General features: G+C 44.5%; 41 protein-coding genes. 22 read left to right on the forward strand and 19 right to left on the reverse strand.

The genetic code is table 11. From position 1 onward, the window contains the following. Nucleotides 1-469: 469 nt before the first annotated feature. Nucleotides 470-979, reverse strand: a complete 510-nt coding sequence (locus CES81_RS09655; protein ID WP_089121588.1) for a hypothetical protein — start codon at nt 977-979, stop codon at nt 470-472. 159 nt (nt 980-1,138) lie between these two features. Between CES81_RS09655 and CES81_RS09660 the strand changes: the two genes are divergently transcribed. Further along, the gene (locus CES81_RS09660; RefSeq protein WP_089121589.1) at nt 1,139-2,311 is read left to right on the forward strand and encodes a thiolase family protein; all 1,173 of its coding nucleotides are present in this window, start codon (nt 1,139-1,141) and stop codon (nt 2,309-2,311) included. A 52-nt stretch (nt 2,312-2,363) separates the two neighbouring features. On the opposite strand, the gene sfsA is transcribed toward CES81_RS09660, so the two are convergent. Then, nucleotides 2,364-3,086: a DNA/RNA nuclease SfsA gene (gene sfsA, locus CES81_RS09665; protein WP_089121590.1), complete on the reverse strand. Its 723-nt coding sequence runs from the start codon at nt 3,084-3,086 to the stop codon at nt 2,364-2,366. 99 nt (nt 3,087-3,185) lie between these two features. Between sfsA and CES81_RS09670 the strand changes: the two genes are divergently transcribed. Further along, the gene (locus CES81_RS09670) at nt 3,186-3,710 is read left to right on the forward strand and encodes a GNAT family N-acetyltransferase (protein WP_089121591.1); all 525 of its coding nucleotides are present in this window, start codon (nt 3,186-3,188) and stop codon (nt 3,708-3,710) included. 18 nt (nt 3,711-3,728) lie between these two features. Then, nucleotides 3,729-3,917 carry a hypothetical protein gene (locus CES81_RS09675; protein ID WP_089089420.1) on the forward strand — a complete coding sequence of 63 codons (189 nt, stop codon included), beginning with the start codon at nt 3,729-3,731 and terminating at the stop codon, nt 3,915-3,917. Between the two features lie 74 nt (nt 3,918-3,991). Here CES81_RS09675 and CES81_RS09680 read toward each other — a convergent pair whose 3' ends face one another. From CES81_RS09680 to CES81_RS09695, 4 genes are all read right to left on the reverse strand, one after another. Continuing rightward, the gene (locus CES81_RS09680; protein WP_089121592.1) at nt 3,992-7,093 is read right to left on the reverse strand and encodes a YfhO family protein; all 3,102 of its coding nucleotides are present in this window, start codon (nt 7,091-7,093) and stop codon (nt 3,992-3,994) included. A 260-nt stretch (nt 7,094-7,353) separates the two neighbouring features. After that, nucleotides 7,354-11,046 (reverse strand): helicase-exonuclease AddAB subunit AddA, encoded by a 3,693-nt coding sequence (gene addA / locus CES81_RS09685; RefSeq protein ID WP_089121593.1) that lies wholly within the window; start codon nt 11,044-11,046, stop codon nt 7,354-7,356. After that, nucleotides 11,033-14,596, reverse strand: coding sequence for a PD-(D/E)XK nuclease family protein (locus CES81_RS09690; RefSeq protein ID WP_089121594.1), 3,564 nt, complete (start codon nt 14,594-14,596; stop codon nt 11,033-11,035). The genes addA and CES81_RS09690 overlap by 14 nt, the downstream gene beginning before the upstream one ends. Nucleotides 14,597-14,815: 219 nt before the next feature. Then, nucleotides 14,816-15,325, reverse strand: a complete 510-nt coding sequence (locus CES81_RS09695) for a type 1 glutamine amidotransferase domain-containing protein (RefSeq protein WP_089121595.1) — start codon at nt 15,323-15,325, stop codon at nt 14,816-14,818. Between the two features lie 213 nt (nt 15,326-15,538). Here CES81_RS09695 and CES81_RS09700 point away from each other — a divergent pair, with 213 nt between their 5' ends. Continuing rightward, nucleotides 15,539-15,925 carry a winged helix-turn-helix transcriptional regulator gene (locus CES81_RS09700; RefSeq protein ID WP_089121596.1) on the forward strand — a complete coding sequence of 129 codons (387 nt, stop codon included), beginning with the start codon at nt 15,539-15,541 and terminating at the stop codon, nt 15,923-15,925. A 192-nt stretch (nt 15,926-16,117) separates the two neighbouring features. Next, complete coding sequence (locus CES81_RS09705) at nt 16,118-16,321, forward strand: hypothetical protein (RefSeq protein WP_089121597.1); 204 nt, start codon at nt 16,118-16,120, stop codon at nt 16,319-16,321. A gap of 964 nt (nt 16,322-17,285) precedes the next feature. On the opposite strand, the gene CES81_RS09715 is transcribed toward CES81_RS09705, so the two are convergent. From CES81_RS09715 to proB, 3 genes are all read right to left on the reverse strand, one after another. Continuing rightward, a complete protein-coding gene (locus CES81_RS09715; RefSeq protein WP_089121599.1) occupies nt 17,286-17,636 on the reverse strand; it encodes a hypothetical protein in 351 nt (116 codons plus the stop codon). 80 nt (nt 17,637-17,716) lie between these two features. Continuing rightward, the gene (locus CES81_RS09720) at nt 17,717-18,979 is read right to left on the reverse strand and encodes a glutamate-5-semialdehyde dehydrogenase (protein WP_089121600.1); all 1,263 of its coding nucleotides are present in this window, start codon (nt 18,977-18,979) and stop codon (nt 17,717-17,719) included. Continuing rightward, complete coding sequence (proB, locus tag CES81_RS09725; protein ID WP_089121601.1) at nt 18,972-19,808, reverse strand: glutamate 5-kinase; 837 nt, start codon at nt 19,806-19,808, stop codon at nt 18,972-18,974. Before proB ends, CES81_RS09720 begins: the two co-directional genes overlap by 8 nt. Nucleotides 19,809-20,382: 574 nt before the next feature. On the opposite strand from proB, the gene brnQ reads away from it, so the two are divergent. Further along, entirely contained in the window at nt 20,383-21,753 is a 1,371-nt protein-coding gene (gene brnQ, locus CES81_RS09730) for a branched-chain amino acid transport system II carrier protein (protein WP_089121602.1), read from the forward strand. Nucleotides 21,754-21,867: 114 nt separating this feature from the next. On the opposite strand, the gene CES81_RS09735 is transcribed toward brnQ, so the two are convergent. Together CES81_RS09735 and CES81_RS09740 are read right to left on the reverse strand one after the other, a co-directional pair. Further along, complete coding sequence (locus CES81_RS09735; protein WP_225356376.1) at nt 21,868-22,071, reverse strand: hypothetical protein; 204 nt, start codon at nt 22,069-22,071, stop codon at nt 21,868-21,870. An 18-nt stretch (nt 22,072-22,089) separates the two neighbouring features. Further along, nucleotides 22,090-23,046 (reverse strand): helix-turn-helix domain-containing protein, encoded by a 957-nt coding sequence (locus CES81_RS09740; RefSeq protein WP_089121604.1) that lies wholly within the window; start codon nt 23,044-23,046, stop codon nt 22,090-22,092. A gap of 383 nt (nt 23,047-23,429) precedes the next feature. Here CES81_RS09740 and CES81_RS09745 point away from each other — a divergent pair, with 383 nt between their 5' ends. Together CES81_RS09745 and CES81_RS09750 are read left to right on the forward strand one after the other, a co-directional pair. After that, entirely contained in the window at nt 23,430-24,851 is a 1,422-nt protein-coding gene (locus CES81_RS09745) for an MFS transporter (protein ID WP_089121605.1), read from the forward strand. Nucleotides 24,852-24,879: 28 nt separating this feature from the next. Next, nucleotides 24,880-26,850 carry a glycoside hydrolase family 127 protein gene (locus tag CES81_RS09750; protein ID WP_089121606.1) on the forward strand — a complete coding sequence of 657 codons (1,971 nt, stop codon included), beginning with the start codon at nt 24,880-24,882 and terminating at the stop codon, nt 26,848-26,850. Nucleotides 26,851-26,938: 88 nt separating this feature from the next. On the opposite strand, the gene CES81_RS09755 is transcribed toward CES81_RS09750, so the two are convergent. Then, complete coding sequence (locus CES81_RS09755; RefSeq protein ID WP_089121607.1) at nt 26,939-27,463, reverse strand: helix-turn-helix domain-containing protein; 525 nt, start codon at nt 27,461-27,463, stop codon at nt 26,939-26,941. 302 nt (nt 27,464-27,765) lie between these two features. On the opposite strand from CES81_RS09755, the gene CES81_RS09760 reads away from it, so the two are divergent. The 4 genes from CES81_RS09760 (at nt 27,766) to CES81_RS09775 (ending at nt 28,994) form a co-directional block, all read left to right on the forward strand. Next, the gene (locus CES81_RS09760) at nt 27,766-28,005 is read left to right on the forward strand and encodes a hypothetical protein (RefSeq protein ID WP_089121608.1); all 240 of its coding nucleotides are present in this window, start codon (nt 27,766-27,768) and stop codon (nt 28,003-28,005) included. Nucleotides 28,006-28,067: 62 nt separating this feature from the next. Next, nucleotides 28,068-28,223, forward strand: a complete 156-nt coding sequence (locus tag CES81_RS13530; protein ID WP_180949780.1) for a hypothetical protein — start codon at nt 28,068-28,070, stop codon at nt 28,221-28,223. Nucleotides 28,224-28,454: 231 nt separating this feature from the next. Further along, nucleotides 28,455-28,700, forward strand: coding sequence for a hypothetical protein (locus CES81_RS09770; protein WP_089121610.1), 246 nt, complete (start codon nt 28,455-28,457; stop codon nt 28,698-28,700). 69 nt (nt 28,701-28,769) lie between these two features. After that, nucleotides 28,770-28,994 (forward strand): hypothetical protein, encoded by a 225-nt coding sequence (locus CES81_RS09775; RefSeq protein ID WP_089121611.1) that lies wholly within the window; start codon nt 28,770-28,772, stop codon nt 28,992-28,994. Between the two features lie 617 nt (nt 28,995-29,611). Here the strand turns inward: CES81_RS09775 and CES81_RS09785 are convergent. Continuing rightward, the gene (locus CES81_RS09785) at nt 29,612-30,184 is read right to left on the reverse strand and encodes an NAD(P)H-binding protein (protein ID WP_089121613.1); all 573 of its coding nucleotides are present in this window, start codon (nt 30,182-30,184) and stop codon (nt 29,612-29,614) included. A 206-nt stretch (nt 30,185-30,390) separates the two neighbouring features. Here CES81_RS09785 and CES81_RS09790 point away from each other — a divergent pair, with 206 nt between their 5' ends. From CES81_RS09790 to CES81_RS09810, 5 genes are all read left to right on the forward strand, one after another. Continuing rightward, entirely contained in the window at nt 30,391-31,704 is a 1,314-nt protein-coding gene (locus CES81_RS09790) for an NCS2 family permease (RefSeq protein WP_089121614.1), read from the forward strand. A gap of 88 nt (nt 31,705-31,792) precedes the next feature. Then, entirely contained in the window at nt 31,793-32,116 is a 324-nt protein-coding gene (locus CES81_RS09795) for a MazG nucleotide pyrophosphohydrolase domain-containing protein (RefSeq protein ID WP_089121615.1), read from the forward strand. 90 nt (nt 32,117-32,206) lie between these two features. Beyond that, complete coding sequence (locus CES81_RS09800) at nt 32,207-32,734, forward strand: QueT transporter family protein (protein ID WP_089121616.1); 528 nt, start codon at nt 32,207-32,209, stop codon at nt 32,732-32,734. Between the two features lie 141 nt (nt 32,735-32,875). Continuing rightward, nucleotides 32,876-33,934 carry an ABC transporter permease gene (locus CES81_RS09805; RefSeq protein ID WP_089121617.1) on the forward strand — a complete coding sequence of 353 codons (1,059 nt, stop codon included), beginning with the start codon at nt 32,876-32,878 and terminating at the stop codon, nt 33,932-33,934. A 2-nt stretch (nt 33,935-33,936) separates the two neighbouring features. Continuing rightward, nucleotides 33,937-34,596, forward strand: a complete 660-nt coding sequence (locus tag CES81_RS09810; protein ID WP_089121618.1) for an ABC transporter ATP-binding protein — start codon at nt 33,937-33,939, stop codon at nt 34,594-34,596. Nucleotides 34,597-34,665: 69 nt separating this feature from the next. On the opposite strand, the gene CES81_RS09815 is transcribed toward CES81_RS09810, so the two are convergent. Together CES81_RS09815 and cls are read right to left on the reverse strand one after the other, a co-directional pair. Beyond that, nucleotides 34,666-35,040, reverse strand: coding sequence for a pyridoxamine 5'-phosphate oxidase family protein (locus tag CES81_RS09815; RefSeq protein ID WP_089089404.1), 375 nt, complete (start codon nt 35,038-35,040; stop codon nt 34,666-34,668). 723 nt (nt 35,041-35,763) lie between these two features. Next, nucleotides 35,764-37,218, reverse strand: coding sequence for a cardiolipin synthase (gene cls / locus CES81_RS09820; protein ID WP_089089403.1), 1,455 nt, complete (start codon nt 37,216-37,218; stop codon nt 35,764-35,766). Between the two features lie 90 nt (nt 37,219-37,308). On the opposite strand from cls, the gene CES81_RS13535 reads away from it, so the two are divergent. Next, complete coding sequence (locus CES81_RS13535; protein ID WP_180949781.1) at nt 37,309-37,464, forward strand: hypothetical protein; 156 nt, start codon at nt 37,309-37,311, stop codon at nt 37,462-37,464. Nucleotides 37,465-37,625: 161 nt separating this feature from the next. On the opposite strand, the gene CES81_RS09825 is transcribed toward CES81_RS13535, so the two are convergent. The 3 genes from CES81_RS09825 to CES81_RS13675 all read right to left on the reverse strand — a co-directional run bounded on the left by CES81_RS09825 (nt 37,626) and on the right by CES81_RS13675 (nt 40,264). After that, nucleotides 37,626-38,732 (reverse strand): hypothetical protein, encoded by a 1,107-nt coding sequence (locus tag CES81_RS09825; protein WP_225356377.1) that lies wholly within the window; start codon nt 38,730-38,732, stop codon nt 37,626-37,628. 167 nt (nt 38,733-38,899) lie between these two features. After that, a complete protein-coding gene (locus CES81_RS09830) occupies nt 38,900-39,748 on the reverse strand; it encodes a DNA/RNA non-specific endonuclease (RefSeq protein WP_089121619.1) in 849 nt (282 codons plus the stop codon). A 291-nt stretch (nt 39,749-40,039) separates the two neighbouring features. Continuing rightward, a complete protein-coding gene (locus tag CES81_RS13675) occupies nt 40,040-40,264 on the reverse strand; it encodes a hypothetical protein (protein ID WP_225356378.1) in 225 nt (74 codons plus the stop codon). A 549-nt stretch (nt 40,265-40,813) separates the two neighbouring features. Between CES81_RS13675 and CES81_RS09840 the strand changes: the two genes are divergently transcribed. The 3 genes from CES81_RS09840 to CES81_RS09850 all read left to right on the forward strand — a co-directional run bounded on the left by CES81_RS09840 (nt 40,814) and on the right by CES81_RS09850 (nt 42,696). Beyond that, the gene (locus tag CES81_RS09840) at nt 40,814-41,365 is read left to right on the forward strand and encodes a hypothetical protein (protein WP_089121620.1); all 552 of its coding nucleotides are present in this window, start codon (nt 40,814-40,816) and stop codon (nt 41,363-41,365) included. A gap of 109 nt (nt 41,366-41,474) precedes the next feature. Next, on the forward strand, nt 41,475-42,308 hold the full coding sequence (locus tag CES81_RS09845; protein ID WP_089121621.1) for a phage integrase N-terminal SAM-like domain-containing protein: 834 nt from the start codon (nt 41,475-41,477) through the stop codon (nt 42,306-42,308). 85 nt (nt 42,309-42,393) lie between these two features. Further along, nucleotides 42,394-42,696, forward strand: coding sequence for a transposase (locus tag CES81_RS09850; RefSeq protein WP_089121622.1), 303 nt, complete (start codon nt 42,394-42,396; stop codon nt 42,694-42,696). Nucleotides 42,697-42,821: 125 nt separating this feature from the next. Here CES81_RS09850 and CES81_RS09855 read toward each other — a convergent pair whose 3' ends face one another. Further along, a complete protein-coding gene (locus CES81_RS09855) occupies nt 42,822-43,259 on the reverse strand; it encodes a GNAT family N-acetyltransferase (protein WP_225356379.1) in 438 nt (145 codons plus the stop codon). A gap of 545 nt (nt 43,260-43,804) precedes the next feature. Here CES81_RS09855 and CES81_RS09860 point away from each other — a divergent pair. Beyond that, nucleotides 43,805-45,019, forward strand: coding sequence for a D-alanyl-D-alanine carboxypeptidase family protein (locus CES81_RS09860; protein WP_089121624.1), 1,215 nt, complete (start codon nt 43,805-43,807; stop codon nt 45,017-45,019). Nucleotides 45,020-45,161 lie beyond the last annotated feature (142 nt).

Genomic DNA, 45,161 nt, shown 5'->3' on the forward strand with positions numbered 1-45,161 from the left:
AGCGAAATTGACTTCGCAAATTACATTTGATATCAGCCGAAACTGATATACCCTGCACATTTGTGAAACAAAACTTTGTTCAGTTTTCAAAGGTCTACCAAGCTGAATCACTCACATGAACCAGCCTTATAATCATATCTCATCGCTTATAACTTGTCAACCAAAATTTTAAATTTTATAATTTTGAATTTTGATATCTGTCGCAAGCAACTTAATTAATATAACGCTTCGTAGAAAGAAAGTCAACATGAATTTATAATTATTTATATTCATAAATTCTTGTCTTCCTCGCGAAGCAACTTAACTAATATATCATCCACACCAATCTGTGTCAACGCCATTTTTCACTTTTAATGTTACTCACACTAACTTTTCGAATACTTTGACTAGCTTGCTCATCAAAACACCTACGTATCCCTACTTTTGCCGGATTAAACGCACCAATTCATCCCCACATCTATTTCTCATGTTAAATACCTTTAGTAAAAAGCGATCTACCCTGTTCTGGGTGCTGGCGTAAATACTGCCGGGTAAAAGCCGCAACTTTGCTTTGATCGCTCATATCTACGTTAGCTACCCTCATCGCTTCAGAAAGCTGGGCATAAAACTTGTCTGCCACCGGATCATATAAGTGAATCAGCTTATCGTGGCTTTTTCTGATCCAATTCATCAGCTTCGGCTGCTGGTCCGGCTGTACCACTTCCATTAACGCCATCAGCGCCGTTGGAATTAAACCAAAGAGCCGTGGCTGTTTTTCATTATCATCCAGCAACCTCACAAACCGGTTAAAAAACAAGTCTGCAAATAGCGCCTCATTCCACTCACCAGGCTGCTTACCATAACCTTCTATCGCTGCCTGAATCACGATTGAATCGATCAACGTTACATTTTGCTGATCGGCTTGCGGCAAATTATGAATCAGCGGCACCTCCGTAATTTGTTCAAGCCACTGATCTAACTGATCATCGAATTGTTTCATTAATACCGACCTCCTAATCAAGTTTCATCATTATATGAAAGATTCTACTATAATACAAACCCTTAAAAATCTGGTAAAGCAACATTAAAGCTAAAGACATTTTAACGATTATCATGTATCCTTATCAGATGTACATTGAATTTAAAGAGGAAGTTAACCATGAAAGAAGTCGTTATCCTAAGTGCGGTCAGGACCCCAATTGGGAAAATGGGACGCACGTTAGCTCATTATTCAGCCGTTCAGCTGGGTACGTTAGCTGCTAAGGCGGCCATCCGCCAAGCACACATTCAACCTAAAGCAATTAAACAAGCCATCATTGGCAACGTGCTACAAGCCGGTTCCGGTCAAAACGTTGCTCGCCAAATCAGCCTTAACAGCGGGTTGCCAGATACCAGTACGGCGATGACTATCAACCAAGTCTGCGGATCTGGGATTAAAGCGGTTCGGCTTGCCCAGTCTGCCATTATTATGGGGGACGCCGATGTCGTTCTAGCTGGCGGTACCGAAAGTATGTCAAACGTCCCGTACCTGCTGCCTGATATGCGCCGCGGCACCAAGTACGGTGAAAAAAAAGTCTTGGATGGTATTGAACACGATGCACTGCGTGATGCCTTCACACAGGACCTAATGGGCATCACAGCCGAAAACGTGGCTGAAAAATACCACGTGTCCCGGACTGATCAGGATGCCTTTTCGCTACGCTCCCACCAGCGGGCATTCGCCGCAACCAACGCAGGCAAGTTTAAAGACGAAATCGTACCAGTCGCCATTGCTAGCAAGACGGCCAGCCAAATGGTCCAAGATGAACCCATCCGTCCTGATACCTCAATGGAAGCACTGAGTCATCTAAAACCGGCCTTCAAACTGGATGGTACCGTTACTGCCGGTAACTCAGCCGGTCTCAACGATGGGGCCAGTATGCTGGTTTTAATGTCTAAAGAAGCTGCCGATGCTGCCGGATTAGACTACCTGGCCGTACTAGATGGTTACCAAGAAGTGGGCATCGACCCAAGTATCATGGGATACGCCCCCTATTACGCCATCAGCCAACTATTAGCAAAACAGCAAAAGTCCGTTACTGATTTCGACCGCTATGAGTTAAATGAAGCTTTTGCGGCTCAGTCAGTAGCAGTTTCCCGGGATCTCAAAATCCCTGAAGACCGGCTGAACGTCAACGGTGGTGCCATTGCGTTAGGCCATCCCGTAGGCGCATCCGGCGCCCGCATCCTCACCACGCTTGTCCACGAATTACAGCATGAACAACTCGAATCCGGTATGGCAGCAATTTGTATCGGCGGCGGCATGGGTATCGCCCTTTCCGTGCATCGTTAGTTAAATAAGCCTCCTGACCACTTAGCTGATCAGGAGGCTTTTACATACCGCGTTACTTAGCTTCTTCAAAATGAGCGTGCAGGTCAAAGGGGACTGGTCGTCTCAGCGCTACCGTATCTGGCGTCACCTGACAGTCCAACGCCACCACGTGAACACCAGCCTGTTGCGCCGTTTCAATCGCGGCGGTCAATTTAGGTGCCCGTTGCCGGTAAATGGTCATGATTCGAGCGTAATCCAATTGAACCACAAATAGCAGGTAAGCTATCGCACCCGCTTGAACGGCTCGCGTCAGCTCATGCACGTGTTTTACCGCGCGTACGGTGGGTGCGTCTGGGAAAGCAGCTACCCCATCGTTCTCCAAAGTGACCCCCTTCACTTCGATCCACAGATCCTGTCTTGATCGTGTTTGCCCCCAAAAATCCAGCCGTGAATCATGGTAGACGGTTTCTGGTTTAAATTGACTCAGCTCCGGTAAATCCGGCAACTGCAGCTGTCCCGCCAGCTGAGCTTCCTTCACTAACTGGTTCGGTAGCTGACTATCAATATTGATCCAGTGCTGGCCCTGCTTATTAACAGCAACTAAGTCATAAGCCGTCTTCCGCGTCTTTTTTGGCTGGTAGTTTAGGGCGACCTGCGTACCGGGTACCAAGAGTTCTTTACTGCGGCCAGTATTTTTGACGTGCACCGTCACGGTTTCATCCGCCAGCTGACAATGGGCAATAAACCGGTTGGGCCGTTCAATAAACGTTGCTAATCTGATATCTTCATACTTCATCTAATAACCGCTCCCATCATTTTTATAGTGCGCTAGACCTTTTTAAAAAGCAATAAAAGGAGTAAAATTTAAGCCATTAATTTCATTAGGAGGCAAACCATGCCAGCAACCTATTTAAGGCGGGCTACCCAAGCAGACTTACCCGCAATTACGGCCATTATTAGTGGCGCTCAAGCCTACTTAAAAAACCAGCAGATCGATCAGTGGCAAGATGGCTATCCTAATCCGGCCATCCTGAAGCAAGATATCGAAGACGGTATTACCTTCGTTTTGATTTACGACAATGCGATTGCCGGAACCGCTGCACTGCACCAGGGAATTGACGTCAACTACCTCAAAATTGAAGGCGGTCAGTGGGACAATGACACCCAAGACCACTATACTGCCATTCATAGAATTGCCGTTGCCAGCGATTTTCGGGGACACCATTTGTCGGAAACCCTCATGAATGATCTCATTACCATTTCTGGTTTACTGGGTTTCAAGGATGTCCGTATTGATACCCATCCAGACAACAAGGCAATGCGTCACGTGATTACCAGCTGCGGTTTTGACTATCGTGGTATCGTCCATATGCAACGAGATAATGCCATTCGTTACGCCTATCAGTTACTAATCAAGTAGTCAGTGAGGTGAGGCTTTATGACCATTGCAGATACTGCAGTGCAGCTTAAATTAATGATTTTATATGCAGCTGGTTTGATTGCTCTGCTGAGCGTGATCATCGTTAGCATTCGTCATGACCACCGGATTACGTTAAATTCAACGTTACCACTGATCATTGTGGCAGTTTTCATGTTGTTCGTCCTGATCAGTTTACAGCAATTATAAGGTTACAAAGGCCTGCTTTTTCAGCATTTCAACTGAAAAAGCAGGCCTTTGTTTTACCGATTTAATTGCACTAATTAGTGTTTCGTTACTTGTTTACGCCCTAACCACCGCCAGACTTCCACGGCAGTGCCGAAGACAAACAGTATCAGCCCAACTGCTGAAAGCCAGCGCCCGGCTAACAGTCCGGGAGTTTGGTAAGTTAAGCGAATCTGGTGACGGCCAGCCGGAAGCTTAGCACCGACAAACCCATTATTAACCTGCTGGATCGGCGTGTGATGGCCATCTACCGTGAGCTGCCAGCCCGTGGTGTAAGGAATAGAAGTCGTTAAGACACTCGCCTGGGGTTCATCCGTTGCCCCCGAGACCCGGTTATTCGTGACCCTAAGCTGCTTAAGCGTCTGGTTTTGAAGTTGGGTCGTTTTTTGACGGTAATTCTGATCAAACGGTACGGCGATGATCCGAACCCGTTTGAAACTTAGGCGTTTAGCCTTGGTAAATGAAACCTTGATCGTTTTACGGGCTTGCTTAGAGTAGCCCAAATTAACCAGAGTTTGGTTTTTCTTTTCATAGTCCGACATATTATCGATCGGCAATTGCTGAACGATTTCCTTGCGGTTAGGTGACTTAACAACCAGATTAAACGCGTCAAAGTTCTGCTTCTTGGTGAAATCACGCCAATCGTTTAACCTGATCCCCGGTGAAAACGGGACGTTGGCCATGAAGGAACGGTTGGCTGTGTTATTCAGGCGATCACTGATTGAAGGAAATTGTGCCCTGATGCCATCAAATTCCATGTACAGTTCACAATTCTTGTAAGCTGAGGGGTTTTTCAGGGTAACCGTGTAATCGGCATTTTGACCCAATTTATCACTAGTCAGTTCCTTCAAGCCGTAACGGTTAGCCTGGTTATTCTGCTCAACAATGCCCCTATTTTGTTGAAGTAACTTCATAACTGCTTGACTAGGTTTTGAAATTTTAGCCTTATTGTTGTTTCTTTTAACCTGTTTAGGCGTTAACTTCTTGGCCTTAATTTTTCCTGTAACTGATTCGCTAGTATCGTGCTTAAGCCGATAAGCCATGGCCTGAGCGACCGTGGTGAACGGCTGATAGTGCATTTTAACCGAGTAAGCAACCGGTTTGGTCACCGTCCCAGCCTTGACCGTCCTGACGCCGGGCAGCCGGTGGGCAGTTAGCGTCCCATCTAAAAGCGCTTGTTCGCGGTCATTAGCAGACAGCTTCAAAAACGCGTTCCGATCCAGTTGCTGAGTCTGCGTGTAGGCCAGCGGTAAGGCATACTGATTACGATAAAGGGCCGTCCCGCTTTGGTTGTCTAGCATATAGACCAACCGGTTTGAAAATAGCTTTGGCTTGCCCTGTTTATTCCTAACGATCTTAAACCCGTAAGGTACCTTAGCTTTCCCCACTTGATTGGCACGGACGAATAAGTACTTAACGTTGAGTAACGAAGACATCGTAGTGCGATTATCCACGTTACTGGTTGGATTATTCATCGTGTTTTCACTATTCTGCAGTGTTTTGTTAAAGTCGTTGACTGCCTTGTTTTGAACCGAAAAGTATGAACCAATCGTATGCGTATCCAGCAGCATCGGAATATTGTTCCCCACTGTTTGCATGGTTTGTGGGATGTTGTGCGGGTGATAATAGTTCGACGTCGTGGCCGTGCGATAAAATGAGCGGTCGTGCTGCTTTAAATAGCGATCCGCGTAATCGTAGTAGGCTTTCATCCAGTGATCACCGGTGCCGCGGCTTAGTTCATCCCTTCGCAGCGTAAGATTATAGTTACTGCTATATAATCCCAGACCGAGACTAATCAAATTAACGATCACTAACGACAGTAACGTCAAACGGAACCGGACGCCTTTGAACCCAAAGATCAGACCAGCAGCAATCACTAGCAAGAAGAGTAAATAAATACCGTAAATGATAAGCCGGTGCGCACTTAGTTTGAACAGAAAACCGTTACCGGCCCAACACAGTGCCAGAAAGATCACCGTGCCAGAAAGAAGCCACTTAAAGTCCGCCGGCACCAGTTCATTCAAATGATCAACAAAGATCCCTGCCGTTAAGGCAAATACCAGCTGTGCCAGTAATAACCACCGGTTTGATGGCGTACTCATGACGTTCATGACAGCCGCGAATTGGGGCAGCAGCATGCCAACTAAAATCAGGATCAAAGTGACGTTTAACATGAAATATTTTTTGAAGTGCCGCAAAGTCCACATCATGGCCAGCAGTGAGAGGCCACTGGTCCCCATAACCGCCCAATAGAGCCGACCCGCGGTGGAATCCAGCAGTGCATTCGGTAATTTCAGATAGTAGATCCCGGGATAAAGCTTCAGTCCATTCGCGAAAATAGAAGCGCCGGAAGACCTGGAAGAATTTAACGTTGCGTCAATATTTGGCAACAGCACCATTGCCGCGATCAATAGCGCCATAACAACGGTCAGCCCGAAATAACCGCACGATTTGGGGAACGAACGGACTAATTCCCCTTTCCGTTTCAAATCAAAATAGCGAATCACAGCAAAAAACAGCGAACCGATCCCAAGCAGGTAGGCAAAGTAAACGTTACTGATCAAAACCACTGCCGTGATCGCCACCAGCCACAGAAACGACTGGCCGTGATAGATTTTATCAACTGCCGCGCAAAGCAGCGGGAAGAAAATCAGCGGCAAGAGAAAAAACGGGTGGTGAAACGAAACGTAGAAGGAAAGGCTGGTAAACGTATAGACCAATGTCCCAATTAAACGACCGCCCCGCTTCAATTGCAGCTGCTTAGCAAACACCAGGAAGGCTAATCCCACTGCGTATAGCCGTAAAATGGTCAGCAGCAGATAACCTAATTGCAGCTGGCTAGCGGGAAACAGCGCGATCAAATAGCTAAACGGATCACCCACGACGTAGTAGGCAAACGTGGTCATCTGGTCAGCACCCAAGCCCAGGTTCCAAGACCAGCTAAATAGGGACTGATGGGCTGTCCCATGCAGGATACGGTAAAACTGCGCCAATATCGGATAGTGCTGGGCAATGCCATCCATCCGCCAAATATTGGTTAAACCCATGAAACGCAGGGAACCAAACGTACAAAGCGTAATTAAAGTAAAAATGATTGTATAAATAAGCCACACTGGGAGCTTTTCATAAATTTTTCTCAAAACGATTCTCTCCAGTTATCTAATTTAATACCTTTATTATGCCATGATAGCCGTAATGAAAACAAACTCACCATCAGCTAACATTGGCTTTATCAGCGATTTTAAAGCATTTTCTACAAATTCCCCTTAAACAAGCAACAGCCCCTACCAAAGGTGGCTTTATCGCACTGTGGTAGGGGCTGTTAGCTATTCAGCTGAAATTGGTTTAAATCAGTATCTTAAGAAAAATTAAATTTTCACTACATAACCGTTACAAATGCCTAGACGCGGACCAGTTGGTCGATCGATAACAGGTACAGGTACTGGTGCTTGACTGGCTGGTGCAGCATCTTTTCCAGTGCTAACGCGTATAGCCTCAGCTGGCCTTCATAACGGTGCTTCACTTTTTCAATACCAGCTGCTGTCGGCTGCGAATGATCCGTCTTGTAATCAAACAGGGTAACCCCCTCTTCGGTAACAAAATAACCGTCAATGATCCCGTGAATCAAGATCTTGGCCGTTTCATCCTCGACCGTCGCAAACGCGGCTTTAGCTGGCAGTAACAGTGAGAACGGTGTTTCGCGTTTCAAACTATCCCGGTGCTGCAAGATAGTCTGGCCAAACTCGCTGGCAAAAAAGTTGACGACTTGTTCCTGTTTGATCCGGTCTGCCACCGGCCGCTGCATCACTTTTTGGTCAACTAACCGATTGATAACCGCCTGAACCGCGCTGAGGTCAACTGGCTGAGACAGATCTAATTCCTGAAAAATTAAGTGGGTCGCCGTCCCAACTTCAGCGGCAGTTGGTTCATTGATCGTTTGCATAAACGCGGGCTGGGCAAGTTCATGCGTCACAAACCGGTTACCGCCTTGAGCCGTCTGCCAGTTTGGCTGAAAATCGCCTAACTGCTTTAAGTCCGGATCTTCAAACAGCCGTTTAATTTCCGACACCGACTGGTAAGCGGTCGTCTGGGTCTCAGCCTGGTGCTGATAACTAAAGTTCATTAACTGGTCGATTTCATCCACGTTAACTTCGGCATAATCTGACGCGGCGGCTTGTTTCTTAAGATCCTGAAGCCATTTATCACCCGTTTCGGCTTTCAGACGCGGTCCCATTCCAATCAAGTCATCGGCCGAATAGAAATTAACCTCAAACTGGGTATCATCCTCTTTTAAAGCGGGTAAAACCTTCTTTTCTGGATTTAGTTTAAACTTCGGGTGACGCATCAGCGCTAAGCCGATCCAGTCTAAGAAGTTGTGCGTTTTTTCCCTTAAATTAGCGTTCAAGACCAGCGAGTCATCATGATTAGCAGCACTCCACCGTGTTAGCAGACTGCTTTGACCCTTGCAGGCAGCCACAATGTATAACCGCTGTTCGGCACGGGTCAACGCCACGTATAGTTTACGCATTTCCTCAGCCAGCGCTTCCTTACGGGTGGCTGCTTGAATCACCAGCTTTGGTAAAGTCGGTGCCGTGACCCGCTTTTCTGGGTCGAAATAGTCAATCCCGATCCCGAGCTGGTTATTCAGGATGGCACGGTCTGTGAGGTCCTGGAGGTTGAATTTCTTTGAAGCATTTAGTAAGAACACCACGGGAAATTCCAGGCCTTTACTGCCGTGAATCGTCATCACTTGAACGGCATTTTCAGTCGCCCTGGTTTTGGCTTCCGCCAGGTCGTGGTCATTTTTCTGCATTCGTTCGATAAACCGCACGAATTGAAACAGCCCCTTGAACCCGTTTTGCTCGTAGTCGGCTGCCCGCTCATACAGGGCGTGCAGATTTGCCTGCCGCTGCGGTCCCGCTGGCATCCCAGCAACGTAGTCCAGGAACCCGGTAGTTTGATAAATTTGCCAAATCAAAGTTGCCAGCTGTTTTTGGCGGGCGGTTGTTTGAAACTGATTCAGCTGTTCCAAGAACTTCTGGATCTTGGGATAAAGTTCATCAGCGTACTGATTCCCCGCGTATTCGGTGTGGTAGGCATGGGCAAAATGCAGGAGTGCTGAATAGTAGTCATCCGTCTTATCAGTGATTCTTAAATAGGCTAATTCATTTTCATTCAACCCCACGATCGGTGACCGCAAAACCGCAGCCAACGGAATGTCCTGATACGGATTATCAATGAGCTTCAGCATTGACATCATGATCTGGACTTCCGTAGTTTTAAAGTAAGATTGCGCATCGTTGATCTGCACCGGAATATCGGCTCGGCCAAACTGGTCTTGAATCTCCAAATTATTCTTTTTAGTTGAAGCAATAATGGCAATATCCTGGTATTTCAGTGGCCGCATTGCCTGGTTGGAGCGATCCCAGATCTGGGTATCCTGCGCCAGCAGTTCGCGAATCTTTTGAGCGATCAGCGTGACCTGTCCTTCATCGCCGTCCGGAACCTCATCCGCTTCAGCTGTGGTTGGGGCTTCAGTATCGTAAATCATCAAGGAAGCCACGTTTGGCAGCGTATCCGGATAACTAGCACCGTAAACCAGTTTAGCTGACCCGGCGTATTTGATCTGACCCAGCTGTTCATCCATGATCTGGGTAAAAATTAAGTTGGTAAAATCATCGACGTTTTTCATGGACCGGAAGTTTTCTGCTAAGGTAATTTCCCTACCAGCTGCCGGGTCTTCTTGGTACCGATTGAATTTATCAATAAACAGCTTGGGTTCCGCCAACCTAAACCGGTAAATCGACTGCTTAATATCCCCCACCATGAACAGGTTGCCGGGATGCTCATGCGCTAAGGTGGTCACGATAGCTTCCTGCAATTCATTCGTGTCTTGGTATTCGTCCACCATAATTTCGTGGTAATCCTGGGAAAGCTGTTTTTGAACCGCCACGGCTTCCGGCGATTTAGTCTGCAGTATCTGCAGCGCAAAGTGTTCGATATCACTGAACTCCCACACGTGCCGGCGACGTTTTTCCGCGTCATAGGCAGTGGCAAATTTTTGTACCACCGCTGCTAATTCAGCCACAATTCCCTGACTGTTCTTCATCGCTTCAGTGGTTTCTGCTTCGGGTAACGGCATCAGTTTAGCCGCCGTTTCAAGCGCATCCTTAGCGTTATCCCGGTGCGTCACGTACGTTTCTTTAATTGCCTGATAATCGTCGTATTCAGCTGCCTTTTTACCAATGCTAGGCAGCCGCCCCCACGGAAATTCATTGAGCCCTAGTCGCAAACCATCCCATGAAAGTTCATCCATATGGAACTCCGACAACGGCGACAATAAGCTGTCCATATACGCGACGGCTTTATCGATCCCAGCGTTTGCTGCGAGTTCCCGGCCCTGTTGCAGCTCCTGTTTTGCCGTATCTAGTTGCTGTTGGATCAACGGTAAAAGCTGTTCCTGCACGATTTGGCTGGCCATTAAGGGACCATCAACCTGATAGGGCTCAGCTAACGTTTTTAGCCACGTCTCGGGATCCGGTTTAGCGCCCATGAATTGGAACACCTGCATCACTTTATCCGTGAGGCCATCATCGCTGCGGTCACTTGAAAAATTGGTCGCTAGCCGTTTAAAGGCACCGTCTTCATCATCTTGGTATAGCTGTTCACGAACATCGTTCCAAACTTCATCTTGCAGCAGCGCACTTTCCGACTGGTCACCGAGGATCCGAAAAACGGGATCCAAATCGATCAAATAATAATACCGCTCCACGATTCGCTGACAAAAGGCATCCAGCGTACTAATATCAGCTACTGGCAAAACCGCTAACTGGCGGGATAGGTAACGCTGTTCGCTAGCGTCGGCTTGACTGATCTGCTGTCTAAGGGCCGTTTCGATCCGGTCCTTCATTTCCGCCGCCGCGGCCCGCGTGAAGGTCACGATGAGGAGGTTTTCCAGACTCTCATGGGCCAGGATCATATTGATAACGCGATCCACCAAAACCCGCGTTTTACCGGAACCAGCGGAGGCTGATACCAGCAAATTCGTTTGGTGAGTGTCTAATACTTGTTGCTGACTCTTAGTGTACTTCACGGCGTTCGACCTCCTCTTTAATTTGTCGTAAGATCTCGTCAGCCTTAGACGGTGCCGACTGCAGCCGGTAACTGTTCTCCGGCAGCATTGGATCAAACTGCATAATCGCGGTATACGGTGAATTGGTCATGGCCGTTGGCCCGCTCAGCGGTTTATACGGGTTGATATCAACCTGACCGCTGAAAATACTATCCCCCGCTTCAGTAATTTTCATCTCAGTGTATTTCAACAGGTTTTCCAGTTGAGCCATAGTAATGATCGAATTGGATTTTGAAGCTGAGCCGTCCTTCTTGAATTTAAACGGAAAGACCTTGGCCGCTTCGCTGACTGAAAGCTTCGGTTCCAGTCCGTGAAGCAGGTCATCGTCTGCGACCAGCACCCCTTCGTAGCGTTCTTTCGCTAGCAAGGCGCTAGAAACATCCGTTTTAATATCACTCGGCTTTAACCGCGGATTTTGCAAGTGCAAATAGAGCGCACCCGCCAACTGAGCATCCGGGTCATCGGCAATTAAGCCCATGTTTTGCTGAACCACGTCTAGATAAGTCATCATCTGCATGGCAATGCCTTCATAAATATCGTTGAACTTAACCGTGTGTTCACTGGACTTATAATCCACGATGCCGATGTACTGGTTATTCGGTAGTTTCAGCGTATCAATGCGGTCGATCTTGCCGCGGACACGGATCTGCTTCTTCTTTGGCAAGTCAAATACCAGCGGCGGTAAACCGTCTTCCGCGCCGATATGACCGAATAAAACTTCCGTCTTCCGGGCACGCACTGGTGTGTACTGGCTCTGTTTATGAAACGTCACTGCCATTTGCCGGACAACGCCGATCAGCTGTTTCTTGATGAACGCCATTCGGTGACTGCTATTCAAAATCGCGTACTGCAAGTTCTTAGGGTCGTTCAGGATCTGACCGGTAATGTCATCGATCAACTCGTTGATCTGCTGCTCATCCAGATCCGCCAAATCAATCTTTTCCGCGTTGACCCGCTTCATTAAGTGATCCATGGCAGCGTGGAAGAATTCCCCGGTATTGGCCGGCGACAGTTCAAATTCGTCCCGCTCACGCAGTTTCAGGCCGTATTTTAAGAAGTAAGCATACTGGTTACGATAAAATTCTTCCAGTTTTGAGATAGAACTATTGATGGTACTGCCGTATAGACCGGTAACGATTTCAGCGTCTAACTGGGCGGGTACGTTGCGGTAGGAAATACTGCCCAGCAACTTTTCCGTCAGCGTCCGTGTATCCCCCTGGTTAAGTACCCGGTAAACGTATTGCCACGCCGGGCTTAACTGCACGTTGCGTTCCCGGCTGTCGTTACTAGCTTGAATCAGGTGCCGTAACGTTGCCCGCTTAGCCCCCAAATAAGGTTTGAGATCATGCTGATCAGCCTGCGGTGTAGCCGTATGACTGATAATCGGCAAATTAAAATGCTTTTGAATTCGTGACAGGTACGGACTGATCTGGTTTTGATCATCGTCGCCCGCGTTGATCGGGTAAGTAAAAATCAGCCGCTCACTGGGTGTCATAAACGCTAAGTAGTTAATGTAAGGCTCGCCCTGTAAAGTCATAATACCGTCATCGTTTAAATACTCGCCTTCTGGCAGCGTTAATTTTTGCCGGTCCTGATCATTAAGTAAGTGTGTCGGTAACGTGGTATCCGGCATGGTTTTATCTGTGGAACCGATCATAAAGGTGATCTTGCGGTTATCCATCTGAATGATCCCGCTTTCCGAAATCATCACCTGGTCTAGCGTTGACGGGATCTGAGAATAATTCGCACCCTCAAACCCAGCTTGCAGCAGTGCCAAAAAGTCCTGCGACTGAAACAGCCGGTCGCCTAAGATCGTGACGTATTCATCCAACAAGTTACAAAATGTCTGCCAAACCTGCTCCGGCTGGCCGGCTTGCACTAAGTCACCGGCATCGATTGCCTGGTCACGCCAAGCCATTAACCGGTCCTCTACCCCGTTTTTAGTCATAAAGTCCACTAAGAGGGTCGCAGCTTCCCGGCCATTGTTAACCTGGTCTAATTTTTGATAAAAAGGTACCAGTGTGTCGCGGACAAACCGGCGAATACCGTTGATCTGATCTGAAGTCGCCTGATCATCACTGGTTGCCGTGCCTAAATCATCGCTTTGCAGCCGGGCATAGGGCCAGTCCTCTTTTTGCAGCCAGCGGGGGCCTTGATAGCCCATTTTTAACACCCAGTTTTCAGTCTTAAATAAGGCGTCGCGAAAATCATCAACCGCCATATACTGGCCGTCACCGGTTTTAGGGATCAGCAGTTCCGTTTTGAGCAGCCGCATGATATCGGCGTACTGAAAATGCTTGCGTTTGATTTCAAACACCGCGTCGATCAGCTCTACTAGCGGGTGATCCGCCATGGACTGCTGAACATCACTAAAATACGGAATTTCTTGGGCATTCATAATGGGGGCCAAAATGGTTTCGTACTGATCCAAATGCCGGGTGACAATTAGAAAATCGCGATAGCGGTAGCCCTTTTCAACCACCAACTGCCGAATCATGGTTGCTACTCGCGAAACTTCCGCGTACCGGTTATCTGCTTGAATGATTTGTAGCCGATCAGGTTGCTGCAGCGTTTCCGTCTGCGTTGAGGTGACTCCTGTGGCCGTGTTCTGCCAATAGTTTTCCAGTTGCTGCAGTTCTGGTGTTGTACGTGGGGTAATTGCTTTAATATCGCGTAAAACTGGTACTGACAGCGCCCGAGCAGTTTGGTAGAGCCGCATATACGTCCGGGAAGGCTGGTAAAATAAACTTTGCTCGTTAACAGCATCAGGCGTTGGCGTTCCCTGATCCAGGATCAAAGCAATTTTCACTTCAGCAGCTCGTTTCATCAACGTAGACAGTAATTTCATTTCCTGAGCGGAGAACTGCGTTTGAGAAAAACCGTCAAAGTAAAAATGGGCGTGGCTTAAATCAACATCCTCTAAATACGTACTCAGCTGATTCAGCAGATCCGTATTGGCGACGTACTTATTGGTCATCGCCTGCTCAAAACTATCGTAAATCAATACCAAATCATGTAACTTAGCGTCTAAATCAGCGCTGGTACCCGTCATTTTCTTAGCTACTTGGTCCAGATCAAGAACACTGACCTGGCCGGTTTTCAACTCTAATATTTGCCGGGTCAGTAAACTGATGAACCCCGGCCGGTCGGCTTCACCAGCAAACAGCTTCAGTTCATCTTGATGGTCTAAAATCGCCTGATAAACCAGCATGTTCATCCCCGCTTGCGAGATTCGCGGTAACTGATAAGCCGGCGCGTTTTTCATGAAGAACCAAGCCAACCGAGTCAGTGAAAGTACCTGAACGCCTGATTGAGCGTAAGCCTCGTTTTCAGCGCCGGATAGTTTAGCAAGTTTTGTAAGTACTTGAACTTCGGATTCAAATTTAATATGGTTCGGTACCAAATAGTAAAACTGATCATTGGGATGTTCCTGCTGAGCCTTTGCAAGTTCTGACAGCAGACTTTCCTCATGATCAACACTCGCTTTTCCAATCACAAATTGTAACGTCATGATGTTTGTTCCTTTCTATCAATATGAAACCGCGAACCCGATTAAAACCGGTTATTGCTCGGTATTTTTGCTGATTTTATCATAGCATATTTGAACGTTTGTTCGAACGTTTTAAAGACTTTAAACTGAATTATTTTAGTATCTTAATTCGCAAAAAAACGACGAAGTCCTGCGTAGGACTTCGTCGTTGTCGATTGTTATTGATTTTTAAAGACGCCGTTATTTTGCCAGCGCTGCAACTAGTGCTTGATTGAATGCCGGAATATCTTTTGGCTCCCGGCTGGTAATCAGATTGCCGTCAATAACTACTGGCTGATCGCAAACTCGTGCGCCAGCGTAATAGAGATCTGGCTGCACGGTCAGATAAGACGTCATCGTTCGGCCGTGAACCAGACCGGTTTGAATCATCAATTGAGGACCGTGGCAAAGGGCTGCTATGAGTTTATTGGTCATCAAGAAGTGCCTGGTAAACGCAACGAATCGGTTATCTGCACGTAACTGATCCGGTGAAAAGCCACCGGGAATGTAAAGCGCATCAAAGTCTTCAGGGTTAACTTCAGCAATCGAACGATCAATCATAATCGCGGTACCATGCTTACCGGTAACGGTTGTTTTTTCAAAGCCAATTACCGTAACATCATGTCCGGCATCACGAATCGCTTTTACTGGATCAACAAATTCAACGTCTTCTACCAAATCGGTAACGACAATTGCAACTTTTTTCATCATGTGTTCCTCCTTTTTGTGTAAGTCCATTATCAAGGCTCACGCGCCAATCGGCAATAACGCACTTTTTTGTGCCCTTACCTTTTAAGAAACACCCGTAAATTTCTGATTCATATTCATTGTCCTACCTGAAGCTCTGGTATATCATTTTACTTTACTTAGTCACATATCACGTGAAGCGGTCACGATGTGAAAATCGCCTTTGAGGAGGACAATATGACTGACACATTAAGACGGTATACACAGGAAAAAATCCGCAAAAAAGATTTCGATTGTGCCAAGGAATACACGCTTTCGATGTTTTCAGGCAAATACAAAATCGTAATGATCTACCACCTATTTCACGATGGCACCATGCGTTTTAATCAAATCCAGCGGTTATTAGACGACGCAACGCACAAAATGCTAGCCCAGCAGCTAAAGGAATTAGTCGCCGATGGTCTGGTGATCCGTCGTGAAGAAACAATCCACAACCGTAAAGCTGTGTACTATAGTCTGACAGAAACTGGTGAAAGCTTGATGCCCATTATCGAGGCTATGTTTAGCTGGGGCACAGGCCGGCTAGAAGAATTGCAATTGGAAAATAACTTTAAGTTGCATTGACCAAGATTCGCCATCATTTCTAATCCAACTACTCCAAGAACTAATTTTCTTTATTTAATGCAACTAATGGTTGTCAAACCAGAAGGTAAGCATTCCGATTCTCCCCAAAATAGCTACTTACGAATAATCTAGTGATGCTAACAGCAACTCACTAATACGTATTAGCCATCAAGTTTAGGGAGAGTTTTTCTTATGAAATCTTTTATTAAATATTCATCATTAGCTTTTGCTACTGCACTATTGAGTACTGGTATTATTGAATCAGGTGTAAATGTACAGCAGGCACATGCTGCTACAACGCCTGATAAAACTCAAACAGCTACTAAAAACACAGAATCTACAGGCAACACCACATTTATTAACAGAGGATCAGTCTTGAAATTTAATTTCAGCTAAGTTAGAATCAGCAACAGAGGCACAAAAACAACAAATTCAACAAAAAATTAAAGCTTCTACGAATATAGAAAAAGATGGCAATGATACTATTGCAACAGTTTCAGACATTTCCATTGAAAGAGCCTATACGTCTGTACTAGATCCCTCTGCTTTGATCGTAAGCGTTCGTTCAGCAGGTAAAACCAAAATTGTTTGGCATGGGGCAGCTAAAAAAGGTAATGTTGATTTATTTAAGTGTCAAATAGCTAAATTGGCTAAAAAATCTACTAAATTAGGAGTCAGTCATGATTAATATGAAGTCAATAAAAGAAACGTTTGCCACACAGTTTACCCATAAATCGTATCGTATAATGCAAATCATAACCGGGACTGCTCTAGTTTTAGCAATTGCGTTAAACTTCTTCAGAGCGACTCACAATTTTGCAATTGGACTAATCTCGTTTTCTTATTTTATGTGTGTTGACTTACTTATTTTTCGCCTCTGCAAAACTAACCTAAATCTAATTCTATGTCTTATTTTAGGCATGCTACTTCCTATCTTTTTATTTTCCCCAATATTGATAGTATTAGCCTTTGCTGCTAGTTATTAAATTAACGGCCAGTTAAACTTAATTTACAATTTTGATAGGTTACCAAAAGTCATCTAGGTATAGAGTCCTCCACACTACTCCATAATTTCTAGTCTATCCTCAAAGAAAGATTGTTTCACATGAAACTTTGACCGGGTATATTCAACAATAGGACATGTGACATAAATCTATATCGACAAGGATTTAATCTAACCTCTTGGCTAAAACACATCTTAAAATTTGCTTTAGTTTATTACTTAAATATATATAGCCTTAGCCTGTTCCACAACCCAGATTTCCGGCCATATAACACCAAAGAACACCATCCCGATAAACTCGGAATGGCGTTCTTTGGTGTTATATTCGGGAATCTAGCGAGTTGTGTCACACCCTTTTCATTCCTGATTTACTTGAATATAGTTTTCCTTCAAAACAGCGTTGGTATAGCGTTCCAAATCAGCTAACGCTTCCGGATCATCGTTTTGATGCGCAGCTTTACTTTCCGCGATCGCCCACTTAGCCAAATTATCCGTGATTGGCACAATATCCTGCAGAATATGCATTTTAGCCTGATCTGCGTGTGCTTTCCGAATGGATTTGAAACTTTCGTAATCGGTGATCAAGCGTAAATTATCGCCACTCGAAAATTCAGTTGACTCGAAAATAATGAAGTGAGATTTTTGGTTGGCTTCGTCCATTTGCGACTTCAGCATATCCAATTGCTCAGGATTCGTTTTAATCGTCACGGCGCATCACCTCTTTACACTCATTTTAACAAATTTTCACTCTGTAAACGAGATGCAATGAGGCCTTTAACGCTTTTTTACTATTTACGGACCTGACCGTCGCCATAAATGATGTACTTGGTTGAGGTTAATTCATGCAGACCCATTGGTCCTCGGGCGTGCAATTTCTGCGTACTAATGCCAATTTCGGCACCAAAGCCGAATTCAAAACCATCCGTAAACCGAGTGGACGCATTAATGTAAACACAGGCGGCATCGATCTGCTGCAAGAAACGCTGTCCGTTTTGGTAATTATCAGTGATAATGGCTTCGGAATGCTTCGTATTATGGGCGTTAATGTGCGCAATAGCTTCGTCTTCTGAATCAACCACTTTGACCGCCATGATGAGATCATTATATTCTTCGTCCCAATCAGCAGCAGTTGCGGGCACCATGCTGGGTACGATGGCCCGAGCCCGTTCGTCACCCCGCAGCTGAACCCCTTGGTCCGCTAAAGCTGCTGCAATCACCGGTAAATACTTCTCAGCTACTGCACTGTGAATCACTAATTTTTCCGCTGCATTGCAAACCGATGGCCGCTGAACCTTGGCATTGACCGTAATATCAACTGCCATCTGTAATTCAGCATACTGGTCAACATAAATGTGACAGTTACCAGCACCAGTTTCAATCACGGGTACTTTAGCAGTTGTAACAACGCGTTGAATCAAGCCACGGCCGCCACGGGGAATCAACACATCCAGGTATTTGGTCAAAGCCATCATTTCGTTAGCTGTTTCGTGAGACGTATCATGCACCAGCTGCACTGCGTTTTCATCCACGCCCAATTGTTTAAGAGCGCCTCGAAGAACATCGCTGATGGCAATGTTAGTTTGAATGGCTTCCTTACCGCCACGCAGCATTACCGCATTACCGCTTTTATAACATAACGCAGAAGCATCAGCAGTCACGTTTGGCCGGGCTTCAAAAATAATCCCGATAACGCCTAGGGGTACCCGCTGTTTGCCGATCATCAAACCGGCTTCGTTTTTCCACATTTTATCAACACTGCCGATGGGGTCAGGCAGCTGAGCCACCTGCCGCATGCCTTCTGCCATATCATTGATCCGATCAGCCGTTAACGTCAGTCGATCTACAAAACTCGCTTTCAGGTCGGTTGCGTTGGCCAAATCCTGCTGATTGGCAGCTAAAATAGCATCAGAATGTGCAACTAGCGCATCCGCCATTGCCATCAAGCTGTCATTTCGCTGCTGGTTAGATAGCTGTGCCAACTGAGTTTCAGCCTGTTTTGCCAGCTGACCCATTTGTTCCAACTGAGTCATATTAATCGTTCCGTTAGCCATGTTGAACAGCTCCTTTTTCTTCGGGAGTAAACCAGGTGCCAACTGGTTTACCAGCTAAAATATCTAAAATAATTGCTGGGTCTTTGCCGCTTGCCAGCACCATCTGACGGTGATCTTTCAGCATGATTTCCGCTGCCGTTAGCTTGGTAACCATACCACCTGTCCCATACCGGCTGCCACGGCCGCCAGCGACTGCATACGTGCCGTCATCAATATGATGAATGGTTGAAATCAGCTGAGCATCATCGTGCTTAAGTGGATTTTGATCATAGAACCCTTCTATATCAGAAAGCATGATTAACAAATCTGCGTCCACGTGAGTTGCGACGATTGCGGACAACTGATCGTTATCACCAAATTTAGTCCGGTGATCCATTTCATCCACCGCGATTGAGTCATTTTCGTTGACGATTGGAACAACGTGTCTAGCTAATAGTTTGTCAAAGGTATCCATAACGTGCTGGTTGCTAGCCGGGAAATCAAACACATCATGCGTCAATAAAAGCTGGCCAATGGTCTGATTATAGTGAGCAAATCGCTGGTTAAACATCGTAATCAGCTTGCTTTGACCAATCGAAGCAAGCGCCTGCTGCTCACTGATCTCCTTGGGTCGCTCCTTCAGTCGAAGTGCGTTTAAACCGACTCCAATCGCACCAGACGAAACTAAAATAACTTCTTTCCCCTGTCCACACAGCGTACTTAGCGCAAAGGCCAGTTGATCAATGACCTTCAAATTAAGTCCGCCACTGGGGTAAACCAAGCTACTCGTCCCAACTTTGACGACTAATCGTTTAACATTCATCTTTCGGTTACTGAGTTGAGCTCCCATACCTATCCCATCTTTCTGCTTCAAATCATTTCTCATTAAAACACCATTTCTTTATTACCCATCATTATTGCTTATTTTTCGGTTTTTGACAACTAATTGCAGCGAGTTTCTATCATCTATTATCATGAGATTAAGCTGAGAGTAATGTCAAATTAAATTAAAATAATCTCATTTTATCCTTGACTTTTAATTTTAAATGACTATTATTATTCACATAAACAAGTTTCACACATATCTAAATAGTTCTTTAAAGACTATGCGTAGAAGAGTAGTCACTGGCAAGATTCACAGGGAGCCTCAATTAGTGCGACGAGGTAATCGACCCAGCGATGAAAGTAATCTACAAGTCGTGACCGCGACGAATGTTCGAAGTGGTCACTGGGAATGCGCCCATTACAGCAATGAAGTATCGTGGACCGACCGCGCATCGGTTCGCCGTACTTTCAAAGTCAATCATCGCGAGGTGGTTGAAAATTAAGGTGGTAACACGTCGATAACACGTCCTTAGCTTTTATAAGCTAGGGGCGTTTTTTATTACCCCGTTGTTGCACCAAATTCACAGGAGGTTTTTTACATGAAAAAAACACTTTCAAGACGCGAGTATATTATTCTAGGTTCACTGTTATTTGGTCTCTTCTTCGGGGCTGGCAACTTGATCTTCCCAATTCACTTAGGACAGTTAGCTGCTGGCAACTGGGCACCCGCTACCATCGGATTTCTGTTAACTGCAATTTTGTTACCACTATTATCGATTCTTGCCATTAGTTTAACTCGTAGCAACAGTGCTTATGATCTCGCACGACCAGCCGGGAAAGGTTTCGCACTCTTCTTCCTGATCATGATTCACGCCACACTAGGGATCTTGGTTGCCTCACCACGGACGGCTACCACGACCTTTGCCATTGGAATTCAGCCATTCTTGCCCAAGGCTTGGGATCAAATGGGATTATTGATTTTCTCATTCTTATTCTTCGGCATCTCCCTATTACTTTCGTGGAACCAATCCAAGATCACCGATTACGTTGGGAAATTACTCAACCCAATCCTACTTGCTCTCCTAGCTTTCATTTTCTTTATGGCCTTCATCATCAAAGGTGATATCCGTCAAATCTCACTCTTCCCAACTGGCTCTGGTGCCGGCAGCAACCTCATTAACGGGTTTCTACAGGGCTACAACACCATGGATGCCCTGGCCGGTTTAGGCTTTGGTGTTACGATCATTACCGCCCTTAAATTCTTTGGCATGAACGAAACCGGTGCCCGTTCAAAGGCGGTTGCTAAAGTTGGCGCTATCAGCATGGGGCTTGAAGCCATCATCTACATCTTCTTGATTGCCCTTGGTGCTTCTAGTTTAAGTTACCTCAAGTTAAGTGCTGACGGTGGCTCAGCATTCTCTGGCATCATGGCACACTACACTGGCATGGCAGGTATCGCCATTTTAGGAGCTGTTACCTTCCTCGCCTGCATCACTTCATGTATCGGTATGATGGCCGCCCTCTCTGAAGACTGGGGCCACCGTTTTCCAAAACTGGGCTACCACTTCTTCTTGACCATGAGTTCAATTGGTGCCTTCATCATTGCTAATTTCGGTCTCGATCAAATCATTACCTACTCCACACCGCTACTTAGTTTCATCTACCCGTTAGCAATGTCTCTGATCTTCTTAGGTCTATTGCACCCATTCATTGGCAAGAATACGTTTATTTACAAAACGACGATCATCTTGACCTTCATTCCAGCCTTTCTGGATGCCATCCATACCTTACCGCCATTCTTTGCTAACATGGGCTTCTTCAAAGCCATCAACGCAGGCGCTGGTAACATTATTCCACTCTTCAACCAAGGTTTGGACTTCTTCCCATTCATGCTGATTGGGATCTTAGGCAGCTGGGCAATTACAAAGCTTTTCAATCTTCAGCCATCTGCTAGCCTAGAGAAGAAATAACTAGGTTTACTTCTATAGATAATGTCACATAGTTTCAGTACCTCCAAACACACATAGCGATTAAAAAAAGTGGCCCTCATAAGCAGTTTAGTAACTGCTTACGAGGGCCACTTTTTATCCTTTATGATGATTACCGCGCCTATCTAACGAAAAACTGGTGTAAATCAGCAGTAAAACTACCCCTGCTCCAAAAATCGTTGTTAGATTATTAGGAATTTGGTGCGATTTTACAGCCCAGGCAATCCAAATCAAAATAATTTGAAGCGCCCAAGAAACGATGGATTGACCCGCAAAGTGTTTTGTAAATAGATTCATCATGTATGCTTCCTTTCATTGTTACTCTGGAATGCTGCCATTCTCTGGAATATAGTCAATTGAATCTGCAATCCGCTTTGGTATTGGAATCTGTGGATCAACGTGCGGATTGTTTAAATGAATTAAGTTATAGGATTTTCGATACTCAGACGGTGAAAGTCCCATCTCGCTTTTAAACCGGCGCATGAAAACTTTCGGATCATTGAAATACGAGTTGTAAGCAATCTCCTTGATCGACATTTCGGTTCGAATCAGCAGCAGCGTAGCCACTTCGATTTTAATGTGGTTGAGATACTTTAACGTTGACATTCCCGTGCAACGTTTGAATAACCGAGTTAAGTAGTCCGGATTAAGATGAACTTTTTCGGCAATTTCAGCTACCGTCAGCGTATTTGAGATGTTAGCACGAATCCATTCTTTAACGTAATCAATTCGTGAACTTTCATCATCACTTAAATCAAAATGATGCCAATAAGAATTGTACAGTTGGATCAGCAAAGCTGACACCAGATAATCCCGTTCTTCAATGAAGGAAAGTTCATTGTGAATCGACAAAATTTGGTGAATTAAAATCGTAGTCTGCTCGTAGTCGACTAGCTTGAATTGCATTGGCAAATACAGCTGCTTATCAGTGTGGTCACTATCTTTATTTTGAATCTTTAAAAATAGCTCCTGCGCTTGGACATTCAGCATTTTTTCCTGCTGCTGCGAGAAAAAGTGAAGCCAATAAAAATCGACGTTAGATGAATTTTTGTAGCCAACCATTGTTGTAAACGGTGGGACAATCAGAATTTCGTTTTGATGTAACGTCAACCGGTCATTGCCAATCTGCAGATAAAGGGGATCCTTGATACAAAAAATAAGTTCGTAGTCTCCTTTGTGAAACATTTCTTTATGTTTCCAAGGACCATTGGCCTTAAATTCACCACCCTTGTAATATAAAAGCGTTTTTGACAAGGTAAATGTTGAAAATAGCACAATAAAAACCTCCTATCGTGTCAGTCGGAAATCGTCACCAAAAGTTTAAAACATATATCAATTCTAAAAGTCGGAAACTATCACTATTTGTCGAAAACAGTAATATGTAAACGCTTCAACCGCCATAAATTATACACAAAATTAAGTCTAAAATATTAGTTTAGTCGGATTTAGTAACTCTTTCTGCCATTATAGCCCTTTTTTGATTGTTTGAAAACGCTTACTATTTAATTGTGCACAGAAACTTAATCCGGATTTGAAAGAAGGTACCAAATTTGAAATCGTTTGCAATTGTGTTTTAGCGAGCATTTCAAAAGGGTTAGCAATTTTTAGGTTTATTTTTAAGTATCAAAGTACCACTATAAAATTTGGGGGTTTTAATTATGAGCGCAAATGCAAATCACGTTGATCCAAACGCCAACGCTGCCAGTGAGTTACTTAATAACGACCGGTTACCTTGGCACCGGAAAATAACTTATGGCTTTACCGATATGTCTGGGAACTTGCTTTACTGCATCATCAGTAGTTACATGCTGTATTTCTTCACTAACGTATTCGGCATCGGTGTTGGTACTGCTGGGGGACTGTTACTCCTAGGACGGTTCTTCGATGTAATTGGGGCACCCGTCATGGGGATCTTGGTTGACCACACCCACAGTAAATATGGTAAGAGCCGGCCATGGTTCCTATGGATGTCATTGCCATTTGCCGTCTTTGTTTGGTTACTGTTCACCACACCTGCTCTGAGCGGAACCGCAAAAATTCTCTATGCGGGTGTCATGTACATTTTAGCCGACTTGTCCTATACCGCTATGTCGACACCAATTACGTCAGTTTTACCTAACCTGACCTCTAATTCTGATGATCGGATGGCTGCCAACTCTATCCGGCTGGTTTTAGGTAACGTCGGTAACTTCTTCGCCGTTACTTTCATCATTCCATTTGCCGGCTTACTGGGTCATGGTAACGAGCAGCGCGGCTGGTCATTGGCCGTTGGTGTTTATGCCATCGTTGCCTTTATCCTACTGATTATCGCTTTCTTCGATATGCGTGAAAAAAACATTGAAGAAGAAAAAATCATTACAATCAGGGAAAGTTTGAAAGCCACTAAGGGAAACTGGCCATGGATTCTGATCGTATTGGCTAACTTAACTTACTGGACAGCCTTCATTGTCCGTAACTCAGCACTGCCATATTATTTCCAGTATAATTTAAACGACAAAGGTTTTATTTCATTCTTCAACGGCTTCTCCATTATCCAAGTCTTAGGGATGGCATCCGTACCGTTCTTCGCTAAATACTTACACAAATGGGGCACGACCGTCTTCATGCTTGGCTTAACAATGGTTGGTCAGATTTGGATGGGCTTCGCGGGTACTAACGTTACCTCAGCTTTGATTGGCTGGTGCCTCGCATGTATTGGTTCTGGTAGTGCCTGCACGATGTTCTTCGCCATGGTTGGTGATACCGTTGATTTTGGTGAATGGAAGACCGGCATCCGGGCTAACGGCTTCTTAACTGCCATTGGTGCTTCATTCTGTATTCAAATGGGTTCCGGCTTTGGTTCCTTCATCGCTTCAATGATCATGAAGGCCTTTGGCTTTACTGCTGCTCGTGCTCACCAGACAGCAGCAAGTTTAACTGGTATTCACGTTTCCTTTATCTGGGTTCCCGTAGCTATTTACGCCATTAGCTTGATTCTCATGGTCGTCTACCGTAAGTGGGAAAATCATGAACCAACTGTTAAAGCTGACTTAGCTAAACGAAACGCAGAAAAAGCCCAAACTGCTGAAAATGCTAACTAATTAAGAGAATTGAAAGGAAGGAATTACAATGCAAGTTTTTACAACGCCCAAATTAAAACACGTGGAAATCACCTCTGATTTTTGGAAACGTTATCGCGAACTCGTCGTTAAAGAGGTCTTACCTTACCAGTGGCAAGTGATGAATGATGAAGCTGATATTGCAATCGCGGAAGATCCGCAAAATAATGGTCAAGACAAGAACAGTCACGCTGTTGCCAACTTGAAAATTGCCGCCGGTAAAATGAAGGGCCACCATTATGGTTTCCCCTTCCAAGATACCGACGTCTATAAGTGGCTGGAAGCTGCCGCATATTCTTTCAGCTATCATCCGAATAAAGACTTAAAAAAGATTACCGATGAGCTAGTTGATCTGATCGCTGAAGCACAGGATGACGATGGCTACTTATCTACCTACTTTCAAATTGACGCGCCAGAGCGAAAGTTCAAACGCCTGCAGCAGTCTCATGAGCTTTACACCATGGGCCATTACATTGAAGCCGGCGTAGCCTACTATCAGGAAACCGGTAATCAAAAGGCCTTAGACATTGCCACCCGCATGGCTGATTGCATTGACCGCAACTTTGGCCTTGATGATGGCAAGATTTCTGGCTACGATGGTCACCCTGAAATTGAGCTCGCATTAGCTCGCTTATACGAAGTTACTCACACCAAAAAATATCTGGAATTAGCCCACTACTTTTTGAATCAGCGTGGTCAAGATCCAGCATTCTTTGAAAAACAGATCAAAGCAGACGGTGAAACGCCAGATCGTGACTTGATTCCGGGCATGCGCGCCTTCAAACGTGAATATTACTTGGCTGCACAGCCGATCAAGGATCAAAAAGTGCCCCATGGACACGCAGTCCGGGTTGTTTACCTGTGCACTGGGATGGCCTACGTTGCCCGTTACACACATGACCAAACCTTGCTTGATGCCTGCGACCGATTCTGGAACGATTTGGTCAAACGGCAAATGTACGTGACCGGAAATATCGGCCAAACCACCACTGGTGAAGCCGTCACTTACGATTACGATTTACCTAATGACACTGACTACGGTGAAACCTGCGCATCCGTTGGAATGTCGTTCTTCGCCCGGCAGATGCTTTCGATCCGGGCAAAGGGTGAATACGCTGACGTTCTGGAAAAGGAACTCTTTAACGGTGCTTTAAGCGGCATGGCGCTAGATGGTAAACATTTCTTCTACGTCAATCCACTGGAAGCAGATCCGGCAGCCAGCAAGGGTAATCCAGGTAAGTCTCACGTACTGACCCACCGGGCTGACTGGTTTGGCTGTGCCTGCTGCCCTGCTAACTTAGCACGGCTCATTACATCAGTTGATCAGTACCTTTACACGGTGACTGAGGATAACACGATTTTATCTCACCAGTTCATTTCTAATGATGCTCAGTTTGACGACGGTATCGAAATTAATCAAAGTAACGGCTTCCCATGGAATGGCGATATCCACTATGAGATTAAAAATCCTAATGGCCAAACCTTTAAATTAGGTCTCCGAATTCCGAGCTGGTCGGCTGACTTTGGCTTAGAAGTCAATAGCAAGGCTGCTACCCAACCAGTCAAAGATGGGTTTATCTACTTTGATATTACTGAAAAGTCGACAACGATTGATCTTTCATTGGATATGCGCGTGAAGTTCATGCGGGCAAACAACCGTGCCAGTGCTGACTTCGGTAAGGTTGCGGTTCAGCGCGGCCCAATTGTTTACGCTGCTGAACAAGCCGATAATCCAGCCCCACTTTGGACGTATGAAGTGGACACCAAGACAAAGCCAAGCAGCGCTTATGAGGATAAACTGCTAAACGGTGTTGAAGTGGTTAAAGTCAACGCAGACCAAGTTCAACTTGATAGCGATGATGGTCCTCTGTATACGGAAGAGTCAGACCAATCCACCCAGTCAACTGAGCTGACCTTAGTGCCCTATTATGCATGGGCTAACCGTGAAAATGGCCAAATGCGCGTTTGGTTAAATAAGTAAATCAGTTAATTAATGACAAGAAGCCTCCCGCAACAGATTTGTTTCGGGAGGCTTCTTTAAGTTGTTTAGCCGCTAATGAAACGACCAACTAGTTCACTCTATAAACGTGTGTCTGCGGTGCAAAAAAATTGTCGGATACAATAATGCCAGTACCCCAAAGACTAATCAGTATCACTACCGCACAAACTAAGTAGATTGTCTTATAAAGACTGTTATAGCGACTGTTTCGCCACATCACGTATACTGGTAGTAGTATCCCGACCGGTGGGACAATTGCCGAAATGAGAGCTAACATGACTAAAATCAAACCTTCATCGCGATTTTGAAATAGATTTCGATTCACTTTTTTTAACTGTTTTGGCTTCTCATGGATCTCGATATTATTTACGCCAATCTTAGCCTTCATCTCATCATTATCCTTTAAAAGACTATCGACAGACACATCGTACAACTGACTTAAAAAGACTAAGTTATCAATATCGGGGTAGCCACGGTCGTTTTCCCACTTTGAAAATGATTGCCTCGAAATGTGCATAATGGTTGCGGCATCATTTTGCGATAATCCAGAACTTTTTCGTGCCTCACGCAAGCGTGCCCCTAAAGTTTCCTGCATAACATACCTCCACGTTGTCTGCTACATTAATTAACCATTTGATAATAACATATAGCAGTATTACTCAAAGCCTTTATAGGTATTCATTTGTTTAAAATGAACACCTGTCGTCCAAGGCTACTTCTAGTTTACATGTCGTTAAGTAAACGCCACGTTTCTATTCAAGGCGCTACTCTAGCGTTATATTAGATTTACGCTCATGTAGATGAGTAGCTTCACCAATTTTAGAAGAATTGCTATGCTATTGCATTCTTCTAAGGCGGGGGGAAAGAAAAAAGAAATAAAATAGCGGAGGACTAGCGATGAAATCTAGAAAACCTTCAAAAGTGTTCATTAAGCCTTACGATAAATGGAACCGGCGTCTTGATTCTCTGGCGGCGATTGGTTTGGTTCTAATATTTATTACCTTTTTTTATCATCCACTTTGGCTGACAGTCCTAACCTCAATCAGTTTTTTTGTAAATATTTTAGCTTATTTAGGTTTACTTGTACTCAATGCTCGTAAAAAAAGAAAACTCTCTAAGAAGAACCATGATAGATGACCATAAGGAGTAAGAAGCGCTTAAAACAATATCAAAACGGAATTAATGAATGGGGAGTAGAAATGCAAAAAATGTTATCTAACATTATTTTTTGTCTAGGAATATTATTACTAGGGTTCGGACTCAATTACACGCTGACGACCAAAGCGATTGGTGGTTTGTTAATTTTAGTGGCAATTATTTTAGATCCTAAAGTCTGGCGGCATATTAAACAATAACTATAATGACACGCAGCTATATAAAATTGAGGTGCTTTTTGATATTGCTTATCATTTTTACAGCGTAAACCCTACGTAAACTCGTGTAACTTAAGCGTTCCTCGCGCGTCCTAGTAATAAAATGTAACCTCAATTTCAGGCGGTTGCGTCATTCAAAAATGGTGAATTTTTGAAATGCGTCACTAGACGTTCATCAAAGTTAAAAACTAATAAAATAGTGGAGGAACATCGATGAGACCTATAAAACCTTCAAAAGTGTTTATTGAACCTTACAACGAATGGAATCAACGATTTAAACCTTTGGGGACTATTTCATTAATTCTAGTAATCGTTACGGTTTTCTACCACCCACTGTGGTTGGCGATTCTAACATCTGTAATTACTATTGCAAACATATCGATTGATATAGGCTTAATTGTACTTAATGCTCGTAAAAAAGGAAAACTATCTAAAATGAACCATGATAGATGTCTTTAAGGAGTAAGAAGCGTTCTGACAGCATCGTTGGGCGTTTTTTTGAACGAAAATCAGAATAGAGGTACATCAATGAAACCTGCAAAACCTTCACAAGTATTTATTAAACCTTATGATGACTGGAATCGGCGCCTTAGACCGTTAGACACAATTACTTTTATTTTATTAATCGGTACCATTTTCTATCATCCACTTTGGCTAGCACTTTTAACGTCTATAATCGCTGTTACAGACGCCTTTGCTTCTATAGGCTTAATTGTACTCAATGCTCGTAAAAAAGGAAACTATCTAAGATGAACCATGACCGATGATTTAAGTGGAAATAAGAAGCGGCTTGAGGAGTCATTTAACTCCCGCCGTTGGTGTAGCACTACTTCTGCCCACTTAGCAGCTCATTCCAACCATATTACCAACAAATAATGACGGGAAAAGCAACCATCACGTCCTAAAAAGCACATATTTTCCAATTTAAAGGTGGCAATTATAAATCATGGTCATATCAATAAAACGGATTTTAATCCTACTAATCAGTTTGCTGGTAGCAACTGGGGCTACACTCTTTTTAGATGTAACCATTTATGTTAAGGCAATACTATGCCTGCTATTTTCAATTTTGAACTTCATTTTACTTAAGAATCTGCTGCAAACAAAGCATCTTCTCCACTTGTTAATAGAGGATAGCCGTAAAACTGTACCTACTTGGCTAGAGTTACTTGCTGGACTATTCGTTGTCATTTGGTCGCTGCAAGTGGCTCCAGATCTTACACTCATAGAGAACCTTGTTTGGATTCCAACCAATGCTATTTGTGGCTTCAGTACACTTTATGTGATTTATAAGTTAATTAAACTGGTGCATTAACGCTGGCTTGAAAAGGCTCCCGAAACATTCTGTTTCGGGAGCCTTTTTAATGACGCTATTTTCCTACCACTGCAATCGATTGATTAACATGAGTCCCATTTTGAATCTCCTCAACCACTACCTGCGCAAACGCTGCAACGCTAACCGGTTTTACTGGAACCGGCTGTCCTTCATTAATGAGTTGGACCTCAGCAGATCCAACTTGATCATCGATAATCGGCCGTAAGACGGTGTACGGCATCTCAGCCTCATCCACAATTTTAATGCCATAACGTTGCTGTTTGAGAAACTCTTTAACATCGGTAATCCCGGAATATGTAAGCGGGCCATCAACTTCTTGATCAATACCCGCAACCGAGCGCATCACGGTTCTGACGGTTTGCTGCTGCTTTCGAAGTGCGGTGAAGACGGCTTCTAACTTCCAATCAACATCCATTCCAACGAAATCGGAGTAGATGACGTCCACTCCTTTAACTGCTTCCATATAAGAAGCTGCTTTACGGGCATCGACGTAAAAATCAGCGCTTTTATCAACTTCAGAAAAGCCGACCACTTCCAGCCCAGTCAGCTGTTTAGCCACCAACTGCGCCACTGGCTGATCGATGCCTAAAATTAAACACTTTGTCATATCTCTAACCTCATTTCGTTAGTTTCCGTAATTACTTTACACTATATTCCAACTATTTTCTTCAGCAAATTCCGAACATTTGTTTTTTAAAATAAATATTATTCGTATATTGCAAACGATATAAAATAATGTTACTATAATATCTGGTTTCTTTAAATGAAACACGAACATTATAGCAATTATTTTAGATAAGGGAGTTAATTCTTATGGGCCAAAAAATCGCGTCATACTTTCAGTTCGATGAGTTAGGGACATCATATAAGAAGGAATTCCTAGCAGGTTTAACCACCTTTATTTCGATGGTCTACATTCTTTTCGTTAACCCCAACGTTTTAGGGGTTTCTGGCATGGACAAGGGGGCTGTCTTCACGGCTACCGCCTTAGCCAGTGCTTTTGGCTGTTTCTTGATGGGAATCGTTGCGCGCTACCCCATTGCCATTTCCGCTAGTTTAGGGATCAACGCTTTCTTCTCCTATACCGTTGTTTTAGGAATGAAAATTCCTTGGCAAACAGCTTTAGCTGGTGTGTTCGTTGCTTCTATCTTATTCATGATTTTAACCGCGTTTAAAATTCGTGAGATGGTGGTTGACGCCATTCCTCGTGATCTAAAGATGGCCATTAGTGCCGGTATTGGGTTATTCATCGCCTTCATCGGTTTAAGTGATGGCGGCTTAGTCACTGCTAACAAATCAACGATTGTTGGTCTGGGCTCACTGCACGTTGGTTCTACTTGGTTAACCATTATCGGGTTGATTATCACCATTATTTTGATGAGTGCCAAGGTTCCCGGTGCCATTTTTATCGGTATGGTCATTAACGTAATCATCGGACTAGCAACTGGTTTGATTCACGCTCCTACCCAATGGGTCTCCGGTGTACCAAGCTTACATTCCACTTTTGGTGTTGCGCTGATGAACGTCGGTCACATTAATACCCTGCAGTTAGCCGTGGTCGTACTAACGTTCTTGCTGGTCACCTTCTTTGATACCACTGGAACGCTGGTTGGTTTAACCGAACAAGCCGGCATCGTTAAGGACAACAAGATTCCACGTATTGGCCGCGCTTTGGCAGCCGATTCCACCACCATGGTCGTTGGTTCGCTGCTAGGAACTTCACCAATGGGTGCCTTCGTTGAATCATCAGCCGGTATTGCGGTTGGCGGCCGTTCCGGATTCACCGCTGTGGTCGTAGGGATCTTCTTCCTGTTAGGCTCATTCTTCTCGCCACTGCTGACCGTGATCACTAGTCAGGTCACTGCTCCTGCTTTGATTATCGTTGGGACGTTAATGGCGCAATCTTTGAAGAACATTCACTGGGAAAAGTTTGAAGTTGCCGCCCCTGCCTTTTTAATCCTAGTTGGGATGCCGCTAACCTACAGTATTTCTGATGGGATTGCTTTAGGCTTCATTACTTATCCGCTATCAATGATTGCGGCTAAGCGCGGTAAAGAAGTTAGTCCAATTATGTATGGTTTAGCCGTTGTCTTCGTCATCTTCCTCTGGATTTTGCAAGCTGGCTAATGTGGTACAATTCAATTATTAGAATAAAACGGCGGTTCCCTTTGGTGGGGACGCCGTTTTAAATTTCCTGGGAAATGAGGCAATTTTTGTGACTATTCAAGAACACCAAGCATGGGTCAAACAGTTTTACGAAAGCCGTAACTGGTACCGGTTCAATCCCCTGATTCGGATGAACTTTTTAACTGAAGAAATGGGTGAACTCACTCAGGTTGTTCGTACCATAGAACTAGGTCGTGATCACCCTGGCGAACATAAGGCTACTGCGGAGGAACTACGCAACCACCTCAAGGAAGAGTTGTGCGATGTTTTTGACCAAACACTAATTCTCTGCAGTCAATACGATTTAGATCCTGAGGAAATTTTTCAGTATGGCGAAAACAAGTTAAAACGGCGATTTGATTCTGAAATCTAACTTGAAATCAGACGGTAAATACGGTAATGTATACCACTGTTGTGTAAACAGCACGCATTCAAATATTTCAAAACGGAGGAAGAATTTACAATGAATTCTAAGACAACTCACTTCGGCATCAACTCGGTGGCAGATATCGCCAAGGTTGCCGTTATCGCTGCACTCTATGTCGTTATTACGACGGTCTTGGCAGCCTTTAGTTTTGGCGCTGTCCAGGTACGTCTGGCAGAAATGCTTAACTTATTGGCGATTTACAATAAGCGCTACGTGATCGCCGTTCCACTGGGCGTTGCCATTTCTAATCTGGCTTCACCCAACGGTATCATCGACGTTATCTGGGGCAGCTTATCCACTTTTGTCACCATGCTGGTGCTTTACTACGTCGCTAAGCATATTCGCAACTTCTACGGCAAATTGGTGGCTGGCGTTTTAATCGTCACCTTTTCAATGTTTACCATCGCACTGGAACTAGCCTGGATCGGGAACGCGGCTTTTTGGCCCACTTTCTGGATGGACTGGGGCACGATTGCCATTGGTGAATTTATCTCACTGACGGTTGGCGCAATTCTGCTCGTACTGATGGGTTTTCGAATTGATTTAAATAAATTATTTAATTAGCTTACGTTTGTCATTTTAAAAAGTACCCGTTTATCACCGTTAAATCAGTGATAGACGGGTATTTTAGTTGCAGTAAAATATAAAATGACTTATGGTTACATCAGCAAGAAAGTGCATCTGTACAGTAAGGAGAGAAGCGCTATGTTTCTAGCTCTTAAAGAAATTAAAAAAGAAAAATTCCGCTCGGGTCTGATCATCGCCATGATTGTGCTGATCAGCTACCTGATTTTTATCCTCACCAGTCTCGCATTGGGGATGGCCCGCGAAAACACCGACGCAATCAACTCCTGGGGTGTCGCCAAGATCACCTTGAGTTCTAACGCTAACGTCGACATGCGTCAATCCTTCTTAACTCAGAAACAGGCCGGCACGCTGAGCAAAAATGAGGCTTACCTGGGTGAGACCCCCGTTGTGGCTGAAGCTAAGGGTCATCAGCAGCAATCCGCCTTCTTTGTCGGCCTGAAAAGTACTCAGTTTATTGCCAAAAAAATCAAGCTGGAAAGTGGTCACCGGGTTCGCCATTCCCATGAAGTTGTCGTTGATGATGCTTTAAAATTAAAGGGCTATCAGCTTGGCGATTCGTTTAAATTAAACGATGACAAAACTAAGTTCACCATTGTCGGTTTTACTAAACGTGCAAAGCTCAACGTCACCCCAGTAATTTACGGTCAACTGGGGACGTGGCGCGCGCTGCGGGGGATTAAAATGGGGCCCGTAACGAGCGTTGTAGCTTCTAAAACCAATCAGTACCAGTCTCACCAAGATGGCACCAAAACCTATACGCGTCAGCAAATTATCAATAAGCTTCCGGGTTATCAGGCACAAATTTTAACTTTCGTTCTCATGATCGGTTTCTTAATGGTTATTTCGATGATCATTATCGCCGTCTTTTTGTACATTTTAACCCTGCAAAAGCTGCCAAATTACGCAGTGCTTCGCGCCCAGGGCATTCCTAGCAAAGTACTGGTTGGTGCCACGATCAGCCAGTCGTTTCTGCTGGTCGCCAGTGGCTTGATCATCGGCACGGTCCTGACCGCCGTCACTGGTTTGGTCATCCCGGCACAGGTCCCAATGGCGTTTAATATCCCGCTTTTAGCCGTGGTTGGCTTAGTAATCCTGGTAATGGCTTTGATTGGCAGCTTGATCCCCGTTAAAACGGTTTTGAATGTTGATCCCGTTTCAGTGATGGGAGGCGAATGACAATGAGTGCTTTTTCCGTTAAAAACGTTAACCAGATTTTCGGTTCGGGTACGGCCAAAGTACACGTTTTACACGATGTGAATTTTGAAGCCGAATCCGGCACCTTAAGTTTGATCATGGGGCCATCCGGTTCGGGTAAGACCACCTTTTTGACCATTATCGGCGGCCTGCTGACACCGACTAGCGGCACCGTTACCGTCAATGGAATTGACTATAATCAGCGATCCAAAAAACAGCGTGATGCACTCCGGTTAGAGGCTATCGGCTTTGTGCTGCAGGCCTATCACTTATTGCCCTATTTAACCGTTGCTGACCAGTTCACCTTAGTGGATAAGGTCAAGCCCAAGGGAAATCTAACCAAGGCAGAACTTAATCAAGTGCTTGAAACACTGGGTATTAGAAGCCTGCTTCATAAGTATCCCAGCGAACTCTCCAGTGGTCAGCAGCAACGGGTGGCCATTGCCCGCGCCCTCTACCCAAATCCGGCGATCATCTTGGCAGACGAACCCACTGCCGCTTTAGATGGCCCACGGGTCAAAGTTGTTGGCAGTCTGCTGAAAAGTTTGGCTACTGATCATCATAAAGCAGTGGTGGTCGTTACTCACGACTCCCGCCTGATTGAATTTACGGATCATTTATACGAGATGCAAGAGGCGTACTGACCAAGCAAACCATCATAAAAGCGTAATTTAAAGGACTCACACAAGCTTTCAGTGTGAGTCCTTTGTCTTTTACAATAATTGTTTAGCTGACGTCGGTGTAATTTCTAACACTTTACGAATAAACGGATACTTTGCTTTAACCTGTTCAAATTCCTGACCGTTATCAACAAACTTGGCAGTACCTGTTAAGCGAAAGCCAGTACCTTGATAACCGTCACGTCCTTCAACTTCGCGCGCACCAGCCGTGAATAAGACTTGGTCGTTTTGTGCCAAATCCTGTTCAGCATGGGTAAAGCCGGCTGCTGGAATTAAAATCCGCTCGTCATCCGTTACGGTGAGATACGAGTTCCAAGTATTCGTAATGTGCGGTTCTGCTGGGGTCCAAGTAACAACAGAAACCACCCCTTCATAGTTTAAAACGTCACGAAATTTTTGGGTTAGCATGTTTATTCCTTCTTTATATTATGACTTATTCCAATAATATATGATTAACGCTTGGCCGTCAATGATTTAACCTTGATTGCTACATAGCCGAAACGTGCTCCGGTAAGCAGATAGCTGCATATAAAGCCACCCCAGCATAAATCCCAGGCCCATGGATTTATGCCACATTGCTGAAACGTGCTCCGGCAGACAGATAGCTGCATGTAAGGCCACCCACCACAAATCCCAGACCCATGGATTTATGGTGGGTGGCCTTACACTCCGCTATCTAACCGTCTGCCTCCGCACTCTGCACTAAAAAAAGCCACCCCCCAACATCGTTATCAGGAAGTGACTTCTGTATCTAAACCGGCCGCAAACTTCACGACCCTTTCGTACCTGTAGAAGGTTATCGACCAACAAATGGTAAATCTTGGATCTTAACCGTTGGGGTTCGTACTCTTGTCGGCTCGAGGGATACCATCGAATACCGATTCCATCTCCTGTTATTCGATGCCTCAATTCATACTTCAGCAAGCCTAACAAGGAAACAGTCTACTACCCGTTTGATTCTACTTTCGGCTCTATTGGTCTAGTGTCACTAAATACTGAGCCTTTGTTGCTTCACAGCAACGATACTACTTTCAAAACTAATTGGTCTTATCTAACCTTCCAACATTATAATAACTGATTTTGTAACCGATTACAAGAAAAATGTTTGGCTTTTTTGAAGCTTAAATTCCATTACAGAATTGGTGATAATAACCGGCAGAAACTCTGCTTAAATCGCAAATACCACGACTGCTTATCAAACGCTTCGGCCGTCATCAAACGACTCAAACGCTGGTCTTGTTCAAACAAATCGGCTAGCCGCACCGCCAGTTTCTCATCGTAAAGAAAGGCATTTACTTCAAAGTTCAACTTAAAACTGCGGCAGTCCATATTAGCTGAACCCACCGATGCCAGCCGGTCGTCCACAACCATCGTTTTAGCATGCATGAACCCGCGCTCATAATAGTAAATTTTGACGCCATCCTTAGCAAACTCATGGGCATAATACTGTGTTGCGCGATAAACAAAGGGGTGGTCGGGCATTTTAGGGATCATAATTCGGACGTCGACCCCTGCCATGACAGCGATCCGAATCGCATCCATCACACTATCATCCGGAATCAGATAGGGGGTTTGAATCCAAACCCGCCGTTTAGCGGACTGAATCAAGCGGATATAGCCCATCTTGATCTGCTGCAAATCTGAATCCGGTCCACTGCTGACAATTTGCATGTTGGTTTCGCCCTTCACATGAGTTAACGGGAAATAGCGGTTCTCAACGTGATCAGCTGGCAATAAGCTCTGGGAAGCCGTAGCGTTCCAATCCAAAATAAACCTGCCCTGCAAGCCAAAGACTGCCGAACCCGTGATCCTTAAATGCGTGTCGCGCCAATAACCAAACTTTTTACTTCGACTAAGGTACTGATCACCAATGTTAAACCCGCCGACGTAGCCCACTTTTCCATCAATCACCACGATCTTTCGGTGATCGCGAAAATTCAACCGAAAATCCATAATGGCTGAACGAGCCAAGAAGGGCTCAGCGTAACCACCAGCTTTTAATAACGGTTTAAAGAAGGACCGAAACGCCCCGATTGAGCCAAAGGGATCATAAATGACGCGGACCTCAACACCAGACTGGGCTTTACGAACCAGCAGGTCGCGAATCTGTTTACCGATCCGGTCGTTTTTAAAGGCGTAAAATTCTATATGTACACTGCTTTGGGCCCGTTCAATATCTTCAATCATTTCGTGGAATAACTGCTGGCCGTCCGGAATAATACGCACCCGATTTTTCCGTGCTAAAAAGGCGTGGTTAGCCGTCTGAAACATGGTCACTAGCGACTTAACTGAATTAGAGACTAAATCGGCCGGTAAATCTTCGTTACCCAGTTCCTGACGCTGTTGTGCCAGTAGTTCATCCAGCTGCAGCTGCACGTCACTTTTGACCTTAAACAGTTTATTTTTCGGTAACTGCCGACCCAAAAAGGCGTAGATCAAAAACCCAACTACTGGCAGTAAAAAGAGTACCAACAGCCAGGCCCAAATTGCAGCAATATCGCGTCGCTGCCTAAAGATAATAATAATTGCTAATATAACGTTGATGAGATAAACACCCTCACCAATCATCGTCAAGGTAATATTCATAGAATTCTCCCTCTTAGCCGTTCAATTATGCTATTATGAGGAAAATTATAGCACAAGTAACATTGCTAGTTCCTAGAAAGGAAGTTTCAAATGTTTTCTACAATTGTTCCGGCAATCTACGGCATTCATGGCTTAGGCACCATTCGTATTTTTCACTGGTTATTCCGTGAAAATCCAGTGATTGGCTTTGGCTTCTTACTGGCCATCATTCTCTATGGTGTTTACCGCTATAATAACCGCCGTTAAAAACACAACGTGAAAATGGTTTTTGTTACCGCTCCACAATTCATAGCCACTTAACGTCCAAAAGCGTCCTCCCGATGCATGATCAAGACCATCGGAAGGACGCTTTTTGGTGTTAATTCTGAAACCTACCACACGATGCCACAGCTTCACCCTTTTACCCGCTAATAAACGGTGGTTGAAACCAGGACTTCTGGACTATGGTTAGTTAGTAAATAACCGTGGCCGCTGCCATCAAAGGTAAGGCCTTCAGTTTCTCGCTTTGGCGTTAACTCAGACCAATCAAAAGATTGATTAGTCACTGAACCGCGACCCTTTAGCTGTTTAGCTGGAAAGCTAGCAACGGAATCATCAGAAACTAAGTATAGGCGTCCACGCTTAGGGTTATAACCCATACTTTGAACGTGTGTCCCAGGCAGATGCTTAAATACTTGGTCCGTTCTCCTGAAAGCAACGTGGTGGGCAGAAATCTTACCCTTATAAACATTGACGCCATTGCCTGGATTACTCCAGAAATAGGCGTTGCCATGTTTATCAAAAGCTAGTGAATGACCGCCGTGAATGTATCCGTGCGAAACTAAGGGAAACTTAACAGCCCAATTCGGTTTTAACGTTTTCGTGCTGATATGTTGAATATACCCGCCTGTTAAAGGCTGTACAGCGCCCTTAGCCAAATTATCCCGCCACATATAAAGACCATGATTCTTCGAATTATAGGCTAACGACTGACCGTGCCCCGTTTCAAATAATCCGCCGGCTTTAATTGCCTTTTGAAGATTTTTTTGTTTGGCTGAGTATTTACCATGATGCTTGACGTACACCGACTGCAGCAATTTGGGATCCTTGTTTACTCCCAGTGTCTTCAACCGCTTCATATTAAAACGCACGACTCGGCCACGATTCCTCGTACTGGTTGGGCAATAAACGACGTACATATAGCCGCTCTTTGACACCGCTATGGATTGCGGATTGCCCCAATGTTCATGTCCTTTACCGGGATATGGCAGTAAGTACCGGGTCTTAAAGGTAACTTTTTTGCCTCGAACTGACTTCATCTGATTGGTTTTATGCGATTTTCTCATGTGAGTAAACCGTTTGACTACTTTAACGTATTTAACCTTCGAGTTATTGAGTACCCTCATTCTTGATGGGTGATTAATGAGTCCTGTAGAATGTTGGTGATATACCTTAACCGAGGCATTGGCAACCAACGATTGTCCCAAAATAAAACAGGTCATTAAACTAACGACCCCTAAAATAAACCGTTTCAAGTTAATCCTCCTAAATTAATTATATTTTATAAGTAATTTTCAAGCACACATTTTATAATAAGACAAAATACCTGGTAAGCTCAATCAATTCTTAAGATTTTTTGAAAAAATCCGGCATTCATTAAACATTCCCTAAAAGGTGTTCATTTTTTCTCCAAGCCATTTCTTTAAGAAGCATTAGACACCGTTGAGCGGCCAGTTGCATAATCGATTTTAGCTCCCGGCTGAATATTAAAGATGTAAACGTTAAACCGGATCGCATTGCTGCCAATTGACTGGGCCTGCATTTGCACACCGCGAGCTAATAGCTCATTATTCCGGAAAATTGGCGTGACGCGGTACCTCACATCATTCGCCGGATTTAGTTTGAGATACGTGGCCACCTGGGTTTCGTAATCTTCCATGCCGGGTGAATTCAGCGATCGGGTACCGGTCATTAAATTTTTAGCGTTGTTATTTTGACCAGTAAATTGGTAACCGATCAAGTGGCTGCGGTTATAAAGCCAGTCCGTTTTCCCCTGATATGTAAATCGCTTATTGTGCCAGCCGGTGGGATCAATGTATAGCGGTTCCCGTTGCGAATGGGGCATCAATGACTTTGATAACAGGGCATCAGCACCAGTGACCCGGTTATATTCGTCTAGATTGTGGTACGCCTGCCAAGGACCCTTTGAAGTACTAAGATCCGCTTTAGTAAAGGTCGGCACCCCGTTATTAACCTTTACGACCTGTTGTCCGCGATAGTTTAATGCCGCCAGTTGAGCCGTACTATCAGCCTTAGTCTGACCATCGGCGTGCGGCTGATTCGTCGATTCGTTAGATTGGTGACCCTTGAAAGACTGAATGACCGAACTGGCCCTTTTTTGAAGTGTGGTCTGACTACTTGCGGAATTCGCTGGCGCTGAATTGGAATGACTGCCGCTCCCCGTTGCTGAAATTCCCGCAATAATGGCTACTGCAATGACTAGCCAGGTAAAAAATGAATTACTGTTACGTTTCCGTCGCCGTCTTGGCATTTTGATTAATACCTCCCATTGTCTACTAGTCTTAGTTTATCAATAAACATACGTTCGGTCTAGTTAGTAGTGAAAATAAAGCGGTCATCATCTCAGCTAGCCGCTAAAAAATAACCAAATAGCGACTGGTTTTCCCTTCACTGGAAATCAGTCGCTACTTGGTTATTCGGCTGGAACCTGAGTTATGGTGCGAATTTAGGTTATATATCGTCTAGCCTAGCAGTTGCGCGATGCCACAATTGCCTAATGAAAGACAGCTTATTCTTATCAGTTTGACCCAATCTGACGGGATCAATCATTCATTTCCTTAACATTAAAATACTGCTGTTCGGCTTGCCGGCGCAGTTTAACTGCTTCATCAAAAGAGCGGGTAGCTTGGTTTAAAACGTAGCGGCCATGGTACATTAACCGGGCAATATAAGTCCCCGATTTTTTATCAAACGAAACGCCAATAACACCGGTATGATTTCGCTTGGAACGAATCAGTGACGAGTAGCCGATGCCATTTTTATCCACTAATGCCCCACCCTGTGCATTAATAAAATTTTCATTATGACAGGCATTCTGACGGGAGACTTCTCGTCTTAGACAGCCGCAGCTACGGGTGATTCCCTTTCTAAGGGCATAACCTTCAACAACTACCTGCTTACCGCAATCACATAGACATTCCCAACAAACGTTACCGTTTCGTGCCACCGTTTTTGCCCGTTTTTTGGACGACTAGCCGTCCAAATCGCTGACCCGTTAAATCAATACAGTGACTCATTAAAGATCCTTCCCTTCGTTCAAATAAATCCTCCAAGGTCATTATCACAGATGATTAATGCGGTTAACCATCTACCACTCCTAAAAAAACTTCCCCCAATTTATGCCCTTATTATACAATATGTTGTTCACACTTTGTTTCTCACTTTTTTCTAATTTTTCAAAAAAATTGGTAATTATTTTCTGTCATGCTACCGCGATACCTGACATGCAATGATTTTCTTAACTCTCTCCCAAATACTTGCGTTATTACGCCATGCACTGCTATACTCGATTCACATAATAATGAGGTGATTAGTAATGAAAAGATCCCGGACAAAAGTAATCTTACTGAGTCTCGTCGCAGTTCTAGCCATTTTTCTAACGGCTTGCGGCAGCAAATCTTCTAATAATAAATCCAATCAGCAGGCTAGTTTTAAAAACGAACCCGCAACGACTAAACACACGGACGTTAAGTCAACCGTTCTATCAGGAGACGGGTTCTGGTATCTAGCGGGTAAAATTAACCATAAGAGCAACTCCGGTATCGAAGCAGTGGCTTTCGATAAACATACTGGTAAAGCAACCATGTACAACGTCGATAAGTTCTACAAGTCTTACAGCGCGGCTAAAAAAGCAAACGCGCTGAACAAGGAAGGTACCGTTAAGTACACCTTTACGAAAGACAAAAAGAATCAAACGCTGATTAAACTGGCCGGTAAATTATCCGGCGTCGAGATGACTCAAACCGTCACGGTCAAGGATACAACGAAGGGGACTAATAAGGCGACTAAGCTGCATCTCAGCGGCTACCATGCTGTTCGTGATGTTGATATGGATAAAACGAACATTGTGTTTGTGGAAACAACTTAGCTTAATTAAATAGTCATTAATTTTAAAACCTGCGCTGCGGCGAACTCATCGTCACAGCGCAGGTTTTAACGTATAATAAACTTAAACATGATTCAAAGGAGATGGTGGCTTGTCACATTCGAATGCTTATCCGTACCAGGAAATTTTCGAACGTTACCTTAACCGGCAAGAACTCGCCCAGCCTACCATTGCCGAGTACCGTTCCGTTCTCACTGACCTGTTTAACTTTTTAAGCAACTTTAACGCTGGGTATCAAGCTGATCACCGGGTGAAAACACTGCTGGATCGCGACGTTGAACAATACTTGGCTATGCTGGTCAATCAGCGTCAGGTGACTAACGGCACGTACAATAAAATGCTGTCCCACATTAATATTTACTTCAAATACCTCTTTACCCATGACTTGATCACCCACTATCCGACACTGACGCTAAAGGGGAAGTCCCACGATGATTTAAAGGCGCCAACTACTAAATGGCTGCACCTGATGCCGGCCATTTTGGCTAATCAGCAGCTAGCAGTCTATACGCGGCTCACGTTACTGCTTTCCCGTCGCTTTTATACGGTCACAGAATTTTTGACACCTGGCTTTTACCAGCAATTAGACACCAAGTCCTTCAATCCAAGTGAACAAACTTTCTGGCAGGACTATCAGCAGTTCATCCGCCCGCTTCAGGAACGTCAGCACAGCCAGGACTTGTTTTTAAAACAGCGGTTAGCTGGCGATCCTCACCTCACCGCAGCGGGACTGCACAAGTATTTAAAACCCGATGAAAAATTGCTGGGGTTTGCACTGACACCCACCCGGTTATATCAAAGCGCCATTCTCGACTTTTTACTGCGGCACCCTCATCTAAGTGACCAGCAGCTCAGTGAAAAACTCCGCTTGGATCCGCAATCACTGACTTATTATCGCCAACTGGCAATGCAGTATCGCGGCTAGGCCTTAACACCCTAAAATTTTTAGTCCTTACCCCTGTATTTTAGGAAACTTTACGGTATGATAAGGGCAAAAGGAGTGTGGTTTTATGGCAAAGAAAACGGTTACGATTGATTTCGCAAAACTGGCTGGAGAACGGGCTGAATTCATCAAGGAAAACCCTTGGCTGATTCCTGCCGGTCTGGCCATTCAAATGATCCCACTGGCAATGCTGATTCATGGTCATGTCAAAAAGAATATTTACAAAAAGAAACTCCAAATCGAACGTGAAAAAACCAAGCAATTAGAACTTCAATATCAAAATGATCATCCGCACGGTCACCATCGCCACCACTCTCACCGCAATGGCGGCTACCACAACTTTGACCCAACGGCGCCACAACAACTGTAAATTGATCTTAACTCAGCCATCAAAAAGCGACGGCTTTCCCGTGAAGGAAACCGTCGCTTTTTGATGGTTTTCAAATCGTGTCATGCGTCCCTAGTACCCCAAACTCCCGCGAAGGCGCTTAACGTTTACTGCTTATTTGCCACCCGGTCGCTGACATCAATCAGTGTGTAGTTAGCAGGTACCGCGATCCGGTCTTCACGCCTAATGGCAAAGCCTTCACCGGCATAAAATTTTAGTGCGGCTTCATTATTAATCACACATTTCAGCGTCAAAGAACCGATTGCTTCCTGCCGCATGCGTTCAATTAATGCGTGGCCCACGCCTTGATGACGAAACTCCGGTGCCACGAATAGCAAATGAATAAAATCCAGCACCCGTATCAGGCTGGCAAAGCCCGCGATCTGACCGTTTACTTCGGCCACAAAGAGGGCCTCACCGCTTGAATCATGGTCAAAATCTGCGAGGTTCGGTTTAGCCACCCACGGGAAATAGAGTTCACGGTCACGCAAATAAATGGCCGCCACTGCTTGACGATCACTTGGTTTCATTGGTCTTACTTTCACTCAGGTCTCTGCCCCCCTCATATTTTACAAGCAAAATTATAGCATTAATCATTAAAAGCCGGTAGGTAAAGCAAATTCAAAATACATCAGAATTTACTTATTATTTTAATTAAATAATTTTAATTATACGATAGTATTTTTACTTTTTACAACAACATTGTCTTAAATTGGTTGAAAATACACGCATTTTGGATTATAGTATCGTCATACCAAATAACCTAATAACCAATCTATATTCTTTTGATAACCACAGCTATTATGGTTTAATTGAATATTCTCAGAAGACGACCGCCCCAATAGACGGTCGTTTTTTATGGGTCTTTAAATTTAATAAGATATTCTCTATGGTAATAATTAAATATTACTATTTTATATTATAAAGCAGCTATTGTCGTCGTTTATGCCAATCTTTGCTATAATTTAACTCTTTCTGCAATTATTTTCTGCTATACTAGTCTCAGTTTTTGTGTCACGGAGGTGTAACGGTTATTTTAAATACTCACACAAAACAGCGTGTCTCACGCCTACTGATCACGCTAGCTTGCTTGCTGCTGACGCTTGCACCATCAAGTCCAAGCTTCGCGAAAAGTAAAAAAAACGCCCAAGTTTCAGATTATACAAAAGTTAAGTCGGCTTACGTTATGGATGCTAAGAGTGGCCAAACGCTTTACGAAAACCACCCTGATAAGCAGTTACCCATCGCCAGCCTTTCTAAGATGATGACCCTTTACTTAACTACCCAAGCCATCAAGCACCACCAACTTAATTGGAACGACAAGGTTCCGGTTAATAAACAACTGATCAAAATGAGTAAAAGCTACAGCTTAGGCTCCTTCAAAATTAAACATTCCAAGCAGTACACTGTCAAAGACCTCTATAAGGCCGCCTTAATTGCATCCTCTAATTCAGCCGCCATCGCCCTTGGTCAAGCGGTTACCAAGGGAGACAACGCTAAGTTTATCGCCATGATGAATCACCAGGCGAAGGCTTGGGGGATCAACGCCCACTTTGTCAGCAGCTCTGGTTTGGACAACACCGATTTGAAACACTACGGCTACCGTCTTGACGGCACTTCTGCAAAGGCGCAAAACTTAGTCAGCGCTAAGGCCATTAGCATCATTGCCCAGCACCTGATCAAAGCCTACCCGCAAATTAGTCAGTGGAGCAATAAAGCAACTTATAAGTTGGGTAAGCAAACGCTGAACAATGCTAATTCTATGCTGAAACCGGGTTTTTACTACCGTGCCAGCAATCATTTAACCGGCCTAAAAACCGGCTATACTGAAACTGCCGGCTTATGTTTGACGGTCACGTACTGGCGCAACGGCCGTGAGCTCATCGCCACTATTATTGGCAGTCAAAGTACCTTTTCGGCGATGAACGGCCTGATCACACACTTGGATAAAACGGTGCAAAGTAAGGCCGTTAGCGAGTCACCGAAAACCTATAACATCAAAGGCCGCCAGGTAACGGTCAACCCCGCTGAAAAACGGACCCGCGTCTGGTACCGTAACGGTCAGGATCCAAAGAAGATTCAGGTGACAAACAAACTGACCGCTGACCGTCTGCCCGTCAAAAAGGGCCAACCTGTCACCACCACGAGTTTTACGCATACCGGCTTACCGACTGCAACAACACAATCCGGGACCGCTGCTGAAACGGTGGCAAAACCAGCCAAAAAACATACCCAGTCTGGCGGTATAAACTGGTTTAGCCGGCTTTTTGCCGGTATTGGCCGGACTTTTTCCCAAATTTTCTAATGCTCGTTTAGCCCTTTAACCAAATTGATCAACACCTTCAGAGGCTGTGACATAAGTCTCTTAATTCAAAAGCAGGTAGTTAAAATCCTCGGATTTTTAACTACCTGCTTTTTTGATATAATGACAGAAAAAAAGAGTATCG

It is taken from the genome of Secundilactobacillus pentosiphilus (genome assembly GCF_002217985.1).
GTDB classification, from domain to species: Bacteria; Bacillota; Bacilli; order Lactobacillales; family Lactobacillaceae; genus Secundilactobacillus; species Secundilactobacillus pentosiphilus.

Coding starts and splice junctions, on each gene's coding strand:
- CES81_RS09655 (WP_089121588.1), bottom strand. CDS start 979: ATGAAACAATTCGATGATCAGTTAGATCAGTGGCTTGAACAAATTACG.
- CES81_RS09660 (WP_089121589.1), top strand. CDS start 1,139: ATGAAAGAAGTCGTTATCCTAAGTGCGGTCAGGACCCCAATTGGGAAA.
- sfsA (WP_089121590.1), bottom strand. CDS start 3,086: ATGAAGTATGAAGATATCAGATTAGCAACGTTTATTGAACGGCCCAAC.
- CES81_RS09670 (WP_089121591.1), top strand. CDS start 3,186: ATGCCAGCAACCTATTTAAGGCGGGCTACCCAAGCAGACTTACCCGCA.
- CES81_RS09675 (WP_089089420.1), top strand. CDS start 3,729: ATGACCATTGCAGATACTGCAGTGCAGCTTAAATTAATGATTTTATAT.
- CES81_RS09690 (WP_089121594.1), bottom strand. CDS start 14,596: ATGACGTTACAATTTGTGATTGGAAAAGCGAGTGTTGATCATGAGGAA.
- CES81_RS09695 (WP_089121595.1), bottom strand. CDS start 15,325: ATGATGAAAAAAGTTGCAATTGTCGTTACCGATTTGGTAGAAGACGTT.
- CES81_RS09700 (WP_089121596.1), top strand. CDS start 15,539: ATGACTGACACATTAAGACGGTATACACAGGAAAAAATCCGCAAAAAA.
- CES81_RS09705 (WP_089121597.1), top strand. CDS start 16,118: ATGAAATCTTTTATTAAATATTCATCATTAGCTTTTGCTACTGCACTA.
- CES81_RS09720 (WP_089121600.1), bottom strand. CDS start 18,979: ATGGCTAACGGAACGATTAATATGACTCAGTTGGAACAAATGGGTCAG.
- proB (WP_089121601.1), bottom strand. CDS start 19,808: ATGGGAGCTCAACTCAGTAACCGAAAGATGAATGTTAAACGATTAGTC.
- brnQ (WP_089121602.1), top strand. CDS start 20,383: ATGAAAAAAACACTTTCAAGACGCGAGTATATTATTCTAGGTTCACTG.
- CES81_RS09735 (WP_225356376.1), bottom strand. CDS start 22,071: ATGATGAATCTATTTACAAAACACTTTGCGGGTCAATCCATCGTTTCT.
- CES81_RS09745 (WP_089121605.1), top strand. CDS start 23,430: ATGAGCGCAAATGCAAATCACGTTGATCCAAACGCCAACGCTGCCAGT.
- CES81_RS09750 (WP_089121606.1), top strand. CDS start 24,880: ATGCAAGTTTTTACAACGCCCAAATTAAAACACGTGGAAATCACCTCT.
- CES81_RS09755 (WP_089121607.1), bottom strand. CDS start 27,463: ATGCAGGAAACTTTAGGGGCACGCTTGCGTGAGGCACGAAAAAGTTCT.
- CES81_RS09760 (WP_089121608.1), top strand. CDS start 27,766: ATGAAATCTAGAAAACCTTCAAAAGTGTTCATTAAGCCTTACGATAAA.
- CES81_RS13530 (WP_180949780.1), top strand. CDS start 28,068: ATGCAAAAAATGTTATCTAACATTATTTTTTGTCTAGGAATATTATTA.
- CES81_RS09770 (WP_089121610.1), top strand. CDS start 28,455: ATGAGACCTATAAAACCTTCAAAAGTGTTTATTGAACCTTACAACGAA.
- CES81_RS09775 (WP_089121611.1), top strand. CDS start 28,770: ATGAAACCTGCAAAACCTTCACAAGTATTTATTAAACCTTATGATGAC.
- CES81_RS09785 (WP_089121613.1), bottom strand. CDS start 30,184: ATGACAAAGTGTTTAATTTTAGGCATCGATCAGCCAGTGGCGCAGTTG.
- CES81_RS09790 (WP_089121614.1), top strand. CDS start 30,391: ATGGGCCAAAAAATCGCGTCATACTTTCAGTTCGATGAGTTAGGGACA.
- CES81_RS09800 (WP_089121616.1), top strand. CDS start 32,207: ATGAATTCTAAGACAACTCACTTCGGCATCAACTCGGTGGCAGATATC.
- CES81_RS09805 (WP_089121617.1), top strand. CDS start 32,876: ATGTTTCTAGCTCTTAAAGAAATTAAAAAAGAAAAATTCCGCTCGGGT.
- CES81_RS09810 (WP_089121618.1), top strand. CDS start 33,937: ATGAGTGCTTTTTCCGTTAAAAACGTTAACCAGATTTTCGGTTCGGGT.
- CES81_RS09815 (WP_089089404.1), bottom strand. CDS start 35,040: ATGCTAACCCAAAAATTTCGTGACGTTTTAAACTATGAAGGGGTGGTT.
- cls (WP_089089403.1), bottom strand. CDS start 37,218: ATGAATATTACCTTGACGATGATTGGTGAGGGTGTTTATCTCATCAAC.
- CES81_RS13535 (WP_180949781.1), top strand. CDS start 37,309: ATGTTTTCTACAATTGTTCCGGCAATCTACGGCATTCATGGCTTAGGC.
- CES81_RS09830 (WP_089121619.1), bottom strand. CDS start 39,748: ATGCCAAGACGGCGACGGAAACGTAACAGTAATTCATTTTTTACCTGG.
- CES81_RS09840 (WP_089121620.1), top strand. CDS start 40,814: ATGAAAAGATCCCGGACAAAAGTAATCTTACTGAGTCTCGTCGCAGTT.
- CES81_RS09850 (WP_089121622.1), top strand. CDS start 42,394: ATGGCAAAGAAAACGGTTACGATTGATTTCGCAAAACTGGCTGGAGAA.